This is a genomic window from Acidimangrovimonas sediminis (genome assembly GCF_002871005.1).
In the GTDB taxonomy this organism is placed as follows: domain Bacteria; phylum Pseudomonadota; class Alphaproteobacteria; order Rhodobacterales; family Rhodobacteraceae; genus Acidimangrovimonas; species Acidimangrovimonas sediminis.
The window spans coordinates 1-57671 of the sequence record NZ_PHSN01000005.1; the positions used below are offsets into that span (position 1 = coordinate 1).

The following is a 57671-nucleotide window of genomic DNA, read 5'->3' on the forward strand; positions in this document are numbered from 1 at the left end:
TTCAGGGAGGAGGAGGGGCGTCGAAACGCGCGCTACGGGGCGTTGAGCGGAGGGGGGCGACAGGCTATCCTTCGCCATGGCCTGACGATCCGGGGAGGGGATCCGATGCGCATCCTCCTGATCCTCGGCGCGGTGCTGGCGCCACGGGTGGCCGTTGCTGCGGCTACGGTTGCGGCCCCGGGCGGGGTGCCGGACGGTATTCCCGCGGGTTTCTGGGGCTTCAACCCGGTGATCGTGGGTGCGCTGGCGCTGGTGGCCTGGACCTACATGCAAGGGGTAGAGCGGCTTGAGCGGCGCGGACGGCCCGTTGCCTGGGGACGGCAGGCGGCGGTTTACGCGGGGCTCCTGACGCTGTGGGCGGCGCTGCAATCGCCGCTGGCGTCCTGGGCCGGCGACAGTTTCGAGGGGCAGGCCTGGCAGGGGTTTGCGCTGCGCCTTCTCGGCCCGCTTCTGTTCTTTCTGGGCACGCCGCAATCAGCGTTGATCGCGGGGCTGCCACGGTGGGGACGGCGGGCATTGGCGCGACGTCTGCCGCACCGTGGGCGCATCCGGCGGGGTCTGCGGGCGGCGGCGCGGCCAGTCCCGGCGACACTGGGGCTGATCCTGGGACTGGGGGTCTGGTGTCTGCCGGCGATGCAGGCCGTGTCGGGGCAGGCCGTGGCGGGGCAGGCGGTCGGGGGAACGTTGATGCAGGCCACCTGGCTGGCCTCTGGCCTTCTGTTCTTCGCCACGCTGTTCCACCCGCAGGATGCGCCGCATGGCCCGCCGCATGCGCGCCGGCAGGCGATGCTGATCGCAGCGGCGCTTGCGCAGCTTCTGATCGGTGCGGCGCTGACGATGAAACCGATGCTGCTCTACCGCTTCGGTCGGGGGCTGGGCGACGAGGCAGCGGGGGGCTACGTCATCTGGACGCCCTCGTGTTTCCTGCTGCTCGCCGCTATCCTGATCGTCGTGCACCAGTGGAATGCCGCGGAGGAGCGCCGCTGGGCCCGGGCACAGCGCGGCGGCCTGTCCAACGCGGAGATGATGGCGCTGATGCCGCAGACGGCGGAGGAATTGCGGCTGGCCGTCGCCCCGCGCAACCGCCGCACCGCCTATGGCCTTGGGCTGATCCCGCTCTTGATGTTCGTCACCCTCTTCGCCACGGTCGAGACGGTGCGGATGATTGGCTGAGCGGACGATGCGCGGGCACGCAGCCCGCACCACGTCGCCGCAAGGGCGGAGATCCGCCCGGGCCGCAATCAAAAACCGCCGCGGGGTTTCCCTCGCGACGGTGTTGTCTTTCGGGACGGGCAGGGGCCGAAAGTGGCCTCAGCGCCCCCGGATCCGCGGGTCGAGCGCGTCGCGCAGTCCGTCGCCGATGTAGTTGACCGACAGCACGGTGAGCGAGATCGCCAGGCCCGGCCAGATCACCAGCCCCGGGGTCTGCTGCATGTACTCGATCCCGTCGTAAAGCAGGCGCCCCCAAGTCGGGAAGTCCGGCGGGAAGCCGAGGCCGAGGAACGAGAGCACCGATTCCGTGATGATCGCCTGCGCGATCCCCAGCGTCGCCGCCACCATCACCGGCGACAGCACGTTGGGCAGGATGTGGCGCATGATCATGCGGAAGTTCGGCGTGCCGATCGAGCGGGCGGCGAGGACGAACTCGCGCTCCTTGATCGCCAGCACCTCGCCGCGCACGATCCGCGCGGCGTGCATCCAGCTCGTCACGCCGATCGCGGACACGATCAGCGCGAAGATCCCCATGTTGACGCCCATGATGGCCGAGAGCGGCTGACGGAAGAGCATGACCATGACCAGCAGGAGCGGCAGCACCGGCAGCGCCAGAAACAGGTCGGTCAGCCGCATCAGCGGCCCGTCCAGCGCCTTGGAATAGCCGGCAAGCACCCCCACCAGCGTGCCGAGGAAGATCGAGATCACCATGGCCACGATGCCCACCGCGATCGAGATCCGCCCGCCGGTCATCATCCGCGCCAGCATGTCCCGGCCCAGCGGATCCGTGCCCAGCGGGTGGGACAGACTGGGGCCCGCGCTCATCGCCTCGAAGTCGATGTAGGAGGGCGAGAAGGTCCAGACATAGGGGCCGAAGACCACCATCACGAAGATCACGATGAAGACCGCGGCGCCGGACATGGCGCCCTTGTGGGTCTTGAACTGGTCCCAGACGTCCCACCACTGGTTGCGGGGCGGGGCGATGTGCTGCGCCAGATCCTCGGCGGGGGCGTGATCCGGGCCCAGGGTCGCCTCGGCGTTCAACCCCTCGGCCACGGCGCGCGGATCCTTCTTGTTCGGTTCAGTCATAGCGGATTCTCGGATCGAGAACGCCGTAGAGCAGGTCGGCGATCAGGTTGAAGACGACGATCAGCACGGCGAAGATGAAGGTCAGGGTCTGCACCATCGGCAGATCGTTCGAGTAGATGGCCGAGATCAGCAGCTGGCCGATCCCGTTCACCAGGAAGATCTGCTCGGTCACGATGGCGCCGCCGAAGATCGCGGGGACCCCCAGCGCGATCACCGTGATCACCGGGATCATTGAGTTGCGCAGCACGTGGGTCATCACCACGACCCACTCGGTCATTCCCTTGGCCCGCGCGGTGCGGACGTAATCCTGGGAAAGGTTGTCGAGCATCGACGAGCGCAGGTAGCGGCTGATCTGGCTGGTGGTCTGGATCGCCAGCACGAGGACGGGCATCACCATCTGCCGGAGCTGCTCGACGAAGCTGTGCCAGTCGTTCACCTGCAGGTTGGTATCGTAGATCGCCGGGAACCAGCCGAGGTAGACCGAGAAGACGAGGATCACCAGCACGCCCGAAAAGAACGGCGGCACGGCGAGGCCCAGCATCGAGGCGAAGGTGCCTACCTGGTCGAAGACCGAGTATTGCCGGTAGGCCGACAGGATCCCGATCGGCAGCGCGATCAGCACGCCCACGACATAGGCCAGGCCGACGACCCACAGCGTCTGCGGGATCCGCTGCGCGATGATGTCGAACACGGGAGAGCGCGTCTGCCACGAGATGATGCGCTGCATCCCGTCCGAGAAATGGGTGCCGAAGAGCACGTCGAAGAGGTGCAGCGGCTCGACCCAGAAGAATTCCTTGAGCCACAGGATGTATTGCACCAGCAGCGGCTTGTTGACGCCGAGGGCCTCGCGCATCTTGGCGCGCACCTCCGGCGGAATGGTCAGCGGCAGATCGCCCAGCGGGTTACCCGGCGCAAGCTTGAGCAGCGCGAAGATGATCAGGCTGATGAACAAAAGCGTCGGGATCGCGAGTATCAGCCGTCGGATCGTGTAGTTGAGCATTGGCTGCCCCTGTCAGGTGCCCTGGTATGACCCAGCCCGCGGCGGCTGCCGCAAGGACCGGTCGGGTTGAGTGGGCGCGCCCCGCGCCGAAAGGATCGGTGGGGCAGGGCGCGCCGCGGGCATCGTTACTTCTTGCGATACCAGTCCTGGATGTTCCACATCTCGGAATCCCAGGTGTTCAGGATGTCGCCGCCCAGCGTGTTCGACACGGCCGAGTCACGGCCACGCCAGACCAGCGGAAGCATCGCGTACTGGCTGTCGGGCTGGCCGACGGTCAGGATGGCGTTCAGCTTCTTGACGATATCGCCGCGCTTCGCGATCTCCGAGGTCTTGCCGAGTTCGGCGATCAGCTCGTCATACTTCTTCGAGCAGAAGCGGGTGATGTTCTCGCCCTGCCACTGGGTCGCCGGACGCGGAGCCTTGTCGCAGGTGTATTGCGCGACGTAGGAGCCCGGATCGGCGCCCGAGAAGTTGTTGGCGTACATCTCGGCGTCGGCATAGAACTTCTGGAACGTGTCGGGAGACCCCGCATCGCCGCCGAAGAAGACCGAGCCGTTGACGTTCTTCAGCTGGGTGTCGACGCCGATCTGCTTCCACCACTGCTTGATGACAGCCTGGAACTGCTGGCGGACCGAGTTGGTCGAGGTCTGGAACAGCAGCGAGAGTTTCTTGCCGTCCTTGTGGCGGAAACCGTCCGAGCCCATTTTCCAGCCGGCTTCATCCAGCAGCTTCTTGGCGGCCGGGATGTCCTGCTTGAGGCAGGCGGTGTTCTTGGCATCGGCGAATGCGGCGGGTGCGGGCACCCAGTTGCAGGTCGCGCGGCCCATCTCGCCATAGCCGATCTTGCTCAGCACGTTGCGGTCGATCGCCAGCGACAGCGCCTTGCGCACCTTGATGTCCGACAGGATCGGGTGCGGCTTCTTCGCGGTCGACCGCTCGTCCGACGGCAGGTTCGGATCGGGGTCGGTCAGGTTGAGCTGGATACGCTCGACCAGCGTACCGAAGCCGACCTTGAGCTTGCCCTTGCCGTTTTTCTCCATGTCCGACAGGACCTTGGGCGACAGCTGCAGGTTCCAGCCATAGTCGTATTCGCCGGTCTGCAGAACGGCGCGCGCCGCGGCCATGGCGTCGCCGCCACCCTTGAAGTTGATGTGGGCGAAGTGCGGCTTGTTCGGGTCGCGGTAGTTCGGGTTCACGTCGAACTGGATGGTGTCGTTCGGCTTGAACTCGGCCACCTTGAACGGGCCGGTGCCGATCGGGTTGAAGTTCTGCTGGGTGCAGCTCGAGGCGTTGGCGCCGAGGCAGTCGGCGAATTGCTTGGCCTGAAGCACCGGGCTTTCCGAGGTGACGAACGGGCCATAGGGCACCGGCGTCGGTTCCTTGAAGGTGATCTTCACGGTGTAATCGTCGATCTTGTCGATCGATTTCACGCCCTCGAAGTGGCTGAGCTGCGCGCAACCGCCGTTCGGGTCCATGCAGTACTTGCCGGTGAAGACGACGTCGTCAGCGGTGAAGGGGGTACCGTCCGACCACTTGATGTCCTTCTTCAGGTGCCAGGTGATCGAGGTCAGATCCTTCGCGATGCCGCCGTTCTCGACCGTCGGGATCTCCGTCGCGAGGCGCGGGAACATCTTGCCGTTCTGGTCGTAGCCGGCCAGCGGCTCAAGCACGATCGACGAGGATTCGATATCCTTGGTGCCGCCCGAGAGGTACGGGTTCAGGGTCGACGGCGCCTGCCAGTAGAGGACGTTGGCGGTGCCATCGGTCCCGCGTCCCTCTGCCGCGTGCGCCATCGGGGCCGCGGCCAATGCGGCCGCCGCGCCCAAAAGGGCCATTCTGAGTTTCATTAAGTCCACTCCTCGTTGGTTGAGCTCTTCAGCCTCATGGCTTTTTTGAGGGCGGTTGATCCGCCGCTATCTTGTTGTCTCGCCGTACAGGTGGCAGGCCACGAAGCGGCCGGGCCGAACCTGCCGGAACTCGGGTTCCACGTCCTTGCAGACGTCCATCACCTTGGGGCAGCGGGTGCAGAAGTTGCAGCCCTTCGGCGGGTTGGCGGGCGAGGGGACGTCGCCGCGCAGGATGATCCGCTCGCGCCGGGTCTCGGTCGCCGGGTCCGGGTCGGGGACCGCGGACAGGAGCGCCTCGGTATAGGGGTGCAGCGGCTCTTCGTAGAGCGCGTCGCGCGGCGCGAGTTCCGCCATCTGGCCAAGGTACATCACCGCCACGCGGTCGGCGATGTGGCGCACCATCGACAGGTCGTGGCTGATGAACAGGTAGGTCAGGCCCAGCCGGTCCTGCAATTCCTCGAGCAGGTTCACCACCTGCGCCTGGATCGACACGTCGAGCGCGGCGATCGGCTCGTCGCAGACGATGAACTTGGGGTTCAGCGCCAAGGCCCGGGCAATCCCGATCCGCTGCCGCTGGCCGCCGGAAAATTCATGCGGATAGCGGTTGGCAAAGCGGCGGTTCAGACCCACCGCATCCATCAGCTCGTAGATCCGGTCGAGCTTTTCCTTCTTGGAAAGCTTGGTGTGCTCGTCCAGCGGCTCGCGGATGATCGAGGCCACGGTCATGCGGGGATTGAGGCTTGCCTGCGGATCCTGGAACACCATCTGCATCGTCGGGCGCATCTTGCGCACGATGCCGGCGTCGGCCTTGGCAATCTCCTGCCCGTCGATCTTCACCATGCCGTCGGTGACGTCGTAGAGCCGCAGCACCGCGCGGCCCGTCGTCGACTTGCCGCAGCCCGATTCGCCGACAAGGCCCAGCGTCTCCCCCTCGTAGATGTCGAAGCTGAGGTTATCCACGGCCTTCACGTCGCCCACCTTGCGGCGCAGCACGCCCGCAGTGATGGGGAAGTACATCTTCAGTCCGCGCACCTCGACCAGCTTGCGGCCACGGTGAACCTCGTGGTGGACCAACACCTCGCCGCCGTCCTGGTGGTCGTCGCCGTCAAGCATCGCGCTCGCTCCCCGTATCGGGATTCCAGAAACAGGCCACGTCGTGGCCGGTGGTGCCGACCGGCACGCGCTGCGGATTCTCGGTGGCGCAGCGTGCGAAGGCATGGGCGCAACGGTCGCGGAAGGCGCAGGCAGACGGCTCCGACATCAGGATCGGCGGCTGCCCCTCGATCACGTTGAGCTTGGGGTCACGCTCCCCATGCACCTTCGGCACGGTCTTCAGCAGTGCCCGGGTGTAGGGGTGCTGCGGGTTGGCGAACAATTCGCGCGACGGCGCCTGTTCGACCACCTGTCCGCCGTACATCACCATCACCCGGTCGGCGATCCCTGCGATCACGCCAAGGTCGTGGGTGATCCAGACGATCGCCATGCCCAGCTTCTCGCGCAGGTCCTTCACCAGCTCGAGGATCTGCGCCTGGATCGTCACGTCGAGCGCGGTCGTCGGCTCGTCCGCGATCAGCACCTTCGGGTCGCAGGCCAGCGCGATCGCGATCATCACGCGCTGCCGCATACCGCCCGAGAACTGGTGCGGGTAATCCTTCAGCCGGCGCGCGGCATCCGGGATGCCCACCAGCTCCAGCAGTTCCGCCGCCCGCTTGCGCGCCTGGCCCTTCTTCATCCCCATGTGCTTGCGCAGCGGCTCCATCAGCTGGAAGCCCACGGTGAACACCGGGTTGAGCGAGGTCATCGGGTCCTGGAAGATGAACCCGATCCGCGCGCCCCGGATCTCGCGCAGAGTCTCGGCCGAGGCGGTGCGCAGGTCATGACCGTCGAACAGGATCTGCCCGCCCGATACATCCGCGGGCGGCGAGGGCAGCAGCCCGATCAGCGACATCATGGTGACGGATTTGCCCGAGCCACTTTCGCCGACAACGCCCAAAAGTTCACCAGGGCGTAGTTCGAAGCTGACCGAGTTCACCGCGTGAACCTGGCCGCCACGTGTCTTGAATGTGGTTTTCAGGCCCTTGACTTCAAGGACTGGAAGCGCCCCATCGGGCATATGTCACTCCCCAACCTGTTGGTTTTGTTGGTATTTTTATAAGGCGCGGGGTCGTTGCCCTGCCGCGTTCTTCGGTCAGTGATAACAAATTCCATCCCATGGGCAAGAACCTTTCTGGAGATGGTCCGCCTTCCGAGGCGAGTGCCTAAGGATAGGGCAGACCTCTTGACCTTTGGTCATGCGGGTCGCAGGTTCGAAAGCGAAACCGCCAAGGATCCCCCCATGCCCACCCGCCTGTCCGCCCGCGAGCTCCTTGAAAAGCTTGTGTCCTTTCCGACCGTGAGCCGCGACTCGAACCTCGATCTCGTCCAGTGGGTGGAGGGATATCTGGCGGACTGGGGCGTCACTTCGACACGGGTCTACAACCCCGAGGGCAACAAGGCCGCGCTTTACGCCAACGTGGGGCCCGAGGTCGAGGGCGGGGTGGTGCTGTCGGGCCACACCGACGTGGTGCCGGTCGATGGCCAGGCCTGGGACAGCGACCCGTTCACGGTGGTGGAGCGCGACGGCAGGCTCTTCGGCCGCGGTGTCTGCGACATGAAGGGATTCGATGCGCTGGCGCTCTGGGCGGTGCCGCTGGCCATCGAGGCGGGGGTGAAGCGCCCCCTGCAGATCGCGCTCAGCTACGACGAGGAACTGGGCTGCATCGGCGCGCCGCCGATGATCGACGAGATGGTGAAGCACCTGCCGAAGGCTGCCGCCGTTGTGGTGGGTGAGCCGTCGATGATGAAGGTGGTGTCGGGCCACAAGGGGGGCTTTGGCTTTCACACCCATGTGCAGGGTTTCGAAGTGCATTCCTCGATCCTGCACACCGGCGTCTCGGCGATCATGGAGGCGGCGAAGCTGATCGACTGGGCCAACGCGAAGAACGCGGAAAGCGCGGCGGCCACGCCCTCGCCGCTGGCCGAGGCCTTCGTGCCGCCCTACACCACGGCCCATGTCGGCACGATCCAGGGCGGCACGGCGAACAACATCACTGCCAAGGACTGCCGCTTTTCCATGGACTTCCGCCTTGTCCCCGGCGACGACCGCACCACGTGGGAGGCCGCCTACCGCGACATCGTCGCCAAGGTCGAAGCCGGGATGAAGGCGATCCGCCCCGAGGCCGCGATCACGCTCAACCTGCGCATGGGCATCCCGCCGCTGAAGCCCGAGGCCGACGGCGCGGCCGAACGCCTGGCACGGCAACTGACCGGCGACAATGCGCCGAACGTCGTCAGCTACGGCACCGAGGCGGGTCAGTTCCAGCAGCGCGGCTATTCCGCCATCGTTTGCGGCCCCGGCGACATCGCCCAGGCGCACCAGCCGAACGAGTTCCTCGACCTCTCGCAACTGGCCGCGGGAGAGGACTTCATGCGCAAGCTCGTCGCCCATCTGGCGGCCTGAGCCCGCAGACTGATTCTGGAGACAGGACATGGACTTTCCCTTCTCGCTGCCGCCGGTGGCCGAACATGACGTGATCCCGCCCGCCAAGACCGACGTTGTGGTGATCGGGGGCGGGGTGATGGGGGTGATGACCGCCTGGTTCCTGCGCGAACGCGGCCTCTCGGTCGTGCTGTGCGAAAAGGGCCGCGTCGCGGCAGAGCAATCCTCGCGCAACTGGGGCTGGGTGCGCCAGCAGGGCAGGGATCCGGCCGAGCTGCCGATCATGATGGAGGCGATGCGGATCTGGCAGGACCTGCCCGCCCGGACGGGCGAGGATCTGGGGTTTCGCCAGACCGGGGTCCTCTACATCGCCAACCGGCCCGAGGAAATGGCCCGCCACGAGGCCTGGGCGAAGATCGGCGCGGCGCACGGGACCGATACCCGCGTGCTGTCGGCGGCCGAGGTGCGCGGGCTGATGAAGGACCCGGGCGATTGGCCGGGCGGCATCGCCGGCGGTATCTGGACGGCATCGGACGCGCGGGCGGAGCCCTGGGTCGCGGTGCCGGCGCTGGCGCGTGCCCTGGTGGCAAAGGGCGGCGTGGTGGCGGAACGCTGCGCGGTGCGGGCGCTCGACATGGTGGCCGGCCGGGTCGCGGGCGTGGTGACCGAGCGGGGGCGGATCGCCTGCGATTCGGTCGTGCTCGCGGGGGGCGCCTGGTCGGCGCTGTTCCTCGGGCGGCACGGGGTGATGCTTCCGCAGCTGTCGGTGATCTCGACCGCGGCGGCGACGGTGCCGCTGCCCGAACATTTCGCAGGTGCAGTGGCCGACGGGAACTTCGCCTTCCGGCGCCGTGCCGACGGCGGCTACACGCTGGCGCCCGGGGAATTCCGCGAATTCACCATCGGGCCGCATGCCTTCCGCAGCCTCAGGGCCTTCCTGCCCCAGGTGCTGAAAGATCCCTTCGGCTCGCGCTACCTGCCGGCGGCCCCCGCGGGCTACCCGGACGCCTGGGGCCTGAAACGCCGCTGGGGCACCGAGGAAGAAACCCCGTTCGAGCGGATGCGCATCCTGAACCCGCGGCCCAACCTCAAGGAGCTGGGCAAGGTGCAGGACAGCTTCGCCCGGGCCTTCCCGGCGGTCGGACGGCCCGCGCTGAAGGCTGCTTGGGCCGGCATGATCGACACTATGCCCGACGTGGTCCCGGTGGTCGATCACGTCCCCGCGCTGCCGGGGCTGGTGCTGGCCACCGGACTCTCGGGCCACGGCTTCGGCATCGGGCCGGGCATGGGCCGGGTGGTGGCCGACCTCGTGAATGGCGGGCAGGTGGGCCACGACCTGAACCGCTTCCGCTGGAGCCGCTTCTCGGACGGATCGACGCTCGACCTCGGCCCGGCGCTCTGACGAGGGGCCGCGCGCCTCCTGCCCTTTCATTGTTCCCGAAATACGCACCCCCCGTCTCCGCCGGCGCGGCGGCGGGGCTGCACCGGCGGGGCAACGGAGGGGGGCAAAAGCGGGGGGGGGGCAGCAGGCCGGCGTGCCGGCCACCACACCCCCTTGAAGCCCCCCGGAATTCGCGCCACGATCCGCGCCAGTGGCGACACTCGTTCGCCTGCAAACAAATCCGCCGATCTCGCCCCCTGCGTCCCGCCTCCTGCGACCGCAAGGCCCGCGCGGTCGGCCCGCCAGAGAGGTCCGCCATGCCCGTCAAGAACCGCTTCGCAGAGCTGCAGCCCGAGATCGCCGCCTGGCGACGGGACTTCCACGAGAACCCGGAGCTGCTGTTCGACACCTACCGCACCTCGGGCCTGGTGGCCGAGCGGCTGCGGGAATTCGGCTGCGACGAGGTGGTCGAGGGGATCGGCCGCACCGGCGTGGTGGGCGTGATCCGGGGCCGCACCGACAGCGCCGGGCGCGTGGTGGGCCTGCGCGCCGACATGGACGCGCTGCCGATCAACGAGATCACGGGCCTGCCCTATGCCTCGAAGACCCCGGGCAAGATGCATGCCTGCGGCCACGACGGCCATACCGCGATGCTGCTGGGTGCCGCCAAGTACCTGGCCGAGACGCGCAATTTCGACGGCACGGCGGTTGTGATCTTCCAGCCCGCGGAAGAGGGCGGCGGCGGCGGCCGTGAGATGGTCGAGGATGGCATGATGGACCGCTTCGGCATCCAGGAGGTCTATGGCATGCACAACATGCCTGGCATCCCCGTCGGCACCTTCGCGATCAAACCCGGGCCGATGATGGCGGCGGCGGACCAGTTCGAGGCGGTGATCACCGGCCGCGGCGGCCACGCGGCCAAGCCGCATACCACGATCGACCCGACGCTCGTGGCCTCGCATGTCGTGGTGGCGCTGCAATCGGTGGCCAGCCGCACCATTGATCCGCTGCACGAGATCGTCGTCTCGGTCTGCACCTTCCGCACCGAATCCGAAGCTTTCAACGTGATCCCGCAGACGGTGCTCCTGCGCGGCACGGTCCGGACGCTCGACCCGAAGGTGCGCGACCAGGCCCGCACGCGGATCACCGAGATCATCGAGGGCACTGCCGCGACCTTCGGCGCCACGGCCGAGGTGAACTACATGAACGGCTACCCGGTGACGATGAACGCCGAGGAGAACACCGCCTTCGCGCTGGCGGCGGCCGAGGCGGTCTCGGGCAAGGTCGACACCTCGATGAACCCGATGATGGGGGCCGAGGATTTCAGCTACATGCTGGAATCCCGTCCCGGCGCCTACATCTGGCTGGGCAACGGCGATACCGCGATGGTCCACCACCCGGCCTACAATTTCGACGACGAGGCGATCCCCTTCGGGTCGAGCTGGTTCGCCGAGATGGTCGAAAGCCGGATGCCCGCGGCCTGACGAAGCGGCCTGACGGAAGGCGACGGAAAGCATGGGGGAGGGGCGGTGCGCTCCTCCAGCCCTCCGGGCACTCGTCGCAGCCACGATGAGCGGCCGCAGGGCCACGAAGAGGGGTCAGGGGCCTGCCAGCGCCTCGGTGGTCAGCGGGCAGGGCGCGCCCCCGTAGAACCGCGTCAGCACCGGCTGCATCCACGGCGCGCCCGCCGCGGCGAAGAGCGTGGCCGAAGAGCGCAGCTTCAGGGCATCCACAGCGCCCAGGATCTCCTCGGCCGATCGCCCATCATGCGCGGCAACCGCCGCGGCCGCCTCTTCCAGCCGCGGCCCGAGGGTCGGATGGGCAAGGTAGGCGCGCGCCTCCGCGAGGTCGGCAATGCCATAGAACTTGGCCGTGCCCGAGCGGCCGAGCACCGCCAGCTGGGGAAACACGAACCACATCCAGTGGGTGACCTTGCGCCCGTCCTTGAGCTCCGCCAGCGCCTGGGGCCAGACCCCTTCCTGCGCGTGGACGAAGCGGCCGAGATCCATGGATCAGCCGCCGGTATGGCTCATGTGGCGCAGGGTCTGCCCGGCGATGGTCTGGCGCGAATAGTCGAAGTCGTGGCCCTTGGGCTTGCGCGCGATCGCCGCGCGGATCGCCGAGGCCAGCACCGCGTCATCCTCGCTCGCGCGCAGTGGTGCGCGCAGGTCGGCGCGGTCCTCCTGGCCGAGGCACATGTACAATTCCCCGGTGCAGGTCAGCCGCACCCGGTTGCAGCTTTCACAGAAATTGTGGCTGAGCGGGGTGATGAAGCCGATCTTTTGCCCGGTCTCCTCCAGCTGCACGTAGCGGGCGGGGCCGCCCGTCCGCTCGGCCAGGTGGATGAGCGTGTAATGTTCGGCGAGCCGGCTGCGCAGATCCTCGAGCGACCAGTACTGGTCGAGGCGGTCCGCCTCGCCCATGTCTCCCATCGGCATGACCTCGATGAAGGTCAGGTCATGGCCCTCGGCCGCGCACCATTCCACCATCCGGAACAGCTCGTCCTCGTTGAAGCCCTTGAGCGCGACCGCGTTGATCTTGACCTTGAGGCCTGCGGCCTTCGCCGCCTCGATCCCCTTGAGCACCTGGGGCAGCCGGCCCCAGCGGGTGACGCGGGCGAACTTCGTCTCGTCCAGCGTGTCGAGCGAGACATTGACCCGCCGCACCCCCGCTGCCGCCAGGTCCTTGGCGAAACGTCCCAGCTGCGAGCCGTTCGTCGTCAGCGTCAGCTCCTTGAGCGCGCCGGTCTCGAGGTGCCGCGACATCGCCTGGAAGAAGGTCATGATGCCGCGCCGCACCAGCGGCTCGCCCCCGGTGATCCGAAGCTTCTCCACCCCCATCCGCACGAAGGCCGAACACAGGCGGTCCAGCTCCTCCAGCGTCAGAAGCTCCTTCTTCGGAAGGAACTCCATGTGCTCGGTCATGCAATAGGTGCAGCGGAAATCGCAGCGGTCCGTCACCGAGACGCGCAGATACGAGATGGCTCGGGCGAAGGGGTCGATGAGCGGTGTCATGAGGCGAACCTAGTGTGCCGGTGCCCGCGCGGCAAGCCGCTGCGCGCCAGACCGGTGCCGGGGAGGACCCCGGACCGGGTGGGTTGGCGGTGAGGGCGGCGTGCGTATTTGGGGAACAATGAAAGGAAAGGGGCAGGTGCATCGGCGGTCAGGGGCCGGGCGGGTGGACCAGTTGGGCCGGAGGGCTAGGTTGCGGGATCAAACAGACGGAGTTTTCGATGCGCCCGGCCCTTGCCCTCGTTTCCCTTTCCGCCACGCTTGCCCTTGCGGGCTGCGGCCACCTTCCCTGGCAGGCACGGCAGTCGGCGCCGCCGCCGAAGGTCGGGCCGGTGGGGCCGTCGCAGGCGTCGCAGGCAAGCGCGCTGGACACCACCACCGCGGCGCAGAAGCAAGCCGCGCTTGCCGCTGGATCCAAGGGCGCGCTGCATCGGCTTGGCGCGACCACGGCCAGCCTTGGCGCGGATGCGCGGCAAGGGTTCTGGCTGCGCACCGCCCTGGTGACGCAGCCCGAGAAGGGCCGGGTCGAGCTGGGCTCCAAGCGCCTTGCCGTCGACCTTCTGCCCGGCACGGGGCCCAAGGACGGCGGCAGCCAGCTGTCGCTGGGGGCCTATCGCGCGCTGGGGCTGAGCCTGACCGACCTGCCGAAGCTGACGGTCTACGGCCCCTGAAAGCGCGCGGCCCAGGGGGGCGGCGCGCCCGGGCCGCGTGGCTTTTGGCGGCGGCAGGGGGGATCTGCCCCCCGCGAGGTTTGGCGGGACGATGAGGCGGAGCGCCTTGGTCGCCCTCCGGCGGGCGGAGGGCGCGTTGTCGAGATATTTTAGGGAGGTGCGGCGGGGAGAGGCACAAGCTGGCCGCCCCGCCGCAGCCCTCAGAATTCCTGCGCCTGGTCCTGTTGGTAGGATTTCGCGAGGTTGCCGAAGCGGGTGAAGCGGCCCTCGAAGCTCAGCTCCACCGTGCCGATCGGCCCGTGGCGCTGCTTGCCGATGATCACCTCGGCCTTGCCGTGCAGGCGCGCCATGCGCTCCTGCCAGGCGGCCATCTCGTCGAGACGGTCGTCCGAGGGTTTTTCGCGTTCCACATAATATTCCTCGCGGAACACGAACATCACCACGTCGGCGTCCTGCTCGATCGAGCCGGATTCGCGCAGGTCCGAAAGCTGGGGCCGCTTGTCGTCGCGGCTTTCCACCTGGCGCGACAGCTGGGACAGCGCGATGACCGGGATGTTCAGTTCCTTCGCGATCGCCTTCAGGCCCATCGAGATCTCGCCGATCTCCTGCACCCGGTTGTCGGCGGTGCCGCGCAGAAGCTGGAGGTAGTCGACGATCACAACGTCGAGGCCATGTGTCCGCTTAAGCCGCCGGCAGCGCGCGGCGACCTGGCTGATCGGCAGGGCGGGGGTGTCGTCGATGTAGAGCGGGCAGCTTTCGAGCGATTTCGCGGCCTCGACGAAGCGGCGGAACTCGAACTCCTCCATGTCGCCGCGGCGGATCTTTTCCGACGCCACCTCGGAGGCCTCCGACAGGATCCGCGAGGCAAGCTGCTCGGCCGACATCTCGAGCGAGAAGAAGCCCACGACGCCGCCCTGCACCGCGCCTTCCGACCCGTCGGGCTTGCGGCCGCGCTTGTAGGCCTTGGCGATGTTGAAGGCGACGTTGGTCGCGAGCGAGGTCTTCCCCATCGACGGACGGCCCGCAAGGATCAGAAGGTCGGACGGATGCAGCCCGCCCAGCTTCTTGTCCATGTCGATCAGGCCGGTGGAGATGCCCGAGAGGCCGCCGCCGCGCTGGTAGGCCGCGTTGGCGAGGTTCACCGCATCCGTCGCGGCCTTCAGGAACGACTGGAAGCCGCGCTCCGCCGTGCCCTGCTCGCCCAGCTTGTAAAGCCGCTGCTCGGCCTCGACGATCTGGTCCTTCGGCTCGCTCTTGACGTCGACCTTCTGCGCCTTCTGCGAGATCTCGGTGCCCAGTTCGATCAGCTCGCGCCGCACCGACAGCTCATAGATCATCTGGCCATAGTCCCGCGCCGCATGGGCCGAGATCGCGGCCCCCGCGAGACGGGCGAGGTAGGCCGGGCCGCCCAGTTCCTTCAGCCCCTCGTCCTCTTCGAGGAAGGCCTTGAGCGTGACCGGCGAGGCCAGCGCGTTCTTCTGGATCCGCGCGGCGGCGACCTCGAAGATGCGGCGGTGCACCGGGTCGTAGAAATGGTCGGCCTTCACTGTGGCGGCGATCCGGTCGAACACGTCGTTGTTGGTCAGGATCGCACCGAGAAGCTGCTGCTCGGCCTCGATGTTGTGCGGCGCGACCTGCGCCGCCAGGGCGCCTCCGCCCTGGGCCGGGGGCTGGCCCTCGGATTCGGGGTCGTGCCGGGCGGGCGACAACTCGTTCATGCTCGAAACCTCCGAAACTGCGCCGGTCGGGCGCGGCGGCGCCCGGGGCGGTTTTGCCTGTATGATGCCGGGCCCTGGTGTGGCCGGTCCCGGTCTGCTGCCGTGATCCCCCGTCATAGCCGAAACCGCCGGGCTCTCAAAGTGGACAGAGCTGTGGGCGGTTTCCGGGATAAGCCTGTGGGCGACTCGGGGGCGCTGCGGCGCCTTGGCGGGCACCCTACCACATATTGATGCACTTCGCGAAACACCCCCAGCCCTGCGCGATTCGCGCGGCTCAGCGGGCGAACTTGTCCCCAGCGCTATCCACAGGAATCTTATCCCTGCCGGGCCAGTGGGTTAGCCGAAGCGACCGCCGGACACGGACGAGGAGGCGCCGGAGGGCGCCCGAGGAGGGCGCTCCGCCGCCGTCCGGGTTGCGCGGTGCCTGCGGCGACCTCAGGTCTTCCGGCGGGCCTCCTGCCAGGCGCGCGGCTGGGTCAGGAACGCCTCGACCTCGCGCAGTGTGTCGGCGTCGAAGGCCTCCTGCGCGCGGGCCTCTTCCAGCACGTCCCACCAGGTGCAGAGGTGGTGCAGCTGCACGCCGTGATCGCCCAGCGTCTTCACCGTCTCCGGGAAGATCCCGTAGTAGAAGATTACCGCCGTATGCGCGCAGCTCGCCCCGGTGTCGCGGATCGCGTCGACGAAGCTCAGCTTCGACCCGCCGTCGGTTGTCAGGTCCTCGACCAGAAGCACCCGCTGCCCCTCGGTCATCGCGCCCTCGATCCGCGCGTTGCGGCCGTAGCCCTTGGGCTTCTTGCGCACATAGGTCATCGGCAGGCCCAGCCGTTCCGCCATGAAGGCGCCGAAGGGGATGCCGGCCGTCTCGCCGCCTGCGACGTTGTCGAAGGCCTCGAACCCCGCCTCGCGCATCACCGTGCAGGCGAGGAAATCCATCAGGGTGGAGCGGATCCGCGGGAAGGAGATCAGCTTGCGGCAGTCGATGTAGGTCGGCGACGGCAGGCCGGAGGCCAGCGTGAAGGGTTCGTCGGCGTTGAAATGGACGGCCTTGATCTCCAGGAGCATGCGCGCGGTCAGGCGGGCGATCTCTTCCTTCGGCGGGTAGGTGGCGGGCAGCATCATCGGCGGGCTCCTTCGGGCATTTGTGCGGACAGGATCAGGCGGGTGGTCGGGTCAGGATCAGCACCTCGGGCGCGCCCGAGAGATCGAGCGTGAACCCCAGCTCGAAAAGCGCGGCAAGATGCGCGGTCAGCGTCGCGGGCGGCAGCCCCGGCCGGGGTTCGGCGATCAGCCGCGACAGCGGGGCAGGGATCGCAGGCAGGGCCTCGCCCAGCGGGGTGATCAACACCTCCACGGGGGGCAGGTCCGCGCCGGACATGGTTGCCGCGCCGGGCAGCCCATTCGCGGCAAGGTTGCGCGCGACCAGCCCGCATAATGCAGGGTCGGGATCGGAGGCGGTCACATCGGCGGCCGGGGCCGCGCGGGCGATCTGCAAGGCCAGCACGCCCGATCCCGCCCGGGCATCGTGAAGGCGCCAGGATCCCGGCAGGTCCGTGGCCAGCGCCGCGGTGCGCGCGGCGGCGCGGTGGCGTCCCTGCAGCGTGGCCAGCAACATGTCGGGCTCCAGCAGATCGGGCGGAAGCTCCACCATCAGCGGGCCCAGCGTCACCGCCTCGCCCGCGAGGGCGGCACGCAGCCCGCGCACCCAGGGCGGCTGGATCGGGTCGGCGTCGAGGCCGCGGTCAAGCTCGGCCAGCGCGGCGGCGCGGTCGCCCGCCGCGTTCAGCAGCCGGGCACGATGGGTGGCGAAGGCGCCGGAGTGCGGATAGGCGCGCACCGCCGCCGCGAGGACCGGCAGCGCGGCCCCCGGTTCCCCCAGGGTTTCCAGCGCTTCGGCCTGACGCAGGTATTCCCCGGGCCGCTTCCTTGCGCCCTCGGCCCAGCCGGCAAGCAGGTCGATCGCCATCGCGTGCCGCCCCTGTGCCGCGAAGGCGTGGGCAAGGCTCACGGGCAGCGGCACGGCGGCCTGAACCGCATGGGCGGAATGATAGAGGACCAGCGCCTCCTCCGTCCGGCCCGCCTCGACCAGCCAGTCGAGGGCCGGGCCGATGGCGCCCGCGGGAAGATTGGTCAGCGCCTGGCCGGGCAGGTCGATCAGCGCCTCGGCCAGGTCGGCGGTGCGTCCGCCGAGGATCAGGGGCACGACATGGTCGACGCCCGCCACGCTCAGTCGACCCGCCAGTGCAGCGGATAGCCCGGGTCGAACACCGTGACCGGCCCGGCGCCGGTATAGATCTTGGCGGGGTAGGCGACCGGGTCGCCCTTCGTCAGGGTGATCGTCTCGTCGTTCGGCGCCATGCGGTAGAAGGCGGGCCCGTTGAGCGAGGCGAAGGCCTCCAGCCGGTCGAGCGCGCCTTCCTGTTCGAACACCTCGGCCAGCACCGACATCGTGTTGGTCGCCGTGAAGCAGCCGGCGCAGCCGCAGGCATGTTCCTTCAGGTCGTCCACATGCGGGGCCGAGTCGGTGCCGAGGAAGAACCGTCCCTCCCCCGAGGTCGCGGCCGCCCGCAGCGCCAGCCGGTGTTCCTCGCGCTTGGCGACGGGCAGGCAATAGTAATGAGGCTTGATCCCGCCGACGAGGATATGGTTGCGGTTGATCACCAGGTGATGGGTGGTGATCGTCGCGGCGAGGTCCTCGCCCCCCGCGCTGGCATAATCCACGCCGTTCTTGGTGGTGATATGCTCCATCACCACGCGCAGCCCCGGCGTCGCCCGGCGGATCGGGTCAAGCACGGTGTCGATGAACACCGCCTCGCGGTCGAAGATGTCGACGTCCGCAGTGGTCACCTCGCCATGCACGCAGAGCGGCAGGCCGATCTCGGCCATCTTCTCCAGCACGCCCCGCACCCGGTCGAAGTTCCGCACGCCCGAGGCGGAGTTGGTCGTCGCCCCCGCCGGGTAAAGCTTCACCGCCGAGATCAGTCCCGAGGCCGCGGCCTGCGCCAGGTCCTCCGGGTCGGTATCTTCGGTCAGGTACAGCGTCATCAGCGGGGTGAACGCGGCGCCCTTCGGCATCGCCTTGAGGATGCGTTCGCGGTAGGCCGCCGCATGTGCCCCGGTCACGACCGGCGGCACGAGGTTCGGCATGATGATGGCGCGGGCGAAATGGCGCGTCGTTTCGGGCAGGATACCCTCGAGCATGGCCCCGTCGCGCAGGTGCAGGTGCCAGTCATCGGGGCGGCGGATCGTGAGGCTCTGTGTCATGCGACCGCGTTAGCCGAAAGCGCGGGTAATATCCAGATGGCTTGGCGGGCTGGCGGTGCCGATGCGGAGCGGCCGATGTTGGGCAGGGCTTCCGAGGACGCGTCAGTGGGGACGGCCAGGTCAGGGCCAGATCATTCGCGCAGCTGCGAGCTTGGCACGGAGGGCGGCGCCCGGGGAGGAGGCGAGGAGGTTGCGTGGCAGGGCTGGCCCCCGAGACGCGTGGCGCAAAGCACGGGGGGGCGGCGCCCGACCCTGGGTGGGTGCATGTGCTTCGGTCGTGGTCATGGATTTATCGTTTCACTACCTTCCGGCGATTGAGTGCGCGGCGATGTCGCAGTTGCGCGACCGCGTGGGGCGTGCGCCACCCGGGCTGGCCGCCCGGGAAAGAGCGACGGCAATGCCTGTCCTTAGGGCCCGAGGTCCCGCCACCTGTCGCCGCGATCCACATTGCACGCCGCCGCCGCGCCTGCGCGCCTCCCTCCTTCTTTCTTGTGCAAATACTCGCCTGACCGGCGGGCCACGGGGCGCGCGGCCCGGATCCCCCGCGCAACCCGCCCCATTGACTTTCCCACGAAATTGCCCCATTTGCCCGTCCAGAGGTGTTCCCTGCCGCGTGAGCAGGTCCGGGCCGCAGCGGTCCGTCGACTATGGAAACCTCGATCCAATGGTTCCCCCACACGCACGGGGCCGACGCGGTTGACGGCCAGGGGGCAATCCGGTCCCACGGTCAGCGTATCCGCGCCCCCGATCCGCGACCGCCCCCACGCCGGGCGGCGGCGCTGCATTTTTCCAAGCCCCCGCCGGAACGGCCGGGGCGATCAAGGACACGACATGAGCTTCGACCAGATGGGGCTGCGCCCCAACCTTCTCGCCAACCTCAAGGCCGCCGGCATTTCCGAGCCGACGCCGATCCAGACCCGCGCCATTCCGCCCGCGCTCGACGGCAAGGACGTGATGGGCCTCGCCCAGACCGGCACCGGCAAGACCGCGGCCTTCGGCCTGCCGATCGCCAACGCGCTCCTGGGCGAGGGCCGCGCGCCCGAACCGAAAAGCGTGACCGGCCTGATCCTCGCCCCCACTCGCGAACTGGCCGCCCAGATCCACGAGAACCTCAACCTCTTCCTCAAGGGAACGCATCTGCGCGTGGGCGTTGTCGTCGGCGGCAACTCGATCAATCCGCAGATCAACCGCCTGCACAAGGGCTACGACCTGCTCGTTGCCACCCCCGGCCGCCTGATCGACCTGATCGAGCGCAAGGCGGTGCGGCTGGACCGCACCCGCTTCCTCGTGCTGGACGAGGCCGACCAGATGCTCGACCTCGGCTTCATCCACGCGCTGCGCCAGATCGCGAAGCTCTTGCCGAAGGATCGCCAGACGCTGCTGTTTTCCGCCACCATGCCCAAGCAGATGGCCGAGATCGCAGGCGCCTACCTGACCAACCCGGTGCGGATCGAGGTGAACCCTCCGGGCAAGCCCGCCGACAAGATCGACCAGCGCGTACACCACGTCTCGCAATCCGAGAAGGCGCCGCTTCTGGCCGAGATGCTGGACAAGCACCGTGACGAGCTGGCGCTGGTCTTCACCCGCACCAAGCACGGCGCCGACCGTCTGGCCCGCGGGCTGGAGAAGCAGGGCTTCGCGGTCTCGGCGATCCACGGCAACAAGAGCCAGGGCCAGCGGACCCGCGCGCTGCAATCCTTCAAGGAAGGCGATCTGCGGATCCTCGTGGCGACCGATGTGGCCGCCCGGGGCCTCGACATCCCCGAGGTGCGGCACGTTTACAACTTCGACCTGCCCAACGTGCCCGACAACTACGTCCACCGTATCGGCCGCACCGCGCGGGCCGGGCGCGAGGGCACGGCCGTGGCCTTCTGTGCGCCCGAGGAGGTCTCGGACCTCCGCGCGATCGAGAAGGTGATGGGCCGCGCGATCCCGGCGGTCGGCAACGTGCCCGCAGCGGCGCAGGCGGCGCGGTCCGGAGGGCAGGGCCGTCCGGGCGGTCGCCCCGGCGGCAAGCCGGGTGGCCGTGCGCATAACGGCGGCGGCAACGGCGGTGGCGCCGGGGCCGGTGCGGGCAAGCCGGGCGGCGCCCGTCGTCGTCGCCCCGCGCGTCGCGGCCAACGCTCGGAAATGGCCTGACGGAGAGCTGGTAGGGTGCGCTTGAACGCACCCTACGCACCGGACCGTCAGGGTCGTCCCTCTGCTGATCACTGACCCGGCCCGGTACGCGGCAAAGCCGCAGGGCCAGCGCCGGCCCGCCTCCGCGGTCTGGCGCTTTGTCATTTGCGCGATGCTCCTTCGATGAAGGGGTATGGCCGGGCATGAAGCGCCTGTCTCCGAGGACAGACTGCGCCATCCCACGGGAAGGCGCTGTCCCCGCTCCCGTCGGGGCATTCTGCGCGGGCGTCTGCCACCGTCACCGAACCGTCGCAAACCGGCTTGAAGGCCCGTCGGCGTTCTGGCACCCCAACCGGATTGCCATTCCGGACGGGAGATCCCCATGCCCCTCGACCACGTCACCGAACCCGCGCGCGAAACCCCGGTGATCCACCGTACCGGCGTCCTCGTCGTGGGCTCCGGCCCAGCGGGCCTCGCCGCCGCACTTGCCGCCGCCCGCGCAGGCGCCGAGGTCTGCCTTGTCGAGCGCTTCGGCTGTTTTGGCGGCAACATCACGGTGGTCGGCGTCGAGGGGTTCGCCTGGTACCGCCATGAGGCCACGATCGAGGCCAACGGCATCGGCCGCGAGTTCGAGGAACGCGCCAAGGAAGCCGGCGCCGCCGTCCCCGAAAGCCAGTCGCTGAGCTACGAGATCGACAGCGAGGGTTTCAAGCTGGTCGCCGACCGGCTGGTGGAGGAGGCGGGGATCCACGCCATGCTGCACCGCCAGGTGGTGGCGCCGATCATGGATGGCGACCGCATCGCGGGGGTGATCGTCGAATCCAAGGCCGGGCGCGAGGCGATCCTCGCCCGCGTGGTGATCGACGCCACGGGCGACGCAGACATCGCGCATCGCGCCGGCGCCCCCACCCGGAAGACCCCGGTCGAGGAGATGCAGGCGGCCTCCGTCATGTTCCACCTCGCGGGGGTCGACAAGCGCGCCTTCATGACGGCGGTCAAGGCCGATCCCCAGACCTACCGCGACTGGTCCACCGGCGAATGGCAGGTGGAGACGGATGGCAAGGAGGACGCGATGTTCTCGCCCTTCCTGCGCAAACCCTTCGCCAAGGCGATCGAGGAGGGGCTGATCCCCGCGCAACTGTCCACCATCGCGGGCACCTGGGGCGCAGCGCATGACACGGGCGAGCTGACCTACATGAACCTCGTCCACCTTGCCGAGGTGGACGGCACCGACCCAGACAGCCTGACGAAAGGCGAGATCGAGGGCCGTCGCCAGGGCATGCTCGCGGTCGAGGCGCTCAGGCGCTACATGCCGGGCTGCGAAGGCGTGCGCCTGCGCAACTTCGGCATGTCGATCGGCATCCGCGACACCCGCAAGATCCTTGCCGCCTACGACATGACCGAGGCCGACGTGCGCCACCAGGGCCGGTTCGAGGACACGATCGGCATCTATCCCGAATTCATCGACGGCTACGGCATCCTGATCCTGCCCACCACCGGGCGCTACATGCAGATCCCCTACCGCTCGATGCTGCCGCGGAAGGTCCGTGGCCTGCTCGTCGCGGGCCGCGCCACCGGGGGCGACCGCATTGCCCACGCCGCCACCCGCAACATGGCCTGCTGCGCCGTGGCAGGGCAGGGGGCCGGCATTGCCGCCGCGCAGGCCGTGGCCGAGAGCCGGGAGGTTGACGCCGTCGACATCGGCGCGGTGCAGGCGGAATTGGAACGGCAGGGCGTGCGGATCCGCTGACATCGGAGGGTGCGCCCCCGGTAGTGGTACCGGTGGCGGCTGTCGCGCCGGCGGGGGCGCTGCCCCCTGCCCCGACAGCAGGTAGCGGGTGCGATGGGCGGCGCGGGCATTGCCCACCGCCTTCGCCTTTTCCGCACTCTCGAGGATCCGGGCCTGGGCCGCATCCCAGTCTTCCTGCGGCACGATCCTGAGCTCGGGGATCGGAACTTCGATGACCTCCTCCTCCGGCGTGATGGTGACCTTGCGCTTGCCGGTCTCGGGATCGTCCTGGCGATGCGTCTGCCCCAGCCGCGCGATCCCGATGTAGAGGGTGTTGCGCAGGAGGCCGTCGTTGCGGGAGATGTTGCCGCGCAGCACGGACTCGCTCCACTTGGAGCCTTGCGGCGAGGGGATGCCGTCGCGGTTGAGGCCCTTGACGATGTCCGTCGCCGACTTGCCCGCGGCGGTCTCGCGGAAGATCCGGCGCACGATCTCGGCCTGCTCCGGGTCGATCTCGCGGTTCACGCCGGTCTCGCACTCCTTCCGGCGATAACCATAGGCGAGGCTGTGGAGCCGCTGGCGGGTCTCCAGCGCGGCGCGGCGCCCGCGTTCGGTATGGATCGCGATCGACTGGCTGTAGAGCTGGGCGCCATAACCCAGAAGCAGGACCTTCATGAAGTCCTGCTCGCCCTCGGCGATCGAGAAGAGCTTCACACCCTGAAACTCGAACATCTCGAACTCGCTCAAGGCATCGACGACGCGCCGGGTCATGCGGTCGATGGACACGATGACGACGACGTCGGCACGTCCCTTTCGGATCTCCTCCCGAAGGGCCTGAAAGCCGGGACGGCGGGCGTTCTTGCCGGTCATCTCGGCGTCGGAATGAACGGCGACGACGGTCCATCCCTTGTCCTCGCAAAGCCTGCGAGCCATTGCGATCTGATCGTCGAGCGAGGTCGCCTTCTGGCGGTCGCTCGAGTAGCGGGCATAGATCGCGGCGCGGGTCATTGGAGCGCTTCCTTGGTCTGGTTGGCGGCGGTCTCAACCGCCTTGGCTGGGGCGGCGTTGATGTTGGCAGCGCGGCGGATCTCGGCGCGAACGAGCAGCGTCACGAGACCGATGAGCGCGGTCTGCGCGGCACCGTTCGGGGTGTCGTTGGCGGCGGTGAGCGTGGTGGGGGTGGGTGCCTGCATGGTCTGTCCTCTTGGTCTGGGGCTTCGAATGCAGGGGTAGCTCGTTGGGGTCGGGAAAAGTCCGCGTGAGATTCTTGAAGTTTCTTGTGTCGCCCCGAATAAGCCTCTGAAGTAAAACGAAAGAAACTTCTTCTTCACTATCAAACCTTCCGGTGGACGAGCGCTGGTCGGACGAAGATGGGCCGCGGCTCCTGTTCTGAAACCGCGACCCGGGGCCGGCTCGGTCTGGCTTAGGTGTAGTTCCACCGCAGCCGGGTGAACTAGGGGGCGTCGTCCTGCGACGGAACAATGGAGGTCGTGTGGAACATGGTGTTCTCCAGGTTTGGGATACGACACGCTCCCGCCCGGGTCCGTCAGGGCATCCGGTTCGCGATCGCGCGTCACCCTGACCGCGCGATCGCGAACCGGAGGGTCTGGCGGCCACCTCTCGCATCGATCATCGGGCGCAGGCCCGCAAGCAGCTCATCCGCCGCGAAGAGGCTGGAGGCGGTTCGGGGGAGGCGCGCCCAAGCGGCCTACCTCGCGGGCCTTCCTGGGGCGGTGGGCGGTGTCGAGCACGTGACGGCCACTGACCAGCGCACCGCATCGCCTGAAGGCGAGAAGCGCCCGGTCCCGGCTTCGCAGGAGGACTGAGCCCGCTCGAGGCAGGGGCGGCTCGCGCCCGTCTCTCACATCAGCTTGCGAAAGCCCGCCCCCCCTTTGGGAGGCGGGCTTTCTCATGTCTGGTGGCTGTTTCAGTCTGAGCGCAAACGTGGGCGCAACTAACGGCCGGGTCAGGCCCCTGCACCCCCGGGATATTTTCGAGCAGAAAGTGGAGGAGGACCTGTCTTCTTCTGAGTGGAAATATCACACGGGGGTGCGGGGGTGTGAAACCCCCGCGTATGCGGTGGGTGCGGGGGTGTGAAACCCCCGCGTATGCGGTGGGTGCGGGGGTGTGAAACCCCCGCGTATGCGGTGGGTGCGGGGGTGTGAAACCCCCGCGGGCACTGCGGCCGCGTCCCGCGTGTCGGCGGGGTCTTTCGGCCCCTCGGCCGCATGCTCAGAGGCCGAGGGCTGCCAGCGCCTCTTCTGCCGCGCGCCGGCCGGTGATCAGCGCGCCATGGGCAGTCGAGAAATCGGATCGGTGGGTTGCCTCGCCGGCCAGGAAGATCCGCCCCTCGCAGGGTGCCGCCAGGGTTTGGCGCGCCCCGGCGTGGCCCGGCAGCGCGTGGCTGTAGCCGCCGCCGATCGACGGCGTCCTGGTCCAGTCGGAGGAGACGAGGCGGGTCAGATGCGGCCGCATGTCCTCGCCGAAGAGCGCGGAAAGCTGTGCTTCGGCCCGGGCGAAGGCGGCGTCCGTTCCTGCTTCTGCCAGGTGGCGTGCGCCGGCGCCGCCCAAGAAGCATTCAACCAGGGGCTTGCCCAGCGGGCGCAGGTAAAAGCTGCCCGGCGCCTGGTCGCTTGGCAGGCCGTGCAGGTGGGTCTCGGGCTGGAACGGCCCGTCCTCGGCGACCTGCCAGTAGAGTTTCTCGTCCTGGCCGAGGGGGAGGAGGGCCGCCGCCGCGCGCCAGGCGTCCATCTCGGCGGGCCAGGTGATGGCGTCGCCGGCGAGCACGTCGGTCGCAACGGTCGAGATCACCGCGCGCGCCCGGATCGCGCCTCGGGGTGTCGTCACTTCGACCCCCTCCGCCGTCAGCGCGACCGAGGTCACAGGCGTGTCGAGGTGCAGCGGCACGCCGGCGGGCAGGCTTCTGGTCACCAGCGCGCCATAGCCGCCGGGCAGGCGCCAGTTCACGTCGCTCGCCGCCGCGTCGTAGGCGCCGTAATCCGCGACCGAGATCCGCTCCAGCTCATCGCCGCTGACGTAGCCGCTGATCGCCTGGATGTGCCGGGTCCAGCGCGCATCCGCCGGGTCGAGGAGATCCGCCGCGCAATCGCTGGCGGGGGGTGTTTCGTGGATCCGCGCGGTCCAGGCGTCGAAGGCCCGGGCCGCCGCGACCTGTTCGTCGGGCGTGAAGCCCAGGTCGCGGTACTGCGACAGCCAGGCGGTCGGGCCACGAAACACCTCGACGCCCTGGGCCTCGGCGATCGGTACCCAGGGGTTGCGTTCGGCCGAATGCAGGTAGCCGCAGCCGAGGTCGATGGCCACGCCCGCAGCCTGGACCGTCCAGGCCCGTCCGCCGGGCCGCGCCAGCGCCTCGAGAAGCACGACCTTCAGCCCGCTCTCGGCCAGCCTGCGCGCAGCGCCGGTGCCTGCGGCACCCGCGCCGATGATGACGATGTCCTGATCCATGACCTGTCCCCGTGCTGTTTTCCGTGCCGTTTGCACCGGTGTTAGAACGCCGGGCCGGGAAGGAGAAGGGGGGCGGCGGCCATGGCCGTGTTCACGTTGCCCGGAGCGGGCGCGCGCCTGACCGGTCCGTGCGAGGGCGGTGGACGGTCAAACTGCGTATTTGGGGAACAATGAAAGGGGGGAGGTGGGGCGTCGGCCCGCGCGGTGGGTCGGCGGGCCGGTTCGGTTTGGCAGTCCCTGGCGGCGGGGTCAGGTCGGGGTCAGCGGTCGCGCGGCGGCTTGCCCTTGCGCGGGCCGCCGCGGGCGACCTTGTCGCCGCCGGCACCGGGTTTGGCGCCGAACTTGGCCCCCGGCTTGGCGCCGAACTTGGAGCCCGGTTTCCCGCCGAACTTGCCTGCGGGCTTGTCGCCGAACTTGCCTGTGGGTTTTCCGGTCGGCTTTCCTGCGGGCTTGCCCTTCGGGCGGTCGCCGTCAAAGCTTCCGGGCGCCGCGCCGTATTTCGCGCGGGGTTTGGTGGTGCCCTCGAAATCCTCGCGCGAGAGGCGGCGGTTGGAGAATGCGGCATCGCGCGGCGCGCGGCGCTCGGGGCGTTCGGCCGGGGCCTCGTCGCGCGGCGCGGGGCGTTCGGCGCGGGCGGGCTCCCGCTCGGGCCGTGGGGGCGCGTCCTCGCGCCGGGGTTTCTTCCACGGCTTGTCCGGGCCTCCGCCCTCACCGTCACGCGGGCGGCGGGGTTTGGGACCATCATGGCGGGGACCGCCCTGACGCGGACCACGGTCGCCCGGGCGTCCCGGCTGGCGTTCGCCCCGCGGCGTTCCGGTGCGGGGGCCGAGATCCGGCGCCGCGTCCAGTGCGCTGAGGCGGATGTTGTCGTCCAGCGTCTCGCCGGCCTCGACCAGTGCCAGAAGCTTGGGGGCGGCGGCCTCGGCGATCTCGACGAAGGTCTGGGTGTCCTGCACCCGGATCGCGCCCACGTCCGACCGCCCGAGGTCGGATTTGCGCAGCAGCATCGGCAGCAGCCAGCGCGGCTCCGCCCGGTCGTCGCGCCCGACCGAGAGCGCGAACCAGCGGCTGGGACCGAAATCCACATGCTCACGCTTCGGCCCGGCATCGGGGGGCAGCAGGTCCTCGGGTGCGCCGTTCTTGGCCTGGTGCGACCGCAGCCAGGCCGCCGCGATCGCCTCGGGCGCGTGCACGGCCAGCAGGCGGGCGGCGAAATCGGCCTCGGCCTCAGTGGGCAGCGTGGTCAGCGCCGGGTCGTTGAGCAGCCGCTCCTCGTCCTTCGCGACGATCTCGTCGGCCGAGGGGGGCACGTCCCATTCCGCGTCGATCTTGGCCCAGTTCAGCAGGCGCTGCGCCTTCTTGATTTCGCGGGGGCCCACGATCAGCGCCGAGATCCCCTTGCGACCGGCGCGGCCGGTGCGGCCCGAGCGGTGCAGGAGGCTTTCGGTGTTCGACGGCAGGTCGGCGTGGATCACGAGGCTCAGGCCCGGAAGGTCGATGCCGCGGGCGGCCACGTCGGTCGCCACGCAGACCCGGGCGCGGCCATCGCGCATCGCCTGAAGGGCGTGGCTGCGCTCTGCCTGGCTGAGCTCGCCCGACAGCGTCACCACCGACAGGCCCCGGTTCGACAGACGGGCCGACAGGTGGTTCACCGCGGCGCGGGTGTTGGCGAAGATGATCGCCCCCTCGGCATCGTGGTAGCGCAGGAGGTTGAAGATCGCATGGTCGCGGTCCGAGGCCGCGACACGCAGCGCCCGGTAGCTGATGTCGGCGTGCTGCTGGCCCTTGTCGCGGGTGTCGACACGCTGGGCATCCTTCTGGAAATCCCCCGCCAGCTTGGCGATCATCGGCGAGACGGTGGCCGAGAACAGGAGCGTGCGGCGTTCCTCAGGCGCGGTGCCGAGGATGAATTCGAGGTCTTCGCGGAAGCCGAGGTCGAGCATCTCGTCCGCCTCGTCCAGCACCACGGCGCGGATGTCCGACAGATCCAGCGCGCCGCGCTCGATATGGTCGCGCAGACGCCCGGGGGTGCCGACGACGATGTGGCTGCCACGCTCCAGCGCGCGGCGTTCGTTGCGCGGATCCATGCCGCCGACGCAGGAGGTCACCTGTGCCCCGGTTTTGGCGTAAAGCCAGCGCAGTTCCTGCATCACCTGGAAGGCCAGCTCGCGCGTCGGCGCGATGATCAGGCCAAGCGGCGTGGCGGCGGGGCCGAACTGGTGGTTCTCGCCCAGCAGGGTGGGGGCGAGGGCCAGCCCGAAGCCCACGGTCTTGCCCGACCCGGTCTGCGCCGAGACGAGCAGGTCCTGGCCTTCGAGGGCGGGGGCGATGACGGCCTCCTGCACCGGGGTCAGGGTGGCGTAACCGCGCTCGGAAAGCGCCTCGGAGAGGGGGGGAAGCATGGGAAAGTGTCCGTGGAAGGGGCGGCGACGTGGCCGGGGTGGTGCGGAAAGAGGGCTTCCTAGCCGAAACTGCAGAGAAAGGAAAGGCCGCGTTTCACCGCGGCGGGGGCATGGCGCGCGGCAGGTGCGTTGAAACGCACCTTGCGAAGCCGGACGGGGCAGGGTGCGTTTCAACGCCTTCACGCCTTCACGCCTTCACGCCTTCACGCCTTCACGCCTTCACGCCTTCACGCCTTCACGCCTTCACGCCTTCACGCCTTCACGCCTTCACGCCTTCACGCCTTCACGCCTTCACGCCTTCACGCCTTCACGCCTTCACGCCGCGCCCCGGTGTGCGGTCCCGGTCCGGGCATCCGACCGCTGGCCCTTCGCGGCGGTGCGCCTCAGGTGCCGGGGTCGGGGCGGGCGAGGAAACTTCGGTGCAGCGCCAGCAATTGCATCGCGACCGGCGGCAGCACCCGGTGACGGGCGCGCAGCAGCAGGTAGGGGTCGATCTCCAGCGGGTCGTGCAGCGGCAGACGGGCGAAGCGGGCGCCGACGCGTTCGCTGAGCACGAGGTTCGTCACCTCGCGGCTCATCGCGGCGATGGAATCTGTGTCGGCCAGCAGCGCGATGATCACCAGGAGCGACGACGTGGTCGTCACGTCGCGCGGCGCCGGGCATCCGGCAGCGGCGAAGGCGGCATCCACCGCGGTGCGGATCGGCGCGCCGCGCTGCTGCAGGATCCAGGGAAACCCCGCAAGATCAGGCAGCACGACCGCGCCGCGTCCCGCCATCGGGTGTCCGGCCCGCACCAGCAGGGTGCCGACCTCGTGACGCGCGGGCTCTACCTCGAAATCGGCGCTGTCGTGGTCGGGCGGGATCCGCGCCAGCGCGAAGTCTAGATCGCCCCGCGCCAGTGCCGGCACCAGCGCTGTCGACGGCCCCACCTCGACCGAGATCTCGACCCCCGGGGCCTCCTGCTTCAGGGCCCGGATCGCCGGCACCACGTAGCCGAGCGCGGGCCCCGTCACCGCCCCCACGCGCACCCGACCCGAGCGCCCTTCGCGGAAGTCGCGCATCTCGCGCGCCATGTCGTTGAGCTCCAGCACCACCCGCTCGGCCCGCCGCGCCACCAGCGCGCCAGCGGGCGTGGGCTCCATCCCCTTCGGCGTGCGCTCGAACAGCGGCACGCCGATCATCCGCTCCAGCTCGGCCAGCATGCGCGAGGCGGCGGGCTGGGTGATCTGGCAGCTCTGCGCCGCGATCTGCAATTGCCCATGCGCCGCGATCGCCGCGATCAGCCGGGCCTGGACAGGGCGGAGGTTGGTCAGGTGTTCAGCCATGAGCATACCATTTGGATCATGCAGTGACATGATATTGGTATTTGAATGGTATGTCACCTGGCGCTAATCCTGAGTCGTGCCCGAAAAGCGGGCCCGGGGCGTGGAGGCGTTCCGGACACTGGGAGGACATCTATGAAACTCATGCATTTCGCGGGGGCTCTCGCGATCGGTCTCGGTACGTTTGCGGCCCAGGCGCCGGCGCAGGACAAGGGCACTATCGGCATCGCCATGCCGACCAAGAGCTCGGCCCGCTGGATCGCCGACGGCGACAACATGGTGAAGCTGTTCCAGAAGGAAGGCTACAAGACCGACCTCCAGTACGGCGAGGATGACATTCCGAACCAGCTGGCGCAGATCGAGAACATGATCACCAAGGGCGACAAGGTCCTCGTGATCGCCGCCATCGACGGCACCACCCTGTCGAACGCGCTGGACAATGCCGCCGCCTCGGGGATCAAGGTCATCGCCTACGACCGTCTGATCAAGGACAGCCCGAACGTCGACTATTACGCCACCTTCGACAACTTCAAGGTCGGCGTCCTGCAGGCGGATTCGCTGGTCGAGGGCCTCAAGCAGCGCTTTCCCGACGTGAAGCCGTGGAATGTCGAGCTGTTCGGCGGCTCGCCCGACGACAACAACAGCTACTTCTTCTACAACGGCGCTATGTCGGTGCTGAAGCCGCTGATCGACAAGGGCGACATCAAGATCGTGTCCGGACAGATGGGCATGGACAAGGTGGGCACGCTGCGCTGGGACGGCGCGGTCGCGCAGGCGCGGATGGATAACCTTCTGTCGGCCTATTACACCGACAAGCATGTGAACGGCGTGCTGTCGCCCTACGACGGGCTGTCGATCGGGATCATCTCGTCGCTCAAGGGCGTGGGCTATGGCTCGGGCGATCTGAAGATGCCGATCATCACCGGCCAGGACGCCGAGGTCCCCTCGGTCAAGGCAATCGAACGCGGCGACCAGTATTCGACCGTGTTCAAGGACACCCGTGAACTGGCTGCGGTCACCGTCAAGATGGTCGACGCCATGGAAACCGGCAAGGACGTGCCGGTGAACGACACCAAGACCTACAATAACGGCGTCAAGGTGGTGCCCAGCTACCTGCTGCCGCCCAAGCTGGTGACGAAGGAGAACTACTCCAAGGTTCTCGTCGACTCCGGGTACTACAAGGCCGATCAGCTGAAGTAAGCGATCCGCCGGGCCGGTCCTGCCGAACCTCCTCCTCGTCATCGGCGCAAGAGCGTGGCGCGCACGCGCCGATGACGGCGGGGCCGGTCCCCCTTTATTCCAGGTGAAGTCCAACAAGAGAGGTCAGAATGACCCCGATCCTCGAGATGCGCGGCATCACCAAGACCTTTCCGGGCGTCAAGGCGCTGGATGACGTCAGTTTCAAGGTCATGCCGGGCGAGATCCACGCGATCTGCGGCGAGAACGGCGCCGGCAAGTCGACCCTGATGAAGGTGCTTTCTGGCGTCTATCCGCACGGCACCTACGAGGGCGAGATCTTCTACGAAGGCGAACCGATGGCCTTCTCGGGGATCCACGACAGCGAGGCCCGCGGCATCATCATCATTCACCAGGAGCTGGCGCTGGTGCCGCTCCTGTCGATCGCCGAGAACATCTTTCTCGGCAACGAGCGCGCCTCGGGCGGTGTCATCAACTGGCACGAGACGATGCAGCGCACGCAGGCCCTGCTCAGGAAGGTCGGCCTGACCGAGGCGCCGGGCACGATGGTCGACAAGATCGGCGTCGGCAAGCAGCAGCTGGTCGAGATCGCCAAGGCGCTGTCGAAGGACGTGAAGCTTCTGATCCTCGACGAGCCCACCGCGGCCCTGCAGGAGAACGATTCGCGCAAGCTTCTCGACCTGATGCTGGAGCTGAAGGCGCAGGGCGTGACCTCGATCATCATCTCGCACAAGCTCAACGAGGTGCGTTACGTGGCCGACACCGTGACGGTGATCCGCGATGGCCGCACCGTGGGCACCCGCGACGCCCATGCGGGGCTGAGCGAGAACGACATCGTGCGCGACATGGTGGGCCGCGACATGACCCACCGCTTCCCCGACCGCACGCCCAAGATCGGCGAGCTGCTGCTGGAGGTGGCGGACTGGAACGTCTGGCACCCCGAGCACAAGGACCGCAAGGTGATCGAGGACATCTCGTTCAACGTCCGCGCGGGCGAGGTGGTGGGGATTGCCGGCCTCATGGGCTCGGGCCGCACCGAGCTGGCGATGTCGATCTTCGGGCAGAGCTGGGGCCGAAACATCTCGGGCAACGTGAAGCTGCGCGGCAAGCCGATCGACGTCTCGAAGGTCGACCGGGCGATCGCTGCGGGGCTGAGCTACGTGACCGAGGACCGCAAGGCGCTGGGCCTGATCCTCGACGAGACGATCAAGTTCAACACCTCGCTCGCCCGGCTGGAGGCGGTGTCGAAGAACGGCATCCTCGACGACATGCGCGACACCGAGGTAGCGGAACGCTACCGCAAGGCCATGCGCACCCGCACGCCGGGCGTGTTTCAGAAGGTGAGCAACCTGTCGGGCGGCAACCAGCAGAAGGTCGTTCTGGCCAAGTGGCTGTTCACCGAACCCGAGGTGCTGATCCTCGACGAGCCCACCCGCGGCATCGACGTCGGCGCGAAATACGAGATCTATACCATCATCAACGAGCTGGCCGCACAGGGGAAGGGCGTCGTCGTCATCTCCTCGGAGATGCCCGAACTTCTGGGCATGTGCGACCGCATCTACGTCATGAACGAAGGCAGCTTCGTGGGCGAGATGCCCGCGGCAGAGGCCAGCCAGGAGCGCATCATGTCGCTCATCGTCACCGAGTGAGGGCACGAGAATGACCACCGAAACCCAAACGCCGGCGGATGAACAGACGGGCGGCCAGACGTCGGGGCAGACCACGATGTCGATCGGCAGCTACCTGACGCATCACCTGCGCGACTACGGCCTGCTGTTCGCGCTGATCGTCATCATGGTGTTCTTCCAGGCGATGACCCACGGCACGCTGATGCGGCCGGTGAACATCACCAACCTGTTCCTGCAGAACAGCTATATCATCATCATGGCGCTGGGGATGCTCATCGTCATCGTCGCGGGCCACATCGACCTGTCGGTCGGGTCGGTGATGGGCTTCATCGGGGCATTTGCCGCGGTGATGATCGTCAACTACGACCTCCCGGTGCTGGTCACCGTGCCGGCCGCGCTGATCCTCGGCGGGCTGATCGGGGCGGCGCAGGGCTATTGGGTCGCCTACTGGAAGATCCCGTCCTTCATCGTGACACTGGCAGGGATGCTGGTGTTCCGCGGCGCCTCGCTCCTGCTGCTGAACGGCCAGTCGGTCGGGCCTTTCCCGCGCAACTTCCAGCTGCTGTCGACCGGGTTCATCCCCGACATCCTGCCGCGTGCCGCGACCAAGCCGCTGGCCACCGCCGTGGGCTCGTTCAACTTCAACGTCCTCGCCATGGGCGTCGGGATCATCCTGGCCATGGCGATCGTCTACCTCGGCATGCGGGCCCGCGCCCGCGCCCGGCAATACGGGATGGAGGGGGAGCCCGCCGCCTTCTTCTGGGTGCGCAACATCATCGTCATCGGCGCGCTTCTGTTCCTGACCTTCAAGCTGGCCACCTTCCGGGGCTTCCCGAACGTCCTCGTCACCATGGGCATCCTGATCGCGATCTATGCCTTCGTGACCGAGAACACGACGCTGGGCCGCCGGATCTACGCGCTCGGCGGCAACGTCAAGGCCGCGAAGCTGTCGGGGATCAAGACCGAGCGGCTGACCTTCTTTGCCTTCGTCAACATGGGCGTTCTGGCGGCGCTGGCGGGTCTCATCTTCGCCGCGCGCCTCAACACCGCGACGCCCAAGGCGGGCTTCGGGATGGAGCTTGACGTGATCGCGGCCGTGTTCATCGGCGGAGCGTCGATGTCGGGCGGGGTCGGCAAGATCGTCGGCGCGGTCGTCGGTGCCTTCATCATGGGCGTCATGAACAACGGCATGTCGATCATGGGTATCGGCATCGACTATCAGCAGATGATCAAGGGCCTGGTGCTGCTCGCCGCCGTGATCTTCGACGTCTACAACAAGCAGAAGCAGGGCTGAGCCCTGTCTGCCAACCCGCGCATCCGCGCAAGGGGGCTGCAATGACTTCGCCACTCGAGACCGGGTTCAAGCCCGCACCCTGGCCGCGGCGCCTGCGGTCGCAGGAATGGTACGCCGGCCAGTCGCGCGACACGATCTATCACCGCGGCTGGCTCAAGAACCAGGGCTACCCGCACGACCTGTTCGACGGCCGCCCGATCATCGGGATCCTGAACACCTGGTCGGACCTTACGCCCTGCAACGGCCACCTGCGCGAGCTGGCCGAGAAGGTGAAGGCCGGCGTGTGGGAGGCCGGCGGCTTCCCGGTGGAGGTCCCCGTCTTCTCGGCCTCCGAGAACACCTTTCGCCCCACGGCGATGATGTTCCGCAACCTCGCCGCCATGGCGGTGGAGGAGGCGATCCGGGGCCAGCCGGTGGACGGTGTCGTGCTCATGGTCGGCTGCGACAAGACCACGCCGAGCCTGATGATGGGAGCGGCGTCGTGCGATCTGCCCGCCATCGTGGTCTCGGGCGGGCCGATGCTGAACGGCTGGTTCCGCGGCGAGCGGATCGGCTCGGGCACCCACCTGTGGAAATTCTCCGAGGCCGTGAAGGCCGGCGAGATGACGCAGGACGAGTTCCTCGAGGCGGAGCAGGCGATGAGCCGCTCGTCGGGCACCTGCAACACCATGGGCACCGCGTCGACCATGGCCTCGATGGCCGAAGCTTTGGGCATGGCGCTGTCGGGCAACGCGGCGATCCCCGCGGTCGACAGCCGCCGCCGCACCATGAGTCAGGAAACCGGGCGCCGCATCGTGCAGATGGTCAAGGACGATCTGAAGCCCTCGGACATCATGACCAAGCAGGCGTTCGAGAACGCGATCCGCACCAACGGCGCGATCGGCGGGTCCACGAATGCCGTCGTGCACCTTCTGGCCATCGCGGGCCGGGTGGGGGTGGATGTCACCCTTGACGACTGGGACCGCTGCGGCCGCGACGTGGCCACCATCGTGAACCTGATGCCGTCGGGCAAATATCTGATGGAGGAGTTCTTCTATGCCGGCGGCCTGCCTGCCGTGCTGCGCCGTCTGGGCGAGGCGGGGCTTTTGCACAAGGACGCGCTGACCGTATCCGGCGGCGCGATCTGGGACGAGGTGAAAACCGCGCTCAACCACAATGACGACGTGATCCTGCCGGTCGAGAAGGCGCTGACCCAGCAGGGCGGCATCGCCGTTCTGCGCGGCAACCTTGCGCCGGCGGGTGCGGTGCTGAAACCCTCGGCCGCGTCGCCGCATCTGCTGCAGCACCGTGGCCGGGCCGTCGTGTTCGAGGACATCGACGACTACAAGGCCAAGATCAACGACGACGCGCTGGACATCGACGAGACCTGCGTGATGGTGCTGAAGAACTGTGGCCCCAAGGGCTATCCGGGGATGGCCGAGGTCGGCAACATGGGCCTGCCGCCCAAGGTGCTGAAGAAGGGCATCACCGACATGGTCCGGATCTCGGACGCGCGCATGTCGGGCACCGCCTACGGCACCGTGGTCCTGCACACCTCGCCCGAGGCGGCGGCGGGCGGCCCGCTGGCCGTGGTGCAGACCGGCGACATGATCGAGCTGGACGTGCCGGGCCGGCGCCTGCATCTGGACATCTCGGACGAGGAACTCGCCCGCCGTCTGGCGGCATGGACCCCGCCCGAGGATCCCTCGGCCGCGCTGGCGGTCACGCCGGGGGCAGGGGGCGGCTACGCCTGGCTGCACCAGGCCCATGTGCAGGGCGCCGACACCGGCGCCGACCTCGACTTCCTCAAGGGCTGCCGCGGCGCGCCGGTCGGAAAGGACGCCCACTGATGAAAATCGCACTCGTCGGTATCGGCAAGATCGCGCGGGACCAGCACGTCCCGGCGATCGCGGACAGCCCGGATTGGGAGTTGGCCGCGACCTGTTCCAACCACGGCACGGTCGAAGGCATCGAGGCGCACAAGGATTTTGGCGCCATGCTGGCCGCGCGGCCGGACATTCAGGTCATCTCCCTCTGCCTGCCGCCAGTGCCGCGGTTCGCCTATGCCGCGCAGGCCATCGCGGCCGGACGGCACGTGATGCTGGAGAAACCGCCCGGCGCCACGCTCTCGGAATGTCACGCGCTGGAGGAGATGGCGCGCGCCAAGGGCGTCACGCTTTACGCCAGCTGGCATTCGCGGGCCGCGGCGCAGGTGCAGGCGGCCAAGGCCTGGCTGAAGGACAAGACGCTCCGCAGTCTCAACGTGACGTGGAAAGAGGACGTCCGCCGCTGGCACCCCGGCCAGGACTGGATCTTCGAGGCCGGCGGCCTCGGGGTCTTCGACCCGGGCATCAACGCGCTGTCGATCATGACCGAGATCCTGCCCGACCCGATCCACGTGACCGGGGCCGAGCTGGATTTTCCCGAGAACCGCGAAACGCCTATCGCCGCCCGCGTGGCCTTCTTCCACCCCAAGGGGGCCGAGGTCACGATGGACATGGATTTCCTGCAGACCGGCGAACAGATCTGGTCGATGGAGGCGGTGACCGATCAGGGCACGCTGTCGCTGCACAAGGGCGGCGCGGTGCTGGAAAACGACGGCAAGGATGTGGCCGACGCCTCGGGTGTGAACCTGTCGCTGAAGGGCGAATACCCGGTGCTTTATGCGCACATGGCCGAACTGGTCCGCGCGGGCCGGAGCGACGTGGATCTTGCACCGATGCGCCATGTAGCCGACGCCTTCACCCTGGGGCGCCGCCTTACCGTGGCCCCCTTCGACTGGTAAGCGCCATGGCCGATACCCGCCCCCATGGTCCCCGGACCTTCGGCTTCGCCCCGGACGGCAGCCCCGTGATGCGGACCGCGATCACGGGCGGCGGGCTGAGCGCGCAGATCATCACCTGGGGCGCCGGCCTGCAGGACGTCCGGCGTGCGGGCACCCCGCATCCGCTGGTGCTGGGAAGCCCGGATCTTGCGGCATACCAGGGGCCGATGCGGTATTTCGGCGCCGTCGTCGGGCGGGTCGCGAACCGCATCGCAGGCGGGACGGCGATGCTGGAAGGCAAACGCCTGACGCTCGACCGCAACGAGGACGGGCGCACCACCCTGCACGGGGGCACGCGCGGCACGAGCCAGTACAACTGGCGCCTCGACGGGCAGGACGAGGGGGCGTGCCGGCTCAGCCTGCGGTTGCCGGATGGCGAGGGGGGCTTTCCCGGCGCGATGGATCTTGCCGCCACCTACGCGATCGAAGAGGTCGCGGGGGGCGCGGCGCTGACCCTGACGCTGGAGGCCACGACCGACCGGCCCACCTTCTGCAACCTCGCCTCGCACGCCTACTGGACACTGGACGGCGGGCCCGACCTGTCGGCCCACAGTCTGCGGATCGCGGCCGGAAGCTATCTGCCGGTGGATGCGGCGCGGATCCCCGTGGCCGGGCCGCCGGTGCCGGTCGCGGGGACGGGTTTCGACTACCGCGCCGCGCGGCCACTGCCGGGGCCCGAGCCGCTCGACCACAACTTCTGCCTCGACGTGTCGGGCGAGGGGCTGCATCCCGCCTGCGCGCTGAGCGCCGGCGGCCTCGCCCTCGAGATCGAGACGACCGAGCCGGGGTTGCAGGTCTACGATGCCGCGCGGATGGATACCGGCGCCGCCGCCACCCTGCACGGCCGCCCCTACGGTGCCCATGCGGGCCTTGCGCTGGAACCCCAGCGCTGGCCCGACGCACCGAACCGCCCCGATTTCCCGTCCGTGGCGCTGAGGCCCGGCGAAACCTACCGCCAGCGCAGCCGGTTCATCATCCGCGCGCTGTAAGAGCGACACCCGAGGAGAGACCATGACCGTCCTGACTTCCCCGCTGACCGGCATCCTGCCCGTCGCGCCGACCCCGTTCCATGCCGATGGCCGCGTCGACGAAGAGGGGATGCGCCGCGTCCTCGACTGCATGATCGACCAGGGGGTCGACGCGATCTGCATCCTTGCGAACTATTCCGAGCAGTTCCTGCTGTCGGACGAGGAGCGCGCGGCGCTGACCCGGATCAGCCTCGAGCACGTGGCGGGCCGGGTTCCCGTAATCGTGACCATCAGCCATTTCGCGACCGAGATCGTGGTGGCCCGTGCCAAGGCCGCCGAGGCGATGGGTGCCGCGATGGTGATGATGATGCCGCCCTACCACGGCGTCGGCCTCGTTCCCGCCGAGGTCGGGATCTACGAACATTTCCAGGCCGCGTCGAACGCGATCTCGATCCCGATCATGGTGCAGGACGCGCCGCTTTCGGGGGTGTCGCTGCCGGTGCCGCTTCTGGTGAAGATGGCGCGGGAGCTGGAAAACGTCAGCTATTTCAAGATCGAGACGCCCTTTGCCGCCGACAAGCTGGCCGCGCTGATCGAGGCAGGCGACAAGGATATCGTCGGCCCCTTCGACGGCGAGGAGGCGGTGACCCTGCTGGCCGATCTCGATGCGGGCTGCACCGGTACCATGACCTCGGCGCTGCAGCCCGAACTTATCCGTCCCATCGTGACGATGTTCCGCGACGGTGATAGGGAAGGGGCGTTGGCGCAATGGACGCGCTGCCTGCCGCTGATCAACCACGAGAACCGGCAATGTGGTTTGCGCGCGGCGAAAACGGTCATGATGGAGGGCGGGGTGATCGGATCCGATCACGTGCGCCATCCGTTGAAACCGATGAGCCAGCGCACCCGCGACCGGCTTGTCGAGCTTGCCCGTGCGCAGGACGTGCTCGCCCTGCGCTGGGGAAAATGAGATTGAGGAGACGCGCATGACTTTCACCCCCCATGGCAAAAGCCTGATCGCCGGCGACTGGATGGCGAGCGGGACGACCTTCACCTCGAAACCGGCGTCGGGCCCGGCGCATGATTTCTCGGTCGGCACCGTCGAAATGGTGAACCGCGCCTGCGAGGCGGCGGAAGAGGCGTTCTGGACCTACGGTTACAGCAGCCGCGAAGAGCGGGCGAAGTTCCTCGAGGCGATCGCCGACGAGATCGAGGCCCGCGGTGCCGACATCACCGAGATCGGCACGCAGGAGAGCGGTCTCCCCGCCGGGCGGCTGGAGGGAGAGCGCGGCCGCACCACCGGTCAGCTGCGCATGTTCGCCGACCACATCCGCAAGGGCGACTACCTCGACCGCCGTCACGATGTGGCTCTGCCCGACCGTGCGCCGCTGCCGCGCCCCGACCTGCGCATGATCGAACGGCCGATCGGCCCGGTCGCGGTCTTCGGCGCCTCGAACTTCCCGCTGGCGTTTTCCACCGCTGGCGGCGACACCGCCGCCGCGCTGGCCGCCGGCTGCCCGGTGGTGTGCAAGGGCCATGATGCCCATCCCGGCACCGCCGAGATCGTCGCCGAGGCGATCCACGCCGCGATCAAGTCCTGCGGCATGCCCGCCGGTGTCTTCTCCCTGGTGCAGGGCGGGTCGTTCGACGTGGGTCAGGCGCTGGTCAAGCACCCGCTGATCAAGGCGGTTGGCTTCACCGGCTCGCTGCGCGGCGGGCGCGCGCTCTTCGATCTCTGCGCCCAGCGGGACGAGCCGATCCCGTTCTTCGGCGAGCTGGGGTCGGTCAACCCGATGTTCGTGCTGCCCGAGGCGGCAAAGGCACGGGGCGCCGAGATCGGCAAGGGCTGGGCCGGGTCGCTGACCATGGGTGCGGGCCAGTTCTGCACCAACCCCGGCATCGCCGTGGTGGAAAAGGGCGCGGCGGGCGACGCCTTCGTCGCCGCCGCCAAGGCAGCCCTTGCCGAGGTGGGCCCGCAGGTCATGCTGACCGACGGCATCGCCGCCGCCTACCGCAAGGGGCAGGAGACCTTCGCCGGCCGCAACGCCGTCGAACCGGTGCTGACCACGAAATCCGAGGGTCGCACCGCGCTTCCGAACCTCTATGAGACCGACGCCGACGCCTACCTGCAGGACCACGCCCTGGGCGAAGAGGTCTTCGGCCCCCTCGGCCTCGTCGTGCGGGTCGCGGGGATCGAGGAGATGCGCACCCTTGCCAAGGGCTTCGAGGGCCAGTTGACGGCCACCCTGCAGATGGACGAGGGCGACACCGAGGCCGCCCGCAGCCTGATGCCGATCCTCGAGCGCAAGGCGGGCCGGGTGCTGGCGAACGGGTTCCCGACCGGCGTCGAGGTGGCGGACGCGATGGTTCACGGCGGGCCGTACCCGGCCAGCACCAACTTCGGCGCGACCTCGGTCGGCACGCTGGCGATCCGCCGCTTCCTGCGGCCGGTCAGCTACCAGAACCTGCCGGCGGCGCTGCTGCCCGAAGATCTGGCATGATCCCGGACGTGTCCCGCCCCGCCGCGGGGGAAGGCCAGGTCGTGGCCGACTGGATCGCGGTGGACTGGGGCACGTCCAACCTGCGCCTCTGGGCGCTGGACGCGGGCGGCGCCGTGCTGGCCGAGCGTGGCTCGGACCGCGGCATGGGCCGCCTCTCGCCCGGGGAATACGAGGCCGCGCTTCTCGACCTTGCCGCGCCGTACCTCGCGGAGGGCAGGGTGACCGAGGTCCTCGTCTGCGGCATGGCCGGCGCCCGACAGGGCTGGATCGAGGCGCCATACCAGCCGGTGCCCTGCATCCCCGACGGGCGGGGCGCCGTGTCCGCGCCCACCGCCGACCCGCGCCTCGCCGTGCGCATCCTGCCGGGGATGAGCCAGTCCTCGCCGCCCGACGTGCTGCGCGGCGAGGAGACCCAGATCGCGGGCTTCCTGCGCAGCCGACCTGATTCTGCACCCGATTTCGACGGCGTGCTCTGCCTGCCCGGCACGCATGGCAAGTGGGCGCGGGTCTCGGGCGGCGCGGTGCAGGCCCTTCGCACCGCGATGACGGGCGAGATGCACGCCCTGCTCTCGACACAGTCGGTGCTGCGCCATTCCATGCAGGGCGCGGTCGACGCGGGCACCTTCGACCACGGCGCCTTCGCCGCCGCCCTCGACGAGATCGCGGCGGCGCCGGCCACGTTGACCGCCGCGCTCTTCGGGATCCGGGCGCGGGGATTGCTGGAAAGCGTGGCACCCGGCACGGCCGCGGCGCGGCTGTCGGGCCTGCTGATCGGGGCCGAGCTGGCCGCCATGCGCGACCTCTGGCAGGGGCGGCCGGTGATAGTGATCGGCGCGCCGGAACTGTCGGCACGCTATTGCGAGGCGCTGGCCCGCGCCGGGGCCGAAGCCGAGGCGATGCCCGGGGCGGGCCTTGTCCTCGCCGGGCTGGCCGCGGCGCGCGAGGCCGGACGCAGCGCGGGAAGCGATGCGGGAAACGACACCGGAAACCACGCGGGAAACGATGCCGGAAACGATACCGGGCGGGGCCCGGGAAAGGACAGGACATGAGCCGCAACCTGATCGCCATCCTGCGGGGCATCGGCCCCGACGATGCCCTGCCGGTGGCCGAGGCGCTGATCGCGGCGGGGATCGACCGCATAGAGGTGCCGCTGAACTCCCCCGATCCCTTCACCTCGATCGCCCGCATGGCCGACGCCCTGGGTGATCGCGCCCTGATCGGCGCCGGCACGGTGCTGAGCGTGGCCGAGGTCGCGCTGGTCGCGCAGGCGGGCGGCCAGCTCGTCGTCTCGCCCGACACCAACGCCGAGGTGATCGCGGCCACCAAGGCCGCGGGGATGCAAAGCTGGCCCGGCTGCATGACGCCGAGTGAGGCCTTCCTCGCGCTCCGCTCCGGGGCCGACGGGCTGAAGCTGTTTCCCGGCGCGCTGATCGGCCCGGCCGGGCTGAAGGCCATGCGCGCGGTGCTGCCGGCGGGCACCCAGGTGTTTGCCGTCGGCGGCGCCGGGCCCGCGAACTTCGCCGAGTGGATCGCGGCCGGGGCCGACGGATTCGGCATCGGCAGCGCGCTCTACGCTCCGGGCGACGATGCCGGCGTGGTGGGGGCCCGGGCGCGCGAGATCGTGGCCCAGTATGACGCGGTGACCGCGGGGGAGGGCAGGCCATGAGCGCCGAGATTCACGACCCGCGCCAATGCGAGCTGGGAGAGGGGCCGCTCTGGCATCCAGAACGGGGCCAGCTTTTCTGGTTCGACATCCTGGGCAGGCGGCTTCTGTCGCGGGCGGGGGACCGCACGCTCGACTGGCCGCTGCCCGAGATCTGCTCGGCCGCGGGCTGGATCGACCGCGAGACGCTGCTGCTCGCCTCGGAAACCGGCCTCTACCGCTTCGACCTCGGCTCGGGCGAGCTGGCGCTGGTCGCCCCGCTCGAGGCCGACCGGCCGGAGACCCGATCGAACGACGGGCGCGCCGACCCGATGGGCGGGTTCTGGATCGGCACCATGAGCAAGACGGCAGAGCCGGGGCAGGGCGCGATCTATCGCTACTGCCGGGGCACGCTGCGCCAGGTGCATCCGGGCCTCTCGATCCCGAACGCGATCTGTTTCTCCGCTGACGGGCGCACCGGTTATTTTGCCGATACCCCAACCGGCAAGGTCTGGCGCCAGCGCCTCGATGCGGAGGGCTGGCCGGAGGGTCCCGCGCCAGAGCTGTTTCTCGACTTCGAGGCCGAAGGGCGGCGCCCGGACGGGGCCGTGGTAGATGCCGAGGGGGCGCTCTGGGTCGCGCAATGGGGCAGCGGACGGGTCGTGCGGCACCTGCCGGACGGAAGCTTCGACCGGGCGATCGAGGTGGGCGGACGCAATTCCAGCTGCCCGGCGTTCGGTGGCGCGGACCTTGCCACGCTCTTCGTCACCACCGCATGCGAGGGCATCGAGACCCCGGACCCGGCGCAGGGCGTGCTCTACAGCGCCGCGGCGGGCGTGCGAGGGCGGGCCGAGCCGCAGGTCGTGCTCTAGTCGGGCGCGCCGCGGGCTGGCCAGGCCGCGGGCCGAAGATGCTCCGGGCCGGCCACAGCAAGAGCCGACCACGCCACGGCCCGGGCGCGACTTTTCGCCGAAAAGTCGACCCGGGTCGCCGGTCCGGCGCCTCAGACCAGCACGCCGCCTCCGTCCACCGCCACGGTTGCGCCGGTCATGTAGGGGTTCGCCATGATCGCCAGTGCCTGCACCGCGATCATCTCCGGCCCGCCAACCAGACCCGCGGGCAGCCGTTCCGCCGCGCCCTCGAACATCGCCTTGCGGCCATCGCCGTCCAGCGTATCGACCATCTCGGTTTTCACCAGCCCCGGCGCGATGCAATTGACGCGCAGCGGCGCCAGTTCCACCGCCAGCCCCCGCGTCAGCCCCTCGAGCCCCGCGTTGATCGCGCCCTGCAGCGCGGTGCCGGGCTTCGGCCGGGTCGAGAGCGTGCCCGAGATGAGGGTGATCGAGCCACCCGGCGCGATCCTCGCTGCCCGCGCCAGCCGGTAGGCGCCCCAGAATTTCGACTGCATCGCGGCATAGGCATCCTCGAGCGGCAGCTCGCGCACCGCCGCAACCCGGGTGCTGGCGGCCGAGCAGAAAAGATGGTCGAAGCTGCGGTCGGCAAAGAACGCCTCCAGCCCCGCGGCGTCGGCAGTGTCCAGCGTCACGCCTTCCACCTTGCCGCCCAGCCGGGCGCAGGCCTTTTCCACCTTCTCGGCGGAGCGCGAGGCGATCGTCACGGCCGCGCCGGCCTTCAGCGCGGCCTGGGCAACGCCGAAGCCGATACCCGATGAGCCGCCGACGACGAGAAGGGTGGTCTCGGTTAGGGTCATGCGCTGTCTCCTGTTCGCGTGGGCTCTTCGGGGATTTAGCGCGGCACGGACAGAGGCAAGCGCGCCGCCGGAGGCGAATGGTCGCGGGGGGCTCGGGGACCGGTGCGGTGCGAGCGGAAGGAGCCCGTGCCACGCGGGCCCCCGGGGTGGAGCGCTGTGCCCGCCACGTCGCCGCAGCAAACGAAATCCTTTCGCGGAGCCTCCCGGCGCGGGGGCGCCTTCGCGTGTGCCTTCGTGGCGTCAAGGTCCCCCGGTCGCCCTGCGGCTGCCGCACGGGCGCGCGGCGAACGGGCGCGGGTCCCTCTTTCGCTGCGTCTTGGTGCCAGAAGTCGACGTCTTCCGCCCTGCGACCCCTTTCCCTTTTGTCCGGCCGCCTTAGGTCGGTGCTGGCGCCGGGCGGCGTTGCGTTCCATACTTCGCCCCGCGCCCCATGTCCGACCGCTGGGAGGCCCCCCATGACCGACGCGAAAACCGACGCGACCACCTACGCCCATGACCAGATCCCCGAGATCGCGCTTGCCTGGCACCGCGAGGGCCGTCATTCCGCGCTTGCCACGGTGGTCGAGACCTGGGGGTCCGCCCCCCGCCCCGTGGGCAGTCAGCTGGCCATCTCGGGGGCGAGCGACATCATGGGCTCGGTCTCGGGCGGCTGCGTCGAAGGCGCGGTGGTGGTCGAGGCGCTCGAGGCGCTGTCCGACGGCCGACCCCGGCTTCTGACCTTCGGGGTCTCGGATGACGAGGCCTTTGCCGTGGGGCTCGCCTGTGGCGGCACGATCCGGGTGCTGGTGGAGCCGGTGGGCTCGGCCCTGCCCGAGGCGATGCTGGCCGAGATCTGCGCCGCCCGTGCCGCGCGCCGCCCGCTGGCCCATGTGGTTAACCTGGAGACCTGGGAGGCGCGCGTGAGCGCGGGCCCGGGCGATCCGCTGGAGGCGCAGATCCGCAGCCGTTTCCGGTCCGACAAATCGGGGGTGGAGGAGGGCGGCTGGTTCATCGCGATCCACAATCCGCCGCTCCGTATGGTGGTGGTGGGCGCGGTCCATATCGCCCAGCCGCTGCTGCAGATGGCGCGGCTGACCGGTTACGATCCGTTCCTGATCGACCCGCGTGAGGCCTTCGGCGCGGCCGAGCGCTTCCCCGGCGAGGCGATCAGCCACGACTGGCCGGACGAGGCGCTGAAGGCCTATGGCATCGATGCCCGCACCTGCGTCGTCACCCTGACGCACGACCCCAAGATCGACGACCCGGCGATCGCGGCGACGCTGGCCTCCGACGCCTTCTACCTCGGCTGTCTCGGATCCACCCGGACCCATGCAAAGCGCCTTGATCGCTTGCGCGCGGCGGGGGTCGAGGAGGCGGCGCTGGAGCGGATCCACGCGCCGGTGGGCCTGAACATCGGGGCCAAGAGCCCGGCCGAGATCGCGGTCTCGATCATGGCGCAGATCACCGAAACCCTGAGGATGGGCTAGGCCATGCGGTTCGGCCCGGTGCCGGTGGCCGAGGCGGCGGGCGGGATCCTCGCGCATTCCACGCCGCTGGGCCGGCGCAAGCTGAAGAAGGGGCATGTGCTGGAGGCGTCCGAGGTGGCGGCGCTGGCGGCCGAGGGGGTGACGGAGCTGACCGTCGCCCGTCTCGACCCTGGCGACGTGACCGAGGATGTCGCGGCCGCACGTCTGGCCGCGGCGCTGGTGCCTGACCCGAAGGCGGCTGGGCTCACGCTGTCGGCGGCCTTCACCGGGCGGGTGAACGTCAAGGCGGCGCGCCCGGGCCTCGTGCGGCTGGATCCGCAGGCGGTCGCCGCGCTGAACCTGATCGACCCCGCGGTGACCCTTGCCACGCTGGCGCCCTTGACGCGGGTGGCCGAGGGGACGCTGGTCGCGACCGTCAAGATCATCACCTACGCCGTGCCGGGAGAGACCCTCGCGCGGGCCGAGGCGGCGGCGGGCGGGGCGCTGTCGCTGCATCAGGTCACGCGCAGGACGGCAGGCTTGCTGCTGAGCGAATTGCCCGGGCAGGATCCGAAGATCAGCGCCAAGGCGCGGCGGGTCACCGGGCAACGGCTGAAGGCGCTGGGGGTGGAGCTTGCCGATGTCGCGGCCTGCCCGCACGCGGCGGCGCCCATGGCCGAGGCTCTGGCAGGGCTCGGGGGCGAGATGCTGCTGATCCTCACCGCCTCGGCGACGTCGGACGCGCATGACACCGGGCCCGAGGCCTTGGTGCGGGCGGGGGGCACGCTTGAGCGGTTCGGGATGCCGGTCGATCCGGGGAACCTTCTGTTCACCGGTCGTCTGCCCGGCCCCGAGGGCGCGCGCCCGGTGATCGGCCTGCCGGGCTGTGCCCGTTCGCCCGCGCTGAACGGCGCCGACTGGGTGCTGGAGCGCACGGCTTGCGGCCTCGACCCAACGCCCGACGAGATCGCGGCGATGGGGGTCGGGGGGCTTCTCAAGGAGATCCCCCAGCGGCCCCAGCCGCGGGAGCGGGCCAAGGCGGAGTGAGCGCGTGTCAGGCGGGGGCGGCGGGGGCGCACGTCCCGGTCGCGCGCCGCGAAGGCGCGTCCAGCCCGGTGCGCGGCTGCCCCGGAGGCCGCGGGGCGCGCGCCTGCCCGTACCGGCAGTCAGGCGCTCTGGTCGACGACGCTCGCCGCTCGCGCGGCGCGCGGATGTGGCCGGGATAAAGCGCCCATCTCTGAGGCTGGCCGCACCACCGCACGGACAGGCGCACGCCCTGCTTGCGGTGGGCCGGGTTTGCTCTGCCGCGGCGCTGGTTCGAAGCACCCTTGTCAGAGGCCGACAGCGGCCATCCCGCGGGCGGGCGGGCGCCCCGCTTGCAGACACCGAGATTCCCTGTTTGCGAACTGCGGCCTGCGTGATTTACTCCCCTTGAGTCAGCCAGTTTTTTCCGTGGGAGGAGAACATGCCAAAAGTTTCCATGAACGTGAACGGAAAGGCCGTGTCCGGCGAGGTGGAAGGCCGCACGCTGCTGGTCGAATTCCTGCGCGAGACGCTGGGCCTGACCGGCACGCATGTCGGCTGCGACACCTCGCAATGCGGCGCCTGTACCGTCCATATCGGCGGCAAGTCGATCAAGTCCTGCTCGACCTTCGCGCTCGATTGCGAGGGGGCCGAGGTCACGACGATCGAGGGGATGGCCAATGCCGACGGCAGCCTTTCGACCATGCAGCAGGCGTTCCAGGACCACCACGGCCTGCAATGCGGCTTCTGCACGCCGGGCATGGTGATGGCCGCGACCGCCCTTTTGAAGGAAAACCCCAAGCCCTCGGAAGCCGAGGTGCGCCACTACCTGCAGGGCAACATCTGCCGCTGCACCGGGTATCACAACATCGTCAAGGCGATCCTCGCGGCCAGCGGCCAGGACGTCTCGGCCATCGCCGCGGAGTGATCGCCGCGGACTGAGGGAGTTTCACCAGGAATTTGCCCGGCGGGAGGATGGCCGGGCGTCAGGGAGGACATCATGCCTAAGGACGGACAGATCGGCCCCGCCACGAAACGGCGCGAGGACGTGCGGTTTCTCACCGGCAAGGGGCGCTATACCGACGACATCAACCTGCGCGGCCAGGCGCATGCCTATTTCCTGCGCTCACAGGTGGCGCATGGCAAGATCAACGGCATCGACACCGCGGCCGCCGCGGCGATGCCCGGGGTGATCCGGATCTTCACCGGCAAGGATTTCGAGGGGATCGGCGGTCTGCCCTGCGGCTGGCAGGTGACCGACAAGCATGGCAAACCGATGCTGGAACCCGGGCACCCGGTGCTGGCCCAGGGCAAGGTGCGCCACGTCGGCGACCCGATCGCCGTGGTGGTGGCCGAGACCGAGGCGCAGGCCCGCGACGCCGCCGAGGCGATCGAGGTCGACCTCGAGGAACTGCCCGCGGTGATGGACATGAAGGCCGCGGTTCAGGGCGGCACGCTGGTGCATGACGATATCGGGTCGAACCTTTGCTACGACTGGGGCTTTGTCGAGGAGAACAAGGCCGCGGTGGACGAGGCCTTTGCCAAGGCCCACCATGTCACCACGTTGGAACTGGTGAACCAGCGCCTCGTCGCCAACCCGATGGAGCCGCGGGTGGCGGTGGGCGATTACGACCAGACGATGGATCACCACACGCTTTACACCACCTCGCAGAACCCGCATGTGATCCGTCTGCTGATGGGCGCCTTCGTCCTTGGCATCCCCGAGCACAAGCTGCGGGTCGTGGCGCCCGATGTGGGCGGCGGCTTCGGGTCGAAGATCTTCCATTACGCGGAAGAGGCATTCGTCACCTTCGCGGCCAAGGCGATCAACCGCCCGGTGAAGTGGACGTCGAGCCGGTCCGAGGCCTTCATGTCCGACGCCCACGGCCGCGACCACGTGTCCAAGATCGAACTGGCGCTGGATGCCGAGGGCCATTTCCAGGCGCTGCGCACCGAGACCTACGCCAATATGGGCGCCTACCTGTCGACCTTCGCCCCCTCGGTGCCCACATGGCTGCACGGCACGCTGATGGCGGGGAACTACAAGACGCCGCTGATCTACGTGAACGTGAAGGCGGTCTTCACCAACACCGTGCCGGTCGATGCCTACCGTGGCGCGGGCCGGCCCGAGGCGACCTATCAGCTGGAGCGCGTGGTCGACAAGGCGGCGCGCGAGATGGGCATCGACCCGATCGAGTTGCGCCGCAAGAACTTCGTGACCGAATTCCCCTATGCCACTCCGGTCGCCGTGGAATACGACACCGGCGATTACGTGGCGACGATGGACAAGCTTGAGGAGATGGCCGACATCAAGGGGTTCCCCGCCCGGCTGGAGGCGTCGAAGAAGAAGGGCAAGCTGCGCGGCCTCGGGATCAACTGCTATATCGAGGCCTGCGGCATTGCGCCCTCGCACCTTGTCGGTCAGCTGGGCGCCCGCGCGGGCCTTTACGAAAGCGCGACGGTCCGGGTGAACGCCACCGGCTCGATCTCGGTCATGACCGGGTCGCACAGCCACGGGCAGGGCCACGAGACGGCCTTTCCCCAGGTGGTGGCCGACATGATCGGCATCGACGCCAGCCAGATCGAGATCGTCCATGGCGACACCGCCAACACGCCGATGGGCATGGGCACCTACGGCTCGCGCTCGCTGGCCGTGGGGGGCTCTGCCATCGTGCGGGCCACGAACAAGATCATCTCGAAGGCGAAGAAGATCGCGGCGCATCTGCTCGAGGCCTCGGAAGGGGATATCGAGCTGAAGGACGGCAAGTTCTCGGTCGCGGGCACTGACAAGTCGGTGGATTGGGCCGGCGTCACGCTGGCCGCCTACGTGCCGCACAACTATCCGCTTGAAAGCCTCGAGCCGGGGCTGGAGGAGACGGCGTTCTACGATCCGGCGAACTTCACCTACCCCTCGGGCGCCTATGCCTGCGAGGTGGAGGTCGATCCCGAGACGGGCAAGGTGACGATCGAGAGCTTTGCCGCCGCCGACGATTTCGGCAACATCGTCAACCCGATGATCGTCGACGGCCAGGTGCATGGCGGGATCGGGCAGGGGATCGGCCAGGCGCTGCTGGAAAACACCGTCTACGACGAGAACGGCCAGCTTCTGTCCGCAAGCTACATGGATTACGCCATGCCGCGGGCCAATGACGTGCCGTTCTACAAGGTGGACCACTCGTGTCAGACGCCCTGCACACACAACCCGTTGGGGGTGAAGGGCTGCGGCGAGGCCGGCGCCATCGGCACCCCGCCCGCGGTGGTGAACGCGGTGCTGGACGCGCTGAACCGCGCGGGCCACGACGTTGCCCATATCGACATGCCGATGAGCCCCGCCCGGGTCTGGGCGGCGATGCAGAAGTAAGGAGACGCGCCATGTACGCATTCGAATTCGAACGGCCGAAAACGGTCGAGGACGCTGTCGCGGCGCTCAAGTCCGACGAGGCGCAGGCGCTGGGGGGCGGGCAGACCCTGATCCCCACGCTGAAAAGCCGCCTCGCCGCGCCCGCGAAACTGGTGAGCCTGCAGGGCATCGACACGATGAAATTCGTGAAGGCCGAGGGCGGGGTGCTGTCGGTCGGTGGCGGCACGCCGCATGCCGTGGTCGCGGCCGAGGCCGCGAAGTCCTACCCCGGGCTGGCGGCGCTGGCGGGCAACATCGGCGACCCCTCGGTGCGCAACAAGGGGACGGTGGGCGGCAGCCTTGCCAATAACGACCCCTCGGCCTGCTACCCCTCGGCGGCGCTTGCCTCGGGCGCGACCATCGTGACCGACCACCGCGAGATCGCGGCGGACGACTTCTTCGACGGGCTCTTCACCACGGCGCTGGAGGAGGGCGAGATCATCACCGAGGTGCGTTTCCCGATCCCGGAGGCCGCGAACTACCAGAAGTTCGAACAGCCGGCCTCGCGCTTCGCCCTCGTGGGGGTCTTCGTCGCGAAGTTCTCCGATGGTGTGCGGGTCGCGGTGACGGGGGCCTCGGGTGACGGGGTGTTCCGCTGGACCGAGGCCGAGGAAGCACTGTCGAAAAGCTTCACGCCCGAGGCGCTCAAGGAACTGACGGTCGACGACAGCGACATGATCGAGGATCTGCACGGCTCGGCCGCCTATCGCGCACATCTGGTCAAGGTGATGACCGGGCGCGCGGTGGCCGCGGCGGGTTAGGCACAAAACTCTTCGAAGAGTTTTGCAAATTCCTTCGAAGGAATTTGTCTGGTGGCGCTCCGGGGGGAAACCTTCGGGGCGTTTCCGTTGGCGGGGCGGTTGCCGAACCCCCCCCCCCGGGGTCCGAGCGCCGGTCAGCGCGCGGCGAGATGCGCCTTGAGCCCGTCCGGGAACAGCCGGATCCGGCCGGGCTGGTCAAGGCTGTCGGGCGCGTACCAGCCCGCGTGGCAGGGGGTGCCCTCGTCTTCGTGAAAGGCGATGCGCTCCACCCCGTCAAAGGCGCCCTCGGGAAAGGCCACGTCGAACAGTGCGAGGATCTCGTGCCCGGGCGCGCCCTCGTGCCGATACAGGTTCTCAAGGAAGACCGGCGGGCCCAGCACCTCGATCGCGATGCCCAGCTCTTCCGCGAATTCGCGTCGCACGGCGGCCTCGGCGGTCTCGCCGAAATGCACCGTGCCGCCCAACGGGCGCACGCCTTTCACGCGGCCCGCGTCGTCGGGCACCTCGGCGGCAAGAAGCCGGTCCTCGCGCCAGTGAAGGCCGAGCGCCTTGAAGCGGATCTGCGGTGGGGGGCGCCAGCGTGTCATGCCCCTTGCTAGGCCAGGGGCCGCACCGGGCGCAACAGCCCCGCCAACGGAAAACGCCCCGGGGTTTCCCCCGGGGCGTTTCTGTCTCTGCCGTCGCTGGCGCTTACGACGCCTTGGCGAGGTTACGCAGCACGTAGTGCAGCACGCCGCCGTTCTCGACGTATTCGATCTCGATCGCCGTATCGATCCGGCACTTGATCTGGATCGTCTTCTCGGTGCCGTCCGCATAGGTGATCTTGCACGGCACTTCCGACAGCGGCTTCAGGCCTTCGGCCAGCCCGCTGATCGAGAAGGTCTCGTCGCCGGTCAGGTTCAGCGATTTGCGGTTGTCGCCGCCGGTGAACTCGAACGGGATGACGCCCATGCCGACGAGGTTCGAGCGGTGGATACGCTCGAAGCTTTCGGCGATCACGGCCTTGACGCCCAGGAGGGCGGTGCCCTTGGCCGCCCAGTCACGCGACGAGCCCGCACCGTATTCGATGCCGCCGATCACGACGAGGGGCGTACCCTCAGCCTGGTAGGCCATCGCGGCGTCGTAGATCGAGGTCTGCTCGCCGTCCGGGCCCTTGGTGTAGCCGCCCTCGACGCCGTCCAGCATCTCGTTCTTGATGCGGATGTTGGCGAAGGTGCCGCGCATCATGACTTCGTGGTTGCCGCGGCGCGAACCGTAGGAGTTGAACTCCCGCACCGGGACCTGACGTTCGACCAGGTATTTCCCGGCCGGGGTCGATTCCTTGAACGACCCGGCGGGCGAGATGTGGTCGGTCGTCACCATGTCGCCGAGGATGGCCAGTTCGCGCGCGCCCTCGATGTCCGAGATCGTGCCCGGCTCCTTCGACATGCCCTGGAAGTAGGGCGGGTTCTGCACGTAGGTCGACGAGGCCGGCCAGTCGTAGGTCTCGCTGTCGGTGGTTTCCACCGCCTGCCACTTCTCGTCGCCCTTGAACACGTCGGCGTATTTCGCCTGGAAGGCCTCGCGCGTCACCGTCTTGTGGACGAGATCGGCGATCTCCTTCTGGGTCGGCCAGACGTCCTTGAGGTAGACCGGCTTGCCGTCCTTGCCTTCGCCCAGCGGCTCCGACGTCAGGTCGATGTTCATGTCGCCGGCCAGCGCGTATGCCACGACCAGCGGCGGGGACGCCAGGTAGTTGGCGCGCACGTCGGGGCTGATCCGACCCTCGAAGTTGCGGTTGCCCGAGAGGACCGATACCGCGACGAGGTCGTTGTCGGCGATCGACTTGGAGATCTCGGGCTGCAGCGGGCCCGAGTTGCCGATGCAGGTGGTGCAGCCGTAGCCCACGAGGTTGAAGCCGATGGCGTCGAGATCCTCCTGCAGGCCCGCGGCCTCGAGGTATTCCGACACGACCTGCGACCCGGGGGCGAGCGACGTCTTGACCCACGGCTTGCGGTTCAGACCCAGTTCGCGCGCCTTGCGGGCGACGAGGCCCGCGCCGATCATCACGTAGGGGTTCGAGGTGTTGGTGCACGAGGTGATCGAGGCGATCACGACCGAGCCGTCACGCAGCTTGTAATCCTCGCCCGAGACGGCGCCCGTCTTGCGCGGGTCCGACCCGTTGGTCGAGGCCGCGGTCGGGCCTTCGGCGGCCATTTCTTTGGCTTCGATATCGGCATCGACACCACGATAGTCGCACACGACGTTGTAGAAGGCTTGCGCGGCGTTGGTCAGCGGCTGGTAATCCTGCGGGCGCTTCGGGCCCGAGATCGCCGGCACGATCGTGCCCATGTCAAGTTCAAGCGTCGACGAGTAGACCGGCGCGTAATCCGCGTCGCGCCACAGGCCCTGTGCCTTGGAATAGGCTTCGACCAGCGCGATGCGGTCCTTGTCGCGGCCCGACATTTCCAGGTAGCGCAGGGTCTCGTCGTCGACCGGGAAGAAGCCGCAGGTCGCGCCGTATTCCGGCGCCATGTTGGCGATCGTCGCGCGGTCCGGCAGCGGCAGGCGGTCAAGGCCGTCCCCCCAGAATTCCACGAACTTGCCGACCACGCCGTGCTTGCGCAGCATCTCGACGACCTTGAGCACGAGGTCGGTGCCGGTGGTGCCTTCGACCATCGTGCCGGTAAGCTTGAAGCCCACGACTTCCGGGATCAGCATCGAGATCGGCTGACCCAGCATCGCGGCCTCGGCCTCGATGCCGCCCACGCCCCAGCCCAGCACGCCCAGGCCGTTGATCATGGTGGTGTGGCTGTCGGTGCCGACGAGGGTGTCGGGATAGGCCACCATCTCGCCGTTCTGGTCGGTGTCGGTCCAGGTCGCCTGGGCCAGGTATTCCAGGTTCACCTGGTGGCAGATCCCGGTGCCCGGCGGCACGACGCGGAAGTTCTGGAACGCCTTCTGACCCCACTTGAGGAAGGTGTAGCGTTCGATGTTGCGCTCGTACTCGCGGTCGACGTTCATCTGGAACGCGCGCGGGTTGCCGAATTCGTCGATCATCACCGAGTGGTCGATCACCAGATCGACCGCGTTCAGCGGGTTGATCTTCTGCGCGTCCCCGCCCAGGCCGATGATGCCGTCACGCATCGCGGCAAGGTCGACCACGGCGGGCACGCCGGTGAAGTCCTGCATCAGCACGCGGGCCGGGCGGTAAGCGATCTCGCGCGGGTTCTGGCCGCCCTTGTCGGCCCATTCGGAAAACGCCTTGATGTCGTCGACCGAGACGGTCTTGCCGTCCTCGAACCGCAGCATGTTCTCGAGCACCACCTTCAGCGAGGCGGGCAGGCGGGCGAACTTGCCCAGGCCCGCCTTCTCGGCGGCCGGGATCGAGTAATAGGCGTAGCTGCTGCCGCCGGCCTCGAGGGTCTGGCGGGTTTTCTGGCTGTCGTGTCCGACGGTGACACTCATGGCGGCCTCCTACGTGGATAAAGCTGGCTGTCCCTGCGTCCTCATGCCTCAAGGGGGCAGGGGGTGCAAGGGAATCGTGGGCTTTGTATACAGTTGTATGCCGAAAAAGCCAGAGCGTATTTCCTCCGGCAACGGCGCCTCCCCTGCCAGATGTGGTGATGCACGAATGCGTCAGTTACAGCCGCTCGCAAAACCTTGATTGGTCGCGCGCGCGTAGGCTGATTACAAGCCGTGGCCACGAGGAGATATTAGAGATTGGTTTGATGCGCGGTATTTCAGGCGCTGCCATCTGTCTGTGGCTGGCATTTTCCGGGGCCGCGCTCGCCGATCAGGCAGCGGCTCCCGCCCGGACGGTGGTGGTGGAACTCTACACCTCCCAGGGCTGTTCGTCGTGCCCCCCCGCGGATGAACTTCTGGGGCAGATCGCCAGGCATGATGGCGTGATCGCGCTGGGTTTTCACGTCGATTACTGGGATTACATCGGCTGGAAGGACGAGTTCGGCTCGGCCGACTGGACCCTGCGGCAGAAGAATTACGCCCGTGCCGCGGGCAACCGCACGATCTACACACCGCAGATGATCGTCGAGGGCGAGACCCGGGTCGTCGGCTACAAGCCGATGGAACTCGCCACGCTGATCCACAAGACCGGGGCGCAGCCCGCGCCGGCGACGCTGACGCTGTCGCGCAAGGGCGCGACCCTGACGATCCGCGCCACGGCGGCAAAGCCCTTCGACAAGCCCGCCGACGTGCAACTGGTCCGCTACATCCCCGAACGTCGCGTCGCGATCCGGCGGGGCGAGAACGCGGGCCGCACCATGGATTACCACAACATCGTCACCGCGCTCGACGTGCTCGGCACCTGGGACGGGGCGCAACCGTTCGAGGCGGAGGTGAAGCTTTCCGGCGACCAGCCCGGCGCGGTCCTGATCCAGGCGCCCGGCCCGGGCGAGATCTACGCCGCGGCCCGGGTCTCCGCCGAGTAGGGCGCCGGTCGGCGTCCTTCCCCGGGCTGCGCGCCGCAGCCGCCCTTCGCAACCGCGCCTTGCCGGTTTCGCACTCAGCCGCCCTGTTCGCCGCGCGCGGCGGCGGCCCGCTTGGCGCGGCGCGCCTCCGCGCCCTCGCGGTGCCAGACGTAGATCCCGGCGCCGACGATCACCGCCCCGCCCGCGATCGTCCCGGCATCCGGCCATTCGGCAAAGAACAGCGCGCCCCAGAGCGCGGCATAGATGAGCTCGATATAGGCGAAGGGTGCGATCGCGCCGGCCTCCGACAGGCTGAAGGCCCGGATCAGGAAGAACTGCCCGCCCGAGCCCAGCACCGCGAGCGCGGCAAAGGCCCAGAGGTCTCCCGCCGCCACCGGACGCCAGACCCCAGGCAGGGCCAGGCTGGTCACCAGTGCCCCCAGCAGCGCGGTATAGAGCAGCGAGGTCCAGACACTCTCGGACTGTCCGACCCGGCGGGTGAAAAGGACATAGGCGGCATAGCAGAAGGCGGTGGCCAGCGGCAGCAGGGCCGAGGGGGCGAAGACGCTGCTGCCCGGCCGTATCACGATCAGCGCGCCGATCATGGCGGCGACGATACCGGCGATCCGGCGCGGCCCGATCGTCTCGCCCAGGAACAGCGCGGCCCCGAGGGTGATCAGCAGCGGCGCCAGCTCCGCGATCGCCGTGGCATCGGCCAGCCCGACGTACCTGAGGCTGAGAAAGAAGAACCCCGTCGCACCCAGCTGCGCGATTGAGCGCAGCACCTGCAGGCCGGGATAGCGGGTGCGCAGCACCGTCCGCAGCCGTGGCGCCAGTGCCAGCGCGACCACCGCGCATTGTCCGGTATAGCGCGCCCAGATCACCTGCCATGTCGGGTAGGCCCCGACCAGGTGCTTGGCCGTCGCGTCGAGCAGGGTGAACAGCAGCCCCGCCAGCAGCATCGCGGCGATGCCTTTCGTCGTGACTGCGGTTGACATGGATCCCTCTCTCCTGCGGCGAAAGGCGGACGCTAGGGGCGCGCACGGCGAAAGGCAAGCCGCCCGTTCCGGCGCCTCCTCTCGCGCGATCGGGCTTCCGCCGCGCCATGCCAAGGGCAGATCGTCGGCCACAAGCCGGCGCGGATGCTTTCCCACTTTCTGCTCGAAAATATCCCACGGGGGTGCGGGGGTGTGAAACCCCCGCGGATGCGGTGGGTGCGGGGCTCCCCTGATGGATGCAGCGCGGGCGCCGATCCTGCCTCTCCACCGCGACACACCGCTCGGCCCTCCCCTGTCTTCCCCATCCTTCCCGCCATCTTGCCGCCGCCCCGCCTTGCATGGCCGCCCCGCCTTGCATGGCCGCCCCGCCTTGCATGGGCGCACTGCCGCGTTACGCTGCCCTGAACGAGGGAGGGATGCGATGCGACTGATCGTCAACGGCACGACGCACGAGGTCGACGCGGAAGACCGGATGCCGCTCCTGTGGGTTCTGCGCGACATCCTCGGTCTGCACGGCACCAAGTACGGCTGCGGCATCGCGCAATGCGGCGCCTGCACGGTCTGGCTGGGGGGCGAGGCCGTGCGGTCCTGCCAGACCGCGCTTGGCGATGTCGACCAGCCGGTGACGACGATCGAGGGGCTCGGCGCACCCGGCGCGCTGCATGCGGTCCAGCAGGCCTGGGTGACGCATCAGGTGGCGCAATGCGGCTATTGCCAGTCGGGGCAGATCATGCAGGCGGCGGCGCTGCTGGCCGCCACGCCCGCCCCGACGGATTCCGAGATCGACGATGCGATGCAGGGCAACCTCTGCCGCTGCGGTACCTATCCGCGGATCCGCGCGGCGATCCATGCCGCGGCCGCGAAGCTGAAGGAGGGGTGAACCATGCCGCGAACCGGACGCATTGCCCGCCGCACCTTCCTCGTGGGTTCCGCGCTTGTCGGCGGGGGGCTGGCGTTCGGGATCTGGCGCTACCTGACCCCCGGGCCGAACCCGCTGAAGGCCGGGCTGAAGGCGGGGCAGGCCGCGCTCACGCCCTACGTGCTGATCGCGCCGGGCGGCATCACCGTGATCGCCCCGCGTGCCGCCATGGGGCAGGGGGCGCAATCGGCGCTGGCGCTGCTTCTCGCCGAGGAGATGGATCTCGACTGGGACAGGGTCGCGGTGGCGCATGGTCCGCCCTCGGCCACCTACTACAACGGTGCGGTGCTGGCCGAGGGGCTGCCCTTCGCCCCCACCGACCGCTCGACCCAGGCCGAACTTGCGCGCGAGGCCGGCGATGTCCTGGCAAAGTTCCTCGGGCTGCAGATCACCGGCGGGTCGTCCTCGATCCCCGACGGGTTCGACAAGATGCGTCGGGCGGGGGCGGCCGCGCGGGCGGTGATGCTGCAGGCGGCGGCAGCCCGTTCGGGCCAGCCGTTGGAGGCACTGCGCACCGGGGCCTCGGCTGTGATCCTGCCCGGCGGCGGGCGGATTCCCTACACCGCCCTGATCGCCGAGGCGGCGGGGATCGACCCGCCCGCGGACCCGCCGCTGAAGCCGCGCGGCGACTGGCGGCTGATCGGCCGCGAGGTGCCGCGCAAGGGCATGGTCGCGCGGTCCACCGGGACGGAGCTTTACGGCATCGACATGGTGCTGCCGGGGATGGCTTATGCCACCGTCCGACGAGCGCCGCAGCTCGGCGCCGGGGTGGACCGGATCGACATGACCAGGGCACGGGCGGCGCGGGGCGTGCGCAAGGTGGTCGAGATCCCGGGCGGCTTCGCGGTGATCGCCGACAACACCTGGCGCGCCTTCCAGGCCGCTGACCTGGTCGAGGTGACATGGGCGCCTGCCGCCTATCCTGCCACGACCGAGGCGATGTTCGCCGAGGTGGCGGGCTCGTTCACCGCGGATCGCCGCGACAGCCGGTTCACGGACGTGGGCGACGTCGACGCCATGCTGCGCCAGGACGTGCCGGGGGAGGCCCGCGGGAAGGAAGGCGGAGGGCAGGAAGGCGCGGTTCAGCAGGGCGAATTGATCGCGGCCGAGTACCGCGCGCCCTATCTCGCCCATGCGCCGATGGAGCCGATGAACGCCACCGCCTGGCTGAAGGACGGGCATTTGACGATCTGGGCCGGCTGCCAGGTGCCGCTCTATGCCGCCTCGGCGGCGGCCAAGGCGGCGGGCGTCCCGCCGGAGGCGGTGAC

44 protein-coding genes and 1 pseudogene (1 of these 45 running past the window's edge) are annotated in these 57671 nt (G+C 68.8%); 26 read left to right on the forward strand and 19 right to left on the reverse strand.

The annotated features are described in order from the left end of the window. Positions 1–105: 105 nt before the first annotated feature. A complete protein-coding gene (locus CVV76_RS04445; RefSeq protein ID WP_102223441.1) occupies positions 106–1173 on the forward strand; it encodes a cytochrome c oxidase assembly protein in 1068 nt (355 codons plus the stop codon). A gap of 138 nt (positions 1174–1311) precedes the next feature. On the opposite strand, the gene CVV76_RS04450 is transcribed toward CVV76_RS04445, so the two are convergent. The 5 genes from CVV76_RS04450 to CVV76_RS04470 all read right to left on the reverse strand — a co-directional run bounded on the left by CVV76_RS04450 (position 1312) and on the right by CVV76_RS04470 (position 7261). Then, positions 1312–2301, reverse strand: a complete 990-nt coding sequence (locus CVV76_RS04450; protein WP_102223442.1) for an ABC transporter permease — start codon at positions 2299–2301, stop codon at positions 1312–1314. Further along, positions 2294–3301, reverse strand: coding sequence for an ABC transporter permease (locus CVV76_RS04455; protein WP_102223443.1), 1008 nt, complete (start codon positions 3299–3301; stop codon positions 2294–2296). Before CVV76_RS04455 ends, CVV76_RS04450 begins: the two co-directional genes overlap by 8 nt. A gap of 125 nt (positions 3302–3426) precedes the next feature. Further along, positions 3427–5148, reverse strand: a complete 1722-nt coding sequence (locus CVV76_RS04460; RefSeq protein WP_102223444.1) for a peptide ABC transporter substrate-binding protein — start codon at positions 5146–5148, stop codon at positions 3427–3429. A gap of 66 nt (positions 5149–5214) precedes the next feature. Next, a complete protein-coding gene (locus tag CVV76_RS04465) occupies positions 5215–6165 on the reverse strand; it encodes an ABC transporter ATP-binding protein (RefSeq protein ID WP_233192740.1) in 951 nt (316 codons plus the stop codon). An 88-nt stretch (positions 6166–6253) separates the two neighbouring features. Then, the gene (locus CVV76_RS04470; RefSeq protein WP_102223446.1) at positions 6254–7261 is read right to left on the reverse strand and encodes an ABC transporter ATP-binding protein; all 1008 of its coding nucleotides are present in this window, start codon (positions 7259–7261) and stop codon (positions 6254–6256) included. 222 nt (positions 7262–7483) lie between these two features. Here CVV76_RS04470 and argE point away from each other — a divergent pair, with 222 nt between their 5' ends. The 3 genes from argE to CVV76_RS04485 all read left to right on the forward strand — a co-directional run bounded on the left by argE (position 7484) and on the right by CVV76_RS04485 (position 11491). Further along, entirely contained in the window at positions 7484–8647 is a 1164-nt protein-coding gene (gene argE, locus CVV76_RS04475; RefSeq protein WP_102223447.1) for an acetylornithine deacetylase, read from the forward strand. Between the two features lie 28 nt (positions 8648–8675). Then, positions 8676–10028: an NAD(P)/FAD-dependent oxidoreductase gene (locus CVV76_RS04480; RefSeq protein ID WP_102223448.1), complete on the forward strand. Its 1353-nt coding sequence runs from the start codon at positions 8676–8678 to the stop codon at positions 10026–10028. A 296-nt stretch (positions 10029–10324) separates the two neighbouring features. Beyond that, positions 10325–11491, forward strand: coding sequence for a M20 aminoacylase family protein (locus CVV76_RS04485; protein WP_102223449.1), 1167 nt, complete (start codon positions 10325–10327; stop codon positions 11489–11491). Positions 11492–11605: 114 nt separating this feature from the next. Here CVV76_RS04485 and CVV76_RS04490 read toward each other — a convergent pair whose 3' ends face one another. Next, positions 11606–12016, reverse strand: a complete 411-nt coding sequence (locus tag CVV76_RS04490; RefSeq protein ID WP_102223450.1) for a DUF1810 domain-containing protein — start codon at positions 12014–12016, stop codon at positions 11606–11608. Positions 12017–12019: 3 nt separating this feature from the next. Continuing rightward, complete coding sequence (gene moaA / locus CVV76_RS04495) at positions 12020–13021, reverse strand: GTP 3',8-cyclase MoaA (protein WP_102223451.1); 1002 nt, start codon at positions 13019–13021, stop codon at positions 12020–12022. Between the two features lie 218 nt (positions 13022–13239). Here moaA and CVV76_RS04500 point away from each other — a divergent pair, with 218 nt between their 5' ends. Beyond that, positions 13240–13689: a hypothetical protein gene (locus tag CVV76_RS04500; RefSeq protein ID WP_102223452.1), complete on the forward strand. Its 450-nt coding sequence runs from the start codon at positions 13240–13242 to the stop codon at positions 13687–13689. A 200-nt stretch (positions 13690–13889) separates the two neighbouring features. On the opposite strand, the gene CVV76_RS04505 is transcribed toward CVV76_RS04500, so the two are convergent. The 4 genes from CVV76_RS04505 to pyrC all read right to left on the reverse strand — a co-directional run bounded on the left by CVV76_RS04505 (position 13890) and on the right by pyrC (position 18668). Then, the gene (locus CVV76_RS04505) at positions 13890–15407 is read right to left on the reverse strand and encodes a replicative DNA helicase (protein ID WP_102223453.1); all 1518 of its coding nucleotides are present in this window, start codon (positions 15405–15407) and stop codon (positions 13890–13892) included. A gap of 435 nt (positions 15408–15842) precedes the next feature. Then, on the reverse strand, positions 15843–16523 hold the full coding sequence (locus CVV76_RS04510) for an orotate phosphoribosyltransferase (RefSeq protein WP_102223776.1): 681 nt from the start codon (positions 16521–16523) through the stop codon (positions 15843–15845). 37 nt (positions 16524–16560) lie between these two features. Further along, positions 16561–17628 (reverse strand): class I SAM-dependent methyltransferase, encoded by a 1068-nt coding sequence (locus CVV76_RS04515; protein WP_102223454.1) that lies wholly within the window; start codon positions 17626–17628, stop codon positions 16561–16563. Positions 17629–17630: 2 nt separating this feature from the next. Then, positions 17631–18668: a dihydroorotase gene (gene pyrC / locus CVV76_RS04520; RefSeq protein WP_102223455.1), complete on the reverse strand. Its 1038-nt coding sequence runs from the start codon at positions 18666–18668 to the stop codon at positions 17631–17633. A gap of 831 nt (positions 18669–19499) precedes the next feature. On the opposite strand from pyrC, the gene CVV76_RS04525 reads away from it, so the two are divergent. Together CVV76_RS04525 and CVV76_RS04530 are read left to right on the forward strand one after the other, a co-directional pair. Then, entirely contained in the window at positions 19500–20807 is a 1308-nt protein-coding gene (locus CVV76_RS04525) for a DEAD/DEAH box helicase (protein ID WP_102223456.1), read from the forward strand. Between the two features lie 361 nt (positions 20808–21168). Beyond that, the gene (locus CVV76_RS04530) at positions 21169–22536 is read left to right on the forward strand and encodes an FAD-dependent oxidoreductase (protein WP_102223457.1); all 1368 of its coding nucleotides are present in this window, start codon (positions 21169–21171) and stop codon (positions 22534–22536) included. Between the two features lie 201 nt (positions 22537–22737). Here the strand turns inward: CVV76_RS04530 and CVV76_RS25670 are convergent. From CVV76_RS25670 to CVV76_RS04555, 4 genes and pseudogenes are all read right to left on the reverse strand, one after another. Then, positions 22738–23523: pseudogene (locus CVV76_RS25670) on the reverse strand (recombinase family protein); the annotation flags it as partial. A gap of 1224 nt (positions 23524–24747) precedes the next feature. After that, positions 24748–25980: a flavin monoamine oxidase family protein gene (locus tag CVV76_RS04545; RefSeq protein WP_102223459.1), complete on the reverse strand. Its 1233-nt coding sequence runs from the start codon at positions 25978–25980 to the stop codon at positions 24748–24750. A gap of 260 nt (positions 25981–26240) precedes the next feature. Further along, complete coding sequence (locus CVV76_RS04550; protein WP_102223460.1) at positions 26241–28382, reverse strand: DEAD/DEAH box helicase; 2142 nt, start codon at positions 28380–28382, stop codon at positions 26241–26243. Between the two features lie 383 nt (positions 28383–28765). Continuing rightward, positions 28766–29707, reverse strand: a complete 942-nt coding sequence (locus CVV76_RS04555; RefSeq protein ID WP_233192716.1) for a LysR family transcriptional regulator — start codon at positions 29705–29707, stop codon at positions 28766–28768. Positions 29708–29839: 132 nt separating this feature from the next. Between CVV76_RS04555 and chvE the strand changes: the two genes are divergently transcribed. The 11 genes from chvE to CVV76_RS04610 all read left to right on the forward strand — a co-directional run bounded on the left by chvE (position 29840) and on the right by CVV76_RS04610 (position 42609). Next, positions 29840–30904, forward strand: coding sequence for a multiple monosaccharide ABC transporter substrate-binding protein (gene chvE, locus CVV76_RS04560; RefSeq protein WP_102223462.1), 1065 nt, complete (start codon positions 29840–29842; stop codon positions 30902–30904). Between the two features lie 128 nt (positions 30905–31032). After that, a complete protein-coding gene (mmsA, locus tag CVV76_RS04565) occupies positions 31033–32550 on the forward strand; it encodes a multiple monosaccharide ABC transporter ATP-binding protein (RefSeq protein ID WP_102223463.1) in 1518 nt (505 codons plus the stop codon). 76 nt (positions 32551–32626) lie between these two features. Beyond that, entirely contained in the window at positions 32627–33823 is a 1197-nt protein-coding gene (gene mmsB / locus CVV76_RS04570) for a multiple monosaccharide ABC transporter permease (protein ID WP_199178505.1), read from the forward strand. A gap of 41 nt (positions 33824–33864) precedes the next feature. After that, positions 33865–35652, forward strand: coding sequence for an L-arabinonate dehydratase (gene araD, locus CVV76_RS04575; RefSeq protein WP_102223465.1), 1788 nt, complete (start codon positions 33865–33867; stop codon positions 35650–35652). After that, positions 35652–36587, forward strand: coding sequence for a Gfo/Idh/MocA family protein (locus CVV76_RS04580; RefSeq protein WP_102223466.1), 936 nt, complete (start codon positions 35652–35654; stop codon positions 36585–36587). Before araD ends, CVV76_RS04580 begins: the two co-directional genes overlap by 1 nt. A gap of 5 nt (positions 36588–36592) precedes the next feature. Further along, a complete protein-coding gene (locus CVV76_RS04585; protein ID WP_102223467.1) occupies positions 36593–37615 on the forward strand; it encodes an aldose epimerase family protein in 1023 nt (340 codons plus the stop codon). Between the two features lie 31 nt (positions 37616–37646). Next, positions 37647–38564: a dihydrodipicolinate synthase family protein gene (locus CVV76_RS04590; protein WP_102223777.1), complete on the forward strand. Its 918-nt coding sequence runs from the start codon at positions 37647–37649 to the stop codon at positions 38562–38564. A 16-nt stretch (positions 38565–38580) separates the two neighbouring features. Next, the gene (locus CVV76_RS04595) at positions 38581–40095 is read left to right on the forward strand and encodes an aldehyde dehydrogenase (NADP(+)) (RefSeq protein WP_102223468.1); all 1515 of its coding nucleotides are present in this window, start codon (positions 38581–38583) and stop codon (positions 40093–40095) included. Continuing rightward, on the forward strand, positions 40092–41144 hold the full coding sequence (locus tag CVV76_RS04600) for a 2-dehydro-3-deoxygalactonokinase (protein ID WP_102223469.1): 1053 nt from the start codon (positions 40092–40094) through the stop codon (positions 41142–41144). The genes CVV76_RS04595 and CVV76_RS04600 overlap by 4 nt, the downstream gene beginning before the upstream one ends. Further along, complete coding sequence (locus CVV76_RS04605) at positions 41141–41761, forward strand: 2-dehydro-3-deoxy-6-phosphogalactonate aldolase (protein WP_102223470.1); 621 nt, start codon at positions 41141–41143, stop codon at positions 41759–41761. Before CVV76_RS04600 ends, CVV76_RS04605 begins: the two co-directional genes overlap by 4 nt. Continuing rightward, the gene (locus tag CVV76_RS04610) at positions 41758–42609 is read left to right on the forward strand and encodes an SMP-30/gluconolactonase/LRE family protein (protein ID WP_102223471.1); all 852 of its coding nucleotides are present in this window, start codon (positions 41758–41760) and stop codon (positions 42607–42609) included. The genes CVV76_RS04605 and CVV76_RS04610 overlap by 4 nt, the downstream gene beginning before the upstream one ends. A gap of 131 nt (positions 42610–42740) precedes the next feature. Here CVV76_RS04610 and CVV76_RS04615 read toward each other — a convergent pair whose 3' ends face one another. Beyond that, positions 42741–43448, reverse strand: coding sequence for an SDR family oxidoreductase (locus tag CVV76_RS04615; RefSeq protein ID WP_102223472.1), 708 nt, complete (start codon positions 43446–43448; stop codon positions 42741–42743). A 455-nt stretch (positions 43449–43903) separates the two neighbouring features. Here CVV76_RS04615 and CVV76_RS04620 point away from each other — a divergent pair, with 455 nt between their 5' ends. From CVV76_RS04620 to CVV76_RS04640, 5 genes are all read left to right on the forward strand, one after another. Then, positions 43904–44914, forward strand: coding sequence for an XdhC family protein (locus CVV76_RS04620; RefSeq protein WP_102223473.1), 1011 nt, complete (start codon positions 43904–43906; stop codon positions 44912–44914). A gap of 3 nt (positions 44915–44917) precedes the next feature. After that, entirely contained in the window at positions 44918–45940 is a 1023-nt protein-coding gene (locus CVV76_RS04625; protein ID WP_102223474.1) for a molybdopterin-binding protein, read from the forward strand. Positions 45941–46358: 418 nt separating this feature from the next. After that, complete coding sequence (locus CVV76_RS04630; RefSeq protein ID WP_102223475.1) at positions 46359–46844, forward strand: (2Fe-2S)-binding protein; 486 nt, start codon at positions 46359–46361, stop codon at positions 46842–46844. 72 nt (positions 46845–46916) lie between these two features. Beyond that, on the forward strand, positions 46917–49277 hold the full coding sequence (locus CVV76_RS04635; RefSeq protein WP_102223476.1) for a xanthine dehydrogenase family protein molybdopterin-binding subunit: 2361 nt from the start codon (positions 46917–46919) through the stop codon (positions 49275–49277). 11 nt (positions 49278–49288) lie between these two features. After that, positions 49289–50077 (forward strand): FAD binding domain-containing protein, encoded by a 789-nt coding sequence (locus CVV76_RS04640; protein ID WP_102223477.1) that lies wholly within the window; start codon positions 49289–49291, stop codon positions 50075–50077. A 134-nt stretch (positions 50078–50211) separates the two neighbouring features. Here CVV76_RS04640 and CVV76_RS04645 read toward each other — a convergent pair whose 3' ends face one another. Together CVV76_RS04645 and acnA are read right to left on the reverse strand one after the other, a co-directional pair. Further along, on the reverse strand, positions 50212–50664 hold the full coding sequence (locus tag CVV76_RS04645) for an NUDIX hydrolase (RefSeq protein WP_102223478.1): 453 nt from the start codon (positions 50662–50664) through the stop codon (positions 50212–50214). Between the two features lie 103 nt (positions 50665–50767). Continuing rightward, positions 50768–53524, reverse strand: coding sequence for an aconitate hydratase AcnA (gene acnA / locus CVV76_RS04650; RefSeq protein WP_102223479.1), 2757 nt, complete (start codon positions 53522–53524; stop codon positions 50768–50770). Between the two features lie 263 nt (positions 53525–53787). Here acnA and CVV76_RS04655 point away from each other — a divergent pair, with 263 nt between their 5' ends. Next, complete coding sequence (locus tag CVV76_RS04655) at positions 53788–54507, forward strand: DUF1223 domain-containing protein (RefSeq protein WP_102223480.1); 720 nt, start codon at positions 53788–53790, stop codon at positions 54505–54507. A gap of 74 nt (positions 54508–54581) precedes the next feature. Here CVV76_RS04655 and CVV76_RS04660 read toward each other — a convergent pair whose 3' ends face one another. Then, positions 54582–55484, reverse strand: a complete 903-nt coding sequence (locus tag CVV76_RS04660; protein WP_102223481.1) for a DMT family transporter — start codon at positions 55482–55484, stop codon at positions 54582–54584. Between the two features lie 421 nt (positions 55485–55905). Here CVV76_RS04660 and CVV76_RS04665 point away from each other — a divergent pair, with 421 nt between their 5' ends. Both CVV76_RS04665 and CVV76_RS04670 read left to right on the forward strand, forming a co-directional pair. Beyond that, the gene (locus tag CVV76_RS04665) at positions 55906–56364 is read left to right on the forward strand and encodes a (2Fe-2S)-binding protein (protein ID WP_102223482.1); all 459 of its coding nucleotides are present in this window, start codon (positions 55906–55908) and stop codon (positions 56362–56364) included. Between the two features lie 3 nt (positions 56365–56367). After that, on the forward strand, positions 56368–57671 hold the 5' portion of the coding sequence (locus CVV76_RS04670; protein ID WP_102223483.1) for a xanthine dehydrogenase family protein molybdopterin-binding subunit. The gene runs 1000 nt beyond the window's last position; the window shows 1304 of its 2304 coding nt (coding positions 1–1304); it begins with the start codon at positions 56368–56370; its stop codon lies beyond the right edge, outside the window.

What these genes read in the sequence shown, in the direction of transcription:
- CVV76_RS04485 (WP_102223449.1), top strand. Translation starts at nt 10,325, where the DNA reads ATGCCCGTCAAGAACCGCTTCGCAGAGCTGCAGCCCGAGATCGCCGCC.
- CVV76_RS04625 (WP_102223474.1), top strand. Translation starts at nt 44,918, where the DNA reads ATGCGGTTCGGCCCGGTGCCGGTGGCCGAGGCGGCGGGCGGGATCCTC.
- CVV76_RS04555 (WP_233192716.1), bottom strand. Translation starts at nt 29,707, where the DNA reads ATGGCTGAACACCTGACCAACCTCCGCCCTGTCCAGGCCCGGCTGATC.
- CVV76_RS04660 (WP_102223481.1), bottom strand. Translation starts at nt 55,484, where the DNA reads ATGTCAACCGCAGTCACGACGAAAGGCATCGCCGCGATGCTGCTGGCG.
- CVV76_RS04480 (WP_102223448.1), top strand. Translation starts at nt 8,676, where the DNA reads ATGGACTTTCCCTTCTCGCTGCCGCCGGTGGCCGAACATGACGTGATC.
- CVV76_RS04465 (WP_233192740.1), bottom strand. Translation starts at nt 6,165, where the DNA reads ATGTACTTCCCCATCACTGCGGGCGTGCTGCGCCGCAAGGTGGGCGAC.
- araD (WP_102223465.1), top strand. Translation starts at nt 33,865, where the DNA reads ATGACTTCGCCACTCGAGACCGGGTTCAAGCCCGCACCCTGGCCGCGG.
- CVV76_RS04445 (WP_102223441.1), top strand. Translation starts at nt 106, where the DNA reads ATGCGCATCCTCCTGATCCTCGGCGCGGTGCTGGCGCCACGGGTGGCC.
- mmsB (WP_199178505.1), top strand. Translation starts at nt 32,627, where the DNA reads ATGTCGATCGGCAGCTACCTGACGCATCACCTGCGCGACTACGGCCTG.
- CVV76_RS04500 (WP_102223452.1), top strand. Translation starts at nt 13,240, where the DNA reads ATGCGCCCGGCCCTTGCCCTCGTTTCCCTTTCCGCCACGCTTGCCCTT.
- CVV76_RS04615 (WP_102223472.1), bottom strand. Translation starts at nt 43,448, where the DNA reads ATGACCCTAACCGAGACCACCCTTCTCGTCGTCGGCGGCTCATCGGGT.
- pyrC (WP_102223455.1), bottom strand. Translation starts at nt 18,668, where the DNA reads ATGACACAGAGCCTCACGATCCGCCGCCCCGATGACTGGCACCTGCAC.
- chvE (WP_102223462.1), top strand. Translation starts at nt 29,840, where the DNA reads ATGAAACTCATGCATTTCGCGGGGGCTCTCGCGATCGGTCTCGGTACG.
- CVV76_RS04510 (WP_102223776.1), bottom strand. Translation starts at nt 16,523, where the DNA reads ATGCTGCCCGCCACCTACCCGCCGAAGGAAGAGATCGCCCGCCTGACC.
- CVV76_RS04460 (WP_102223444.1), bottom strand. Translation starts at nt 5,148, where the DNA reads ATGAAACTCAGAATGGCCCTTTTGGGCGCGGCGGCCGCATTGGCCGCG.
- acnA (WP_102223479.1), bottom strand. Translation starts at nt 53,524, where the DNA reads ATGAGTGTCACCGTCGGACACGACAGCCAGAAAACCCGCCAGACCCTC.
- CVV76_RS04610 (WP_102223471.1), top strand. Translation starts at nt 41,758, where the DNA reads ATGAGCGCCGAGATTCACGACCCGCGCCAATGCGAGCTGGGAGAGGGG.
- CVV76_RS04600 (WP_102223469.1), top strand. Translation starts at nt 40,092, where the DNA reads ATGATCCCGGACGTGTCCCGCCCCGCCGCGGGGGAAGGCCAGGTCGTG.
- CVV76_RS04470 (WP_102223446.1), bottom strand. Translation starts at nt 7,261, where the DNA reads ATGCCCGATGGGGCGCTTCCAGTCCTTGAAGTCAAGGGCCTGAAAACC.
- CVV76_RS04525 (WP_102223456.1), top strand. Translation starts at nt 19,500, where the DNA reads ATGAGCTTCGACCAGATGGGGCTGCGCCCCAACCTTCTCGCCAACCTC.
- mmsA (WP_102223463.1), top strand. Translation starts at nt 31,033, where the DNA reads ATGACCCCGATCCTCGAGATGCGCGGCATCACCAAGACCTTTCCGGGC.
- CVV76_RS04550 (WP_102223460.1), bottom strand. Translation starts at nt 28,382, where the DNA reads ATGCTTCCCCCCCTCTCCGAGGCGCTTTCCGAGCGCGGTTACGCCACC.
- CVV76_RS04645 (WP_102223478.1), bottom strand. Translation starts at nt 50,664, where the DNA reads ATGACACGCTGGCGCCCCCCACCGCAGATCCGCTTCAAGGCGCTCGGC.
- CVV76_RS04635 (WP_102223476.1), top strand. Translation starts at nt 46,917, where the DNA reads ATGCCTAAGGACGGACAGATCGGCCCCGCCACGAAACGGCGCGAGGAC.
- CVV76_RS04640 (WP_102223477.1), top strand. Translation starts at nt 49,289, where the DNA reads ATGTACGCATTCGAATTCGAACGGCCGAAAACGGTCGAGGACGCTGTC.
- argE (WP_102223447.1), top strand. Translation starts at nt 7,484, where the DNA reads ATGCCCACCCGCCTGTCCGCCCGCGAGCTCCTTGAAAAGCTTGTGTCC.
- CVV76_RS04665 (WP_102223482.1), top strand. Translation starts at nt 55,906, where the DNA reads ATGCGACTGATCGTCAACGGCACGACGCACGAGGTCGACGCGGAAGAC.
- CVV76_RS04630 (WP_102223475.1), top strand. Translation starts at nt 46,359, where the DNA reads ATGCCAAAAGTTTCCATGAACGTGAACGGAAAGGCCGTGTCCGGCGAG.
- CVV76_RS04620 (WP_102223473.1), top strand. Translation starts at nt 43,904, where the DNA reads ATGACCGACGCGAAAACCGACGCGACCACCTACGCCCATGACCAGATC.
- CVV76_RS04605 (WP_102223470.1), top strand. Translation starts at nt 41,141, where the DNA reads ATGAGCCGCAACCTGATCGCCATCCTGCGGGGCATCGGCCCCGACGAT.
- CVV76_RS04455 (WP_102223443.1), bottom strand. Translation starts at nt 3,301, where the DNA reads ATGCTCAACTACACGATCCGACGGCTGATACTCGCGATCCCGACGCTT.
- moaA (WP_102223451.1), bottom strand. Translation starts at nt 13,021, where the DNA reads ATGACACCGCTCATCGACCCCTTCGCCCGAGCCATCTCGTATCTGCGC.
- CVV76_RS04595 (WP_102223468.1), top strand. Translation starts at nt 38,581, where the DNA reads ATGACTTTCACCCCCCATGGCAAAAGCCTGATCGCCGGCGACTGGATG.
- CVV76_RS04545 (WP_102223459.1), bottom strand. Translation starts at nt 25,980, where the DNA reads ATGGATCAGGACATCGTCATCATCGGCGCGGGTGCCGCAGGCACCGGC.
- CVV76_RS04585 (WP_102223467.1), top strand. Translation starts at nt 36,593, where the DNA reads ATGGCCGATACCCGCCCCCATGGTCCCCGGACCTTCGGCTTCGCCCCG.
- CVV76_RS04490 (WP_102223450.1), bottom strand. Translation starts at nt 12,016, where the DNA reads ATGGATCTCGGCCGCTTCGTCCACGCGCAGGAAGGGGTCTGGCCCCAG.
- CVV76_RS04450 (WP_102223442.1), bottom strand. Translation starts at nt 2,301, where the DNA reads ATGACTGAACCGAACAAGAAGGATCCGCGCGCCGTGGCCGAGGGGTTG.
- CVV76_RS04580 (WP_102223466.1), top strand. Translation starts at nt 35,652, where the DNA reads ATGAAAATCGCACTCGTCGGTATCGGCAAGATCGCGCGGGACCAGCAC.
- CVV76_RS04530 (WP_102223457.1), top strand. Translation starts at nt 21,169, where the DNA reads ATGCCCCTCGACCACGTCACCGAACCCGCGCGCGAAACCCCGGTGATC.
- CVV76_RS04505 (WP_102223453.1), bottom strand. Translation starts at nt 15,407, where the DNA reads ATGAACGAGTTGTCGCCCGCCCGGCACGACCCCGAATCCGAGGGCCAG.
- CVV76_RS04655 (WP_102223480.1), top strand. Translation starts at nt 53,788, where the DNA reads ATGCGCGGTATTTCAGGCGCTGCCATCTGTCTGTGGCTGGCATTTTCC.